Source organism: Niallia sp. Man26 (assembly GCF_022049065.2).
In the GTDB taxonomy this organism is placed as follows: domain Bacteria; phylum Bacillota; class Bacilli; order Bacillales; family Cytobacillaceae; genus Niallia.
The window spans coordinates 3,762,387-3,820,057 of sequence record NZ_CP095743.1; the positions used below are offsets into that span (position 1 = coordinate 3,762,387).

General features: G+C 39.2%; 46 protein-coding genes and 5 riboswitches (1 of these 51 only partly in view). Of the genes, 21 read left to right on the plus strand and 25 right to left on the minus strand.

Translation table 11 applies throughout. The features are described from left to right. Positions 1-20: 20 nt before the first annotated feature. A riboswitch (TPP riboswitch) is annotated at positions 21-122 on the minus strand. Between the two features lie 313 nt (positions 123-435). From L8T27_RS18850 to L8T27_RS18860, 3 genes are all read left to right on the plus strand, one after another. Beyond that, the gene (locus L8T27_RS18850; protein ID WP_237942109.1) at positions 436-2,052 is read left to right on the plus strand and encodes a lactate permease LctP family transporter; all 1,617 of its coding nucleotides are present in this window, start codon (positions 436-438) and stop codon (positions 2,050-2,052) included. 31 nt (positions 2,053-2,083) lie between these two features. After that, positions 2,084-3,031 carry an L-lactate dehydrogenase gene (locus L8T27_RS18855; RefSeq protein ID WP_237942110.1) on the plus strand — a complete coding sequence of 316 codons (948 nt, stop codon included), beginning with the start codon at positions 2,084-2,086 and terminating at the stop codon, positions 3,029-3,031. A 207-nt stretch (positions 3,032-3,238) separates the two neighbouring features. After that, complete coding sequence (locus L8T27_RS18860; protein ID WP_237942111.1) at positions 3,239-4,330, plus strand: alpha/beta fold hydrolase; 1,092 nt, start codon at positions 3,239-3,241, stop codon at positions 4,328-4,330. Between the two features lie 78 nt (positions 4,331-4,408). On the opposite strand, the gene L8T27_RS18865 is transcribed toward L8T27_RS18860, so the two are convergent. Continuing rightward, entirely contained in the window at positions 4,409-4,747 is a 339-nt protein-coding gene (locus L8T27_RS18865) for an MGMT family protein (protein ID WP_237942112.1), read from the minus strand. Positions 4,748-4,877: 130 nt separating this feature from the next. On the opposite strand from L8T27_RS18865, the gene L8T27_RS18870 reads away from it, so the two are divergent. Beyond that, on the plus strand, positions 4,878-6,074 hold the full coding sequence (locus L8T27_RS18870; RefSeq protein ID WP_237942113.1) for an NAD(P)/FAD-dependent oxidoreductase: 1,197 nt from the start codon (positions 4,878-4,880) through the stop codon (positions 6,072-6,074). A gap of 65 nt (positions 6,075-6,139) precedes the next feature. Here L8T27_RS18870 and rfbB read toward each other — a convergent pair whose 3' ends face one another. The 6 genes from rfbB to L8T27_RS18900 form a co-directional block, all read right to left on the minus strand. Further along, entirely contained in the window at positions 6,140-7,120 is a 981-nt protein-coding gene (rfbB, locus tag L8T27_RS18875) for a dTDP-glucose 4,6-dehydratase (protein WP_237942114.1), read from the minus strand. A gap of 248 nt (positions 7,121-7,368) precedes the next feature. Further along, positions 7,369-8,076: an ABC transporter ATP-binding protein gene (locus tag L8T27_RS18880; protein WP_233316047.1), complete on the minus strand. Its 708-nt coding sequence runs from the start codon at positions 8,074-8,076 to the stop codon at positions 7,369-7,371. Next, positions 8,076-8,858 carry an ABC transporter ATP-binding protein gene (locus L8T27_RS18885; protein ID WP_233316048.1) on the minus strand — a complete coding sequence of 261 codons (783 nt, stop codon included), beginning with the start codon at positions 8,856-8,858 and terminating at the stop codon, positions 8,076-8,078. Before L8T27_RS18885 ends, L8T27_RS18880 begins: the two co-directional genes overlap by 1 nt. Then, a complete protein-coding gene (locus L8T27_RS18890) occupies positions 8,845-9,786 on the minus strand; it encodes a branched-chain amino acid ABC transporter permease (RefSeq protein ID WP_233316049.1) in 942 nt (313 codons plus the stop codon). Before L8T27_RS18890 ends, L8T27_RS18885 begins: the two co-directional genes overlap by 14 nt. A 9-nt stretch (positions 9,787-9,795) precedes the next feature. Further along, positions 9,796-10,671 (minus strand): branched-chain amino acid ABC transporter permease, encoded by an 876-nt coding sequence (locus L8T27_RS18895; RefSeq protein WP_233316050.1) that lies wholly within the window; start codon positions 10,669-10,671, stop codon positions 9,796-9,798. Between the two features lie 86 nt (positions 10,672-10,757). Next, positions 10,758-11,927, minus strand: a complete 1,170-nt coding sequence (locus L8T27_RS18900) for an ABC transporter substrate-binding protein (protein ID WP_237942115.1) — start codon at positions 11,925-11,927, stop codon at positions 10,758-10,760. A 696-nt stretch (positions 11,928-12,623) separates the two neighbouring features. Here L8T27_RS18900 and L8T27_RS18905 point away from each other — a divergent pair. Next, positions 12,624-13,385, plus strand: a complete 762-nt coding sequence (locus tag L8T27_RS18905; RefSeq protein WP_237942116.1) for a hypothetical protein — start codon at positions 12,624-12,626, stop codon at positions 13,383-13,385. A gap of 33 nt (positions 13,386-13,418) precedes the next feature. On the opposite strand, the gene L8T27_RS18910 is transcribed toward L8T27_RS18905, so the two are convergent. Next, positions 13,419-14,501: an NAD(P)/FAD-dependent oxidoreductase gene (locus tag L8T27_RS18910; RefSeq protein WP_233316053.1), complete on the minus strand. Its 1,083-nt coding sequence runs from the start codon at positions 14,499-14,501 to the stop codon at positions 13,419-13,421. A 181-nt stretch (positions 14,502-14,682) separates the two neighbouring features. Here L8T27_RS18910 and L8T27_RS18915 point away from each other — a divergent pair, with 181 nt between their 5' ends. The 5 genes from L8T27_RS18915 (at position 14,683) to L8T27_RS18935 (ending at position 19,916) form a co-directional block, all read left to right on the plus strand. Continuing rightward, on the plus strand, positions 14,683-15,528 hold the full coding sequence (locus L8T27_RS18915) for an ABC transporter ATP-binding protein (RefSeq protein WP_233316160.1): 846 nt from the start codon (positions 14,683-14,685) through the stop codon (positions 15,526-15,528). Then, on the plus strand, positions 15,479-16,402 hold the full coding sequence (locus L8T27_RS18920) for an iron-hydroxamate ABC transporter substrate-binding protein (RefSeq protein ID WP_233316054.1): 924 nt from the start codon (positions 15,479-15,481) through the stop codon (positions 16,400-16,402). Before L8T27_RS18915 ends, L8T27_RS18920 begins: the two co-directional genes overlap by 50 nt. A gap of 76 nt (positions 16,403-16,478) precedes the next feature. Then, positions 16,479-17,477, plus strand: coding sequence for a FecCD family ABC transporter permease (locus L8T27_RS18925; protein ID WP_237942117.1), 999 nt, complete (start codon positions 16,479-16,481; stop codon positions 17,475-17,477). Then, positions 17,474-18,484 (plus strand): FecCD family ABC transporter permease, encoded by a 1,011-nt coding sequence (locus L8T27_RS18930; RefSeq protein ID WP_233316056.1) that lies wholly within the window; start codon positions 17,474-17,476, stop codon positions 18,482-18,484. Before L8T27_RS18925 ends, L8T27_RS18930 begins: the two co-directional genes overlap by 4 nt. A 95-nt stretch (positions 18,485-18,579) precedes the next feature. Further along, positions 18,580-18,683, plus strand: a riboswitch (SAM riboswitch). A gap of 108 nt (positions 18,684-18,791) precedes the next feature. Further along, positions 18,792-19,916 carry a 5-methyltetrahydropteroyltriglutamate--homocysteine S-methyltransferase gene (locus L8T27_RS18935; RefSeq protein ID WP_233316057.1) on the plus strand — a complete coding sequence of 375 codons (1,125 nt, stop codon included), beginning with the start codon at positions 18,792-18,794 and terminating at the stop codon, positions 19,914-19,916. Positions 19,917-20,004: 88 nt separating this feature from the next. Here L8T27_RS18935 and L8T27_RS18940 read toward each other — a convergent pair whose 3' ends face one another. Next, positions 20,005-21,225, minus strand: coding sequence for a sensor histidine kinase (locus L8T27_RS18940; protein WP_237942118.1), 1,221 nt, complete (start codon positions 21,223-21,225; stop codon positions 20,005-20,007). 232 nt (positions 21,226-21,457) lie between these two features. On the opposite strand from L8T27_RS18940, the gene L8T27_RS18945 reads away from it, so the two are divergent. After that, on the plus strand, positions 21,458-22,495 hold the full coding sequence (locus L8T27_RS18945; protein ID WP_237942119.1) for a PTS sugar transporter subunit IIC: 1,038 nt from the start codon (positions 21,458-21,460) through the stop codon (positions 22,493-22,495). A gap of 52 nt (positions 22,496-22,547) precedes the next feature. On the opposite strand, the gene L8T27_RS18950 is transcribed toward L8T27_RS18945, so the two are convergent. Both L8T27_RS18950 and L8T27_RS18955 read right to left on the minus strand, forming a co-directional pair. Beyond that, on the minus strand, positions 22,548-22,835 hold the full coding sequence (locus L8T27_RS18950) for a YxcD family protein (RefSeq protein ID WP_233316060.1): 288 nt from the start codon (positions 22,833-22,835) through the stop codon (positions 22,548-22,550). Beyond that, a complete protein-coding gene (locus tag L8T27_RS18955) occupies positions 22,823-23,263 on the minus strand; it encodes a hypothetical protein (protein WP_237942359.1) in 441 nt (146 codons plus the stop codon). The genes L8T27_RS18950 and L8T27_RS18955 overlap by 13 nt, the downstream gene beginning before the upstream one ends. A 515-nt stretch (positions 23,264-23,778) precedes the next feature. Between L8T27_RS18955 and L8T27_RS18960 the strand changes: the two genes are divergently transcribed. Further along, positions 23,779-25,218 carry an NAD(P)-binding domain-containing protein gene (locus L8T27_RS18960; protein WP_237942120.1) on the plus strand — a complete coding sequence of 480 codons (1,440 nt, stop codon included), beginning with the start codon at positions 23,779-23,781 and terminating at the stop codon, positions 25,216-25,218. 37 nt (positions 25,219-25,255) lie between these two features. Here L8T27_RS18960 and L8T27_RS18965 read toward each other — a convergent pair whose 3' ends face one another. From L8T27_RS18965 to L8T27_RS18975, 3 genes are all read right to left on the minus strand, one after another. Beyond that, on the minus strand, positions 25,256-27,733 hold the full coding sequence (locus tag L8T27_RS18965) for a DEAD/DEAH box helicase (RefSeq protein ID WP_237942121.1): 2,478 nt from the start codon (positions 27,731-27,733) through the stop codon (positions 25,256-25,258). 94 nt (positions 27,734-27,827) lie between these two features. Further along, positions 27,828-28,271, minus strand: coding sequence for a VOC family protein (locus tag L8T27_RS18970; RefSeq protein WP_237942122.1), 444 nt, complete (start codon positions 28,269-28,271; stop codon positions 27,828-27,830). A gap of 117 nt (positions 28,272-28,388) precedes the next feature. After that, positions 28,389-29,354: an iron-hydroxamate ABC transporter substrate-binding protein gene (locus tag L8T27_RS18975; RefSeq protein ID WP_233316064.1), complete on the minus strand. Its 966-nt coding sequence runs from the start codon at positions 29,352-29,354 to the stop codon at positions 28,389-28,391. 213 nt (positions 29,355-29,567) lie between these two features. Between L8T27_RS18975 and L8T27_RS18980 the strand changes: the two genes are divergently transcribed. Both L8T27_RS18980 and L8T27_RS18985 read left to right on the plus strand, forming a co-directional pair. Beyond that, the gene (locus L8T27_RS18980; RefSeq protein ID WP_233316065.1) at positions 29,568-30,599 is read left to right on the plus strand and encodes a FecCD family ABC transporter permease; all 1,032 of its coding nucleotides are present in this window, start codon (positions 29,568-29,570) and stop codon (positions 30,597-30,599) included. Then, on the plus strand, positions 30,599-31,606 hold the full coding sequence (locus tag L8T27_RS18985) for a FecCD family ABC transporter permease (protein ID WP_237942123.1): 1,008 nt from the start codon (positions 30,599-30,601) through the stop codon (positions 31,604-31,606). The genes L8T27_RS18980 and L8T27_RS18985 overlap by 1 nt, the downstream gene beginning before the upstream one ends. A gap of 44 nt (positions 31,607-31,650) precedes the next feature. Here L8T27_RS18985 and L8T27_RS18990 read toward each other — a convergent pair whose 3' ends face one another. Next, on the minus strand, positions 31,651-32,313 hold the full coding sequence (locus tag L8T27_RS18990; RefSeq protein WP_237942124.1) for a DUF975 family protein: 663 nt from the start codon (positions 32,311-32,313) through the stop codon (positions 31,651-31,653). 283 nt (positions 32,314-32,596) lie between these two features. Between L8T27_RS18990 and guaC the strand changes: the two genes are divergently transcribed. The 3 genes from guaC (at position 32,597) to L8T27_RS19005 (ending at position 37,631) form a co-directional block, all read left to right on the plus strand. Next, entirely contained in the window at positions 32,597-33,580 is a 984-nt protein-coding gene (gene guaC, locus L8T27_RS18995; protein WP_237942125.1) for a GMP reductase, read from the plus strand. 240 nt (positions 33,581-33,820) lie between these two features. Beyond that, entirely contained in the window at positions 33,821-36,493 is a 2,673-nt protein-coding gene (locus tag L8T27_RS19000) for a DUF4084 domain-containing protein (protein ID WP_233316069.1), read from the plus strand. 235 nt (positions 36,494-36,728) lie between these two features. Beyond that, positions 36,729-37,631, plus strand: coding sequence for a Gfo/Idh/MocA family protein (locus L8T27_RS19005; RefSeq protein WP_237942126.1), 903 nt, complete (start codon positions 36,729-36,731; stop codon positions 37,629-37,631). A 31-nt stretch (positions 37,632-37,662) separates the two neighbouring features. On the opposite strand, the gene L8T27_RS19010 is transcribed toward L8T27_RS19005, so the two are convergent. Further along, positions 37,663-38,658: a DUF3231 family protein gene (locus L8T27_RS19010; protein WP_237942127.1), complete on the minus strand. Its 996-nt coding sequence runs from the start codon at positions 38,656-38,658 to the stop codon at positions 37,663-37,665. Positions 38,659-38,890: 232 nt separating this feature from the next. Between L8T27_RS19010 and acsA the strand changes: the two genes are divergently transcribed. Continuing rightward, positions 38,891-40,600, plus strand: coding sequence for an acetate--CoA ligase (acsA, locus tag L8T27_RS19015; protein ID WP_237942128.1), 1,710 nt, complete (start codon positions 38,891-38,893; stop codon positions 40,598-40,600). A gap of 46 nt (positions 40,601-40,646) precedes the next feature. Here the strand turns inward: acsA and L8T27_RS19020 are convergent, their stop codons facing one another. The 5 genes from L8T27_RS19020 to L8T27_RS28760 all read right to left on the minus strand — a co-directional run bounded on the left by L8T27_RS19020 (position 40,647) and on the right by L8T27_RS28760 (position 50,322). After that, complete coding sequence (locus tag L8T27_RS19020; RefSeq protein WP_233316073.1) at positions 40,647-41,387, minus strand: amino acid ABC transporter ATP-binding protein; 741 nt, start codon at positions 41,385-41,387, stop codon at positions 40,647-40,649. Positions 41,388-41,403: 16 nt separating this feature from the next. Next, entirely contained in the window at positions 41,404-42,150 is a 747-nt protein-coding gene (locus L8T27_RS19025) for an amino acid ABC transporter permease (RefSeq protein ID WP_233316074.1), read from the minus strand. A 64-nt stretch (positions 42,151-42,214) separates the two neighbouring features. Then, entirely contained in the window at positions 42,215-43,048 is an 834-nt protein-coding gene (locus tag L8T27_RS19030) for a transporter substrate-binding domain-containing protein (RefSeq protein WP_237942129.1), read from the minus strand. A 104-nt stretch (positions 43,049-43,152) separates the two neighbouring features. Then, positions 43,153-43,337, minus strand: a riboswitch (Lysine riboswitch). A gap of 165 nt (positions 43,338-43,502) precedes the next feature. Beyond that, positions 43,503-49,151: an OmpL47-type beta-barrel domain-containing protein gene (locus L8T27_RS19035; RefSeq protein ID WP_248574464.1), complete on the minus strand. Its 5,649-nt coding sequence runs from the start codon at positions 49,149-49,151 to the stop codon at positions 43,503-43,505. Between the two features lie 84 nt (positions 49,152-49,235). Next, a riboswitch (cyclic di-GMP riboswitch) is annotated at positions 49,236-49,335 on the minus strand. Positions 49,336-49,497: 162 nt separating this feature from the next. Further along, positions 49,498-50,322: a methyl-accepting chemotaxis protein gene (locus tag L8T27_RS28760; protein WP_282581410.1), complete on the minus strand. Its 825-nt coding sequence runs from the start codon at positions 50,320-50,322 to the stop codon at positions 49,498-49,500. A gap of 129 nt (positions 50,323-50,451) precedes the next feature. On the opposite strand from L8T27_RS28760, the gene L8T27_RS19045 reads away from it, so the two are divergent. Both L8T27_RS19045 and L8T27_RS19050 read left to right on the plus strand, forming a co-directional pair. Further along, positions 50,452-51,210, plus strand: coding sequence for an SDR family NAD(P)-dependent oxidoreductase (locus tag L8T27_RS19045; protein ID WP_233316077.1), 759 nt, complete (start codon positions 50,452-50,454; stop codon positions 51,208-51,210). 151 nt (positions 51,211-51,361) lie between these two features. Continuing rightward, a riboswitch (SAM riboswitch) is annotated at positions 51,362-51,461 on the plus strand. Positions 51,462-51,601: 140 nt separating this feature from the next. Continuing rightward, complete coding sequence (locus L8T27_RS19050) at positions 51,602-52,744, plus strand: 5-methyltetrahydropteroyltriglutamate--homocysteine S-methyltransferase (protein WP_237942133.1); 1,143 nt, start codon at positions 51,602-51,604, stop codon at positions 52,742-52,744. A 55-nt stretch (positions 52,745-52,799) separates the two neighbouring features. Here L8T27_RS19050 and L8T27_RS19055 read toward each other — a convergent pair whose 3' ends face one another. From L8T27_RS19055 to L8T27_RS19065, 3 genes are all read right to left on the minus strand, one after another. Further along, positions 52,800-54,074, minus strand: coding sequence for a cation:dicarboxylate symporter family transporter (locus L8T27_RS19055; protein WP_233316080.1), 1,275 nt, complete (start codon positions 54,072-54,074; stop codon positions 52,800-52,802). A 139-nt stretch (positions 54,075-54,213) separates the two neighbouring features. After that, complete coding sequence (locus L8T27_RS19060) at positions 54,214-55,107, minus strand: response regulator (RefSeq protein ID WP_233316163.1); 894 nt, start codon at positions 55,105-55,107, stop codon at positions 54,214-54,216. A 10-nt stretch (positions 55,108-55,117) separates the two neighbouring features. Further along, positions 55,118-56,380: an ATP-binding protein gene (locus L8T27_RS19065; RefSeq protein ID WP_233316081.1), complete on the minus strand. Its 1,263-nt coding sequence runs from the start codon at positions 56,378-56,380 to the stop codon at positions 55,118-55,120. Between the two features lie 162 nt (positions 56,381-56,542). Between L8T27_RS19065 and L8T27_RS19070 the strand changes: the two genes are divergently transcribed. After that, positions 56,543-57,247 (plus strand): DUF421 domain-containing protein, encoded by a 705-nt coding sequence (locus L8T27_RS19070; RefSeq protein ID WP_237942136.1) that lies wholly within the window; start codon positions 56,543-56,545, stop codon positions 57,245-57,247. Between the two features lie 29 nt (positions 57,248-57,276). On the opposite strand, the gene L8T27_RS19075 is transcribed toward L8T27_RS19070, so the two are convergent. Beyond that, positions 57,277-57,671, minus strand: the 3' portion of a protein-coding gene (locus tag L8T27_RS19075) for a YdeI/OmpD-associated family protein (RefSeq protein WP_233316083.1). It continues 286 nt past the right edge of the window; only the last 395 of its 681 coding nucleotides appear in the window; the start codon falls outside the window, past its right edge; its stop codon occupies positions 57,277-57,279.

Consider the following 57,671-nt stretch of genomic DNA (forward strand, 5'->3'; position numbering starts at 1 on the left):
GTCAAATAAAAATAACCGAATAGATACCAACTCCACTTTCCTACGCTAGTACGAACTAGATCAGGTTCAAAGGGTCCAAGAACTTCTTGTCTCAGCCTCGATTGGCTCCCCTAGTGGATTTTCCTATTAATTTACCTATACTTTACATAAACAGCTAAATACTGTCAATAAAATATTCGAAAAAATCAGAACTCCCTTCTTTTCTCCTTTCATAAAAAAGCATATAAAAAAACAGCATTTGGATAAAACTATAGACATTGTTTTCATTTCGAAATCTCATGAAAATGTTACAAACAGGTGAACATCAAACAGCATAGTAAGCGTTTTACACTTCACTTTCACAAAATAGACAAAAATTATGTGATATATTTCACAAAGTATGTTTTATAATGACATTGTAAATTAAATCTTTTATTTAAGAGGAGCTGAAAAAACATGACACCTTGGAACCAAGTCTATGATCCAATGAATAACTTATGGATCTCAGCTATCATCGCTGCAATACCGATACTATTTTTCATCCTCATGTTGACTTTATTTAAGTTAAAGGGATATATCGCAGGAGCATTGAGTATTATCGCTGCAGGAATTGTGGCTGTTCTCATATATAAAATGCCTTTTGTTTTAGCACTTATGTCAGCATTATACGGTGCACTTGCAGGAATTTGGCCAGTTGCTTCCATCGTCTTTGCCGCCATCTTCCTTTACAAGATTACTGTCAAAACTGGTAAGTTTGCCATTATCGAAAATAGCATATCCTTTATTACATCAGATCAACGCTTGCAGGTTTTGATTGTAGCCTTCTCATTTGGAGCCTTCCTAGAAGGAGCAGCTGGTTTTGGCGCACCTGTCGCGATAACCGCTGCCATATTAGTAGGGCTGGGCTTCAGTCCAATTTATGCGGCACGTCTTTGTTTGATTGCCAACATTGCAGGCGGTGCATATGGAGCAATGGGAATACCTGTAACCGTTCCATCACTCCTCACAGGACTGGATGGACTTTCAGTCGGCAGGTATACCGCCATCATTATTCCGATTCTCGCCCTATTCGTTGCATTTTTGCTCGTGTTTATCATCGACGGCTGGAAAGGTATTAGACAAACATACCCGGCAGTGCTCGTATCTGGTTTGTCCTTCGCCATTACTCAAGCTTTGGTGCTGTACTTTATCGGAGCAGAATTAGCCAATATATTTGCAGCCATCGTCAGCCTTGTGACACTAGCTCTCTTTCTGCAAAAATGGCAGCCTAAGGAGATTTACCGTGTTAATCAGAAGGAAAAAGCTGATAGTACGGTGAAGTACTCATTATCTACTATTGCCTATGCTTGGCTGCCATTTATCTTTTTAACTATTATTGTTACTTTGTTCAACTTATCTTTTTTCAAGAACTTATTTATTTCAGGCGGGCCATTGGAAAAATTAGTGCTTCAGCTGCCAATTCCATTCCTGAATAACAATGTGATAAAACTGGCACCAATTGTGCCAGAAGCAACCCCATATGCAGCGATCTTTAAACTGGATTTGTTTTCATCTACAACAACAGCAATTGTCATTACAATCATCGTTGCGAGCATATTGTTTAAATGCCGAAAAAAACTACTTATGGAAACAACGAAAGAAACAGCAAAAGAGCTGTTAGCACCTGTACTGACTATTTGCAGTGTGCTTGGATTTGCCTATATATGCACCTATTCTGGCATGTCTTCTACGCTCGGTCTTGCCTTTGCATCAACAGGGGATATCTTCCCATTATTTGCACCATTATTAGGTTGGTTAGGTGTTTTCCTTACAGGGTCTGTTGTTAATAGTGGTTCCTTATTTGCACCACTGCAAGCTGTCACAGCCACTCAAATTGGCATTGCACCTGAAACAATGGTTGCAGTCAATGTCATTGGCGGCACAATGGCCAAAATGATATCTCCACAATCAATCGCTGTAGCAGCAGCGGCAGTAGGATTGGCAGGCAGAGACAGCGACTTGTTTAAAGTAACCATTAAATACAGCATTTGTCTGCTAGTGTTAGTTGGATTAGTCAGTTGGATACTATTTTAAAATATTAATTATCTAAAGGAGAGAGTTACTTATGAAAAAGCAAAATATCAATCGTGTCGTTTTAATTGGAACTGGTGCAGTCGGATGCAGCTATGCTTATTCTTTCATCAATCAAGGTGTTGCCGAAGAGCTAGTACTGATTGATGTGAATGAAAAAAGAGCCGAAGGAGAGGCAATGGACTTAAATCACGGAATTCCTTTTGCACCTACTCCAGTGAAGGTATGGAGCGGTCAATATGCAGATTGCGGAGAGGCAGATTTAGTTGTCATCACTGCAGGCTTGCCTCAAAAACCAGGTGAAACACGTCTTGATTTAGTAGCAAAAAATACAGCGATTTTCAAAACGATTGTCCGAAATGTAATGGACAGCGGCTTTAACGGCATTTTCCTTATTGCCACAAACCCTGTTGATATTCTGACATATGTAACATGGAAAGAATCTGGTTTGCCTAAAGAGAGGGTAATCGGTTCTGGAACAACTTTAGATACAGCTAGATTCCGCTATATGCTTGGTGAATACTTTAATGTTGATACTAGAAACGTCCATGCTGCTATCATTGGGGAACATGGTGATACAGAACTGCCAGTCTGGAGCCGCACAACAATAGGATTGGAAGAAATCGAGACACTTATCGCTAAAAACAGCAAGTACAGCCAAAAGGATCTTGATGATATCTTCGTCAATGTCCGAGATGCGGCATACCATATTATTGAGAGAAAAGGCGCAACCTATTATGGAATCGGAATGTCTCTTGTTCGCATCACAAAAGCTATATTAGGAAATGAAAATTCTATCCTGCCTGTATCTGTTTACTTAGATGGACAATACGGTCATAAAGATGTTTATATCGGTGTTCCTGCTGTAATTAATGTGAATGGAATTCGTGAGGTGCTTGAAATTCCGTTAAACACAGAGGAACAAAAACAATTCGACCATTCTGTAAAAGTTTTGAAAGAAACAATGTCTACGGTAATCTAACAAACAGAGTCCCTGATGCTAATTTGCATCAGGGTTCTAGTTTTGTTTAATAGTTTTCCAAAGATTTGACCATGCTAGTGCTATAGATAGATTCAAGCATCCTTTTTTGTGAAAAGTTGGAAAAATTATTGTTTGTTTCCAGTTAATCTGCTAATGTCTAGAAGAAAGCATTACTATAAAATGAAGACTAACACGGAGGTACAGCCAGTGATAAAATTTATTTTCATAAAAGCATTGGTCATGTTCCTCCTTCTTATAACCATCCTTTTTATCTGCAGGAGAATTCTCGCAAATAATATGCTTAAGAAGCATAGAATTCAATCACAAAATGGGATTGATCAGGAACTGACAATTAATATTGGCGGAATAGAACAATACTTATATATAAGAGGACAGCATACTGGCAATCCAGTTATTCTTTTTCTTCATGGTGGACCAGGCATTTCGATGACTCCTGTGCTGCATACGTATCAATATGAATGGGAGCAGGATTATACCATTGTAAATTGGGATCAGCGAAATACAGGCAGGACGTATTTTCTGAACAAAAAGAATGCAGCTGATGTCCTTGCTACATTATCCGCCGACCGGCTTGTTGAGGATATTCATGAAATCACCCTCTATTTAGCAAAGCGCTTTAACCAGCAAAACATCATAATAATGGGACACTCATGGGGTACGATTATCGGCAGCATGTTTGTCCAACGCTACCCTGAACTGACAAAAGCTTATATCAGCATCTCTCAAATCGTTCATTTAAATGAAGGTGCTGCACTTATGGCAGCTGAAATACGAAAGAAAGCTCTTGTACAAGGGGAATCAAAGGATGCTGAGATTTTGGACCGTTTGCAAAAAGGCTTGCATGACAGTCTTAAAGCAACCGAAGCTGCAGTTCTAAAAATGTATAAGGTTGCAAAGAAGTATATTTCTTACGTAGAGGATTCTTTTATTTTCATAAAGGCTGGAATAGTTTCGCCTTACTTTTCTCTTAGGCATTTAACCTATTTTCTCAAGATGGAAAAGCTTCAAGCTCCCTTATCGAAATATGCAATGAGATACGATTTGCGGAAGCTTCCTTCGAACTACCATGTACCTGTCATTTACATGGTTGGTGAATATGATCTTCATTTTAATTACTTATTGGAGAAATATTATCCTCTCATGGAGGCACCATACAAAAAACTCATCACCATTCCAAATGCAGGACATAATGTCATGATGGATAACCCCGACCACTTTAACAGCGCTTTTCAGCAATCTTTACAGGAACTAAAACAAAAAACTTCGCTGAGCCATTAACCCTTCGAACCCTAAAGGCGGTTTTGAAGGGTTTTTTAGATGCAGTAAAAGTGATTGTGACTGTTATTTCTGTCTGTCTTATTCATCAAAATAATCTCTTTCCCACTCCTCTAAAGGAATGTGCTGATATCTTTTCAATTCAAGCTTGTTCGCACTTATAAACTCTACACCCTCACTTTCCAAAAACTGCTTTTGCATAGCACTTCCTTCCTCCTGTTTTATCACTATCTCACCTTTCGCGTTGACGACCCGGTGCCAAGGAAGATTGTGCTTTCTGCTAGAAGTGTGCAGAATTCTTACGACCTGTCTTGCACCTCTCGGGCTCCCTGCTGCTTTTGCTATTTGGCCATATGTCATGATCTTTCCATATGGAATAGCTTGAATGATTTCAATTACCTTCTCTGTAAATGGTGTCATAATTTTAGCCTTTGCCTTTATTTTTTTACATTAACACTTCCATTCTAAGTAAAAACTCTGAAATCAGGAAATGCTATGCAGGAATTAACCTTTATATGATTAGATTAAATGAAGAGAGGGGAAAAACGCAATGAAACTGCAAGCTGGAAACTATTATTGGCCGACTACATTTCCAGAAGCACCTGTCTATCCTTCATTAGAGGAGGACATTAACTGTGATGTGCTGATTGTTGGCGGCGGTAGCTCTGGTGCCCAATGTGCCCACTACTTAAAGGATACAGGCTTGAATGTTGCTGTAGTGGACAAAAGGAGGATTGGAGAAGGCAGCACTTCAACAAACACGGCTCTGATTCAATACCTTGGCGATAAAATGCTGTTTGAGCTTGTAAACAGCTTTGGTGAGGACCTGGCAATCAGACATTTAAAGCTATGTGAAGAAGCAATCAATGATATTGAAAAGGCAGCAGCCACACTTGATATTGCCTCTGATTTCAAGCGGCGAGACAGCCTTTATTATGCGAGCTACCCAGAGGATGTTGTCAAGCTTGATAAAGAGTATGCTTATCTAACAAAGCACGGTTTTCAGGCTGATTTGCTTTCAGAAGAGGAGATAAAAGAGAAATATGGATTCAGCAAGTACAAAGCCCTTTATACATATAACGACGGCGAGCTGAACCCTTTCAAGTTCAATCACGCCCTCTTAGACGGTGCTGCCAAAAAGAAAGTCTCTATTTACGAAAACACAAGAATAAATGGCAAGAAGCTAGAAAAGGACCAAGCCGTTCTGTATACAGATAAAGGTTACTCGATTACAGCTAAACATGTAATTTTTGCTGCAGGCTACGAAAACCTAGAATTTAAACAAGAAAAAAATAGTGTACTGTCAAGCTCCTATGCTGTCATTACTAATCCGGTTGAAGATTTCTCCAGCTGGCATAAGCGCACATTGATATGGGAGACTGCCCGTCCTTACATTTATATGCGTACAACTTCAGATAACCGCATTATTATTGGCGGTTTGGATGAAAACACTGCTATTGCCGAAGAGCGGGATGCAAAAATTATCGGCCGAAAAGACAAGCTTATAAAGGAATGCAATAAATTATTCCCTGATCTAGCTCTTCAAGCAGATTACTATTTAGGTGCCTTTTATGGAGGGACACATGATGGCCTTCCGCTAATAGGGGAATACGAGGAATTTCCTAACTGCTACTTTTTAATGGCTTATGGAGATAACGGTCTTGTTTACAGCATGGCCTTAGCGAAAATTCTTCGTGAAGTTATCACTACAGGCAGTCATCCAGACCTTGCAATATACATGAGGTAAAAATGAATAAAAGGCACATTAAAGAATAAGTGACTCCCTTTAGTGCGCCTTTACCCCTGATTATGTTATGTTCCTTGCTTGCCTTTTAAAGGGCCCCACCATGATTCATTAGCCAAATACCAATCAACTGTTTCTTTAATGCCGGTCTCAAAAGAATATATTGGTTTCCAGCCTAATTCTTTCTCCAGCTTTTCCGGATTGACAGCATATCGATAATCATGACCAGGCCGATCCTTTACATATAGCAGCCTTTTTTCTGGCAGCTTTAATTCCTTCATGATTAACTGCGCTATTTCATTATTGGTCTTTTCTGTTCTTGCGCCGATATTATAAACTTCCCCTTTTTTTCCTTTGCGCAGAACAAGGTCAATTGCAGCACAATGGTCTTTAACATGAATCCAATCGCGGATATTTTTTCCATCCCCATAAACAGGAAGCCTCTCCCCATTCACACCATTTGTAATCAAAAGCGGAATGAGCTTTTCAGGAAACTGATATGGCCCATAATTATTAGAGCATCTTGTTATATTTACATCTAAACCATACGTTTTATAATAGGAGCGAACAAGCATATCGCTTGCTGCTTTACTTGCCGCATATGGACTGTTTGGAGCAATGGCGCTGCCTTCTGTAAAATAGCCAGATTCGCCAAGACTTCCATAAACCTCATCTGTAGAAATATGCACAAACCGGCCAACTCCCTTTATCTTTGCTGCCTCCAGCAAAACTAGCGTCCCTTGCACATTTGTTTCCACGAAAGCACCCGGATTAATAATGCTTCTGTCTACATGCGATTCTGCAGCAAAATGGACAATTCCATCAATACTATAAACATCAAGCAAATGATTAACAAGCTCTCGATTCGTAATGCTGCCATGAACAAACTTATGGCGAGGATTTCCCTTTAAATCCGCCAAGCTGTTTAAATTACCTGCATACGTCAGCAAGTCGAGATTAACAATAATCATATTTGGATATGTATCAAGCATATGACGGACAAAATTACTGCCAATAAAGCCGGCTCCGCCTGTTACAAGCAAATTCACAATGATTCCTCCCATCGGAAATTGTTATACTTCCATTGAGTCATCTATAGAAACTCTTATATTATTGAAATCAAGCATTCCCTAACAACTTTTAATTCTGAGGGTTCTCATTTATATAATACATGGTGATTGGCTGTTTTGATAAAAATTTAGTGATTTTTTAAGCCTGTATTATGCTGTACATTCTGGCTAGAAAATTACTGCCACATAAAAAAAGCCGCCTTACTAAAGGCAGCTTACCAAAACCATCAATGTCCGCCAAGATAGGCTTGCTTTAAATCATCACTTTCTAACAGCTCGGCGGCTGTCCCTGACAGCACAACCTTGCCTGTTTCGATGACATAGCCTCTGTTTGCAATGGACAGAGCCATATTGGCGTTTTGTTCGACTAATAATATGGTAGTTCCTGTTGCATTTATTTCCTGAATAACTTTAAATATTGTTTTTACAAACAGCGGCGCTAAGCCCATGGAAGGTTCATCAAGCAAAAGCAGCTTTGGCCTTGCCATGATAGCTCTTCCCATTGCTAGCATCTGCTGTTCTCCGCCGGAAAGTGTTCCTGACAGCTGTTTCTTCCGTTCCAGTAATCTCGGAAACACTTCATATACTTTTTCCAAATCTTTTTTTATCTCATTTTTATCATTGCGCAAGTAAGCACCTAATTCAAGATTTTCTTCCACTGTCATGTTGGAGAAAACTCTGCGTCCTTCTGGTACGTGGGAAATACCCGCTTTAACAATCGTTTGAGCTGCTTTTCCTGAAATAGACTTGCCTAAGTACTCAATGCTTCCTTTCTTTGGCTTAAGCAGCCCTGACAATGTTTTTAGGAGCGTGCTTTTTCCTGCACCATTTGCACCAATAAGTGTGACGATTTCTCCTTCATTCACCTCGAGGCTGACTCCCTTTAATGCTTGTATATTGCCATAATAGACATTAATGTCTTCTACTTTCAGCATTATTCTGCAACCTCCTCGCCTAAATATGCTTCAATTACCTTTGGATGATTGCGGATTACATCAGGAGTACCCTCTGCTATCAGCTGTCCATGATCCAAAACATAGATGCGCTCACAGATTCCCATGACTAGAGGCATATCATGCTCAATCAACAGAATCGTCAAATCGAATTGTTTTCTAATAAATGCAATCAACTCCATGAGCTCATGTGTTTCTTGCGGGTTCATCCCTGCTGCAGGCTCATCAAGCAATAGCAGCTTAGGACCTGCTGCAAGCGCTCTGGCAATTTCGAGCCGGCGCTGCTGGCCGTATGGCAGGTTTTTTGCTTTTTCGTCTTTATAGCGGTCAAGCTGAAAAATCTTTAAAAATTCAATCGATTTTTCTTCCATTTCCTTTTCACCTGCAAAGTGGGAAGGAAGGCGGAGTATGCTGCTCAACATCGAATGCTTAGCTAAAGAATGATAGGCTACCTTTACATTGTCCAGAACAGTTAATTCATTAAACAAACGGATATTCTGGAAGGTTCTGCTGATACCGCGCCGTGTTACCTGGTATGGCTTCAAGCCCTTCAGCTTTTTTCCGTCAAAGAAAATCTCTCCTTCTGTAGGTGCATAGACACCTGTCAGCATATTGAATGTTGTAGTTTTCCCTGCGCCATTCGGACCGATAAGACCAATCAATTCACCGCGGTTAAGCTCTATATTAATTTCTGAAACGGCCTTTAATCCGCCGAATTGAATGCCTGCACCCTTCACTTGCAAAAGCACATCATTGTTTGCCATTCGAACCGCCTCCTTTCCGCTTAAATAAATCAGTGATCTCCAATGTGCCCATTAAACCTTTAGGACGATATAGCATAACAATAACGAGAACTAAGCTGTAGATAATCATCCGTGTTGATGGATAATCCTGCAGATAGGTGGAGATGATGGTCAAGAAAACAGCTGCAATCACAGAACCAGACAAGCTTCCCAATCCACCTAAAACAACATAAATTAAGATGTCAAAAGACTTCAAGAAACCGAAGTTAGTAGGGTTAATAATATAGAAATTATGTGCCTGCAGTGCGCCTGCAACCCCAGCAAACAAGGAGCCAATTGCAAATGCTGCGACTTTATAATAAGTTGTGTTGATTCCCATTGCGTCTGCAGCAATTTCATTTTCTCTAATAGAAATGGCTGCACGTCCATGCCGAGAGTTCGTAAAGTTAACAATAACTAACACTGTAATAAACAAGCAGATGAATGCAGATGTCCAAGTGGTCATATGGGAAACCTGCATCCCTGCAGCTCCGCCAACATAATCAATGTTCAAGAAAAAGATACGAATAATTTCTGCAAAGCCTAATGTAGCAATTGCTAAATAGTCTCCCCTTAGTCTTAATGTCGGGATTCCGACCAATAAGCCAGCCAGAGCTGCGACTACACCGCCTGCGATAATTGCGACAGGAAAAGGAAGCTGTAATTTCATCGTTACAATCGCAGATACATAAGCACCGACAGCAAGGAAACCTGCATGTCCAATTGAAAACTGGCCTGTTATCCCAATAACTAAATGCAAGCTGACTGCCAGCATAATATTGATCGCAATCAAGATAATCATGTTGCTGTATAAAGAATCAATTATTCCATAAGTTATTAAATATTGGATAACACTGTAGGCAATAATGGAAAGCACCAAAAACACCCAGAAACTTTTTGATTTTTTCATTGTCTTCACCTACACTTTCTCTTTCGTATTCTTACCTAAAATACCAGCTGGTCTAAAGATAAGTATCAGAATTAAGATGATGAATGCAGCAGCATCTCTCCAAAGTGAGAAGCCGAGTGCACTTACTATTGTCTCAACAAGACCTAAAATAAGTCCGCCCACCATTGCTCCAGGAATAATGCCAATACCCCCAAGTACGGCAGCAACGAAAGCCTTCAACCCTGGAATTACACCCATTAATGGCTCGATTTTTGTATAATAAGCACCGAAAATAACACCTGCAGCCCCAGCGAGAGCCGATCCGATAGCAAATGTAGCTGAGATTGTTCTATCTACATTAATCCCCATTAACCTCGCAGCATCCATGTCATGAGAAACTGCGCGCATTGCTTTTCCTGTTTTCGTCTTATGGACAATGAATTGCAGAATAAGCATCAACGTTACAGAAGTTCCTAGAATTAATAGCGACTTGCTGCTGATTTGCGCACCGAAAATTTCAAATGTTTTTGTTGGCAGTACATTCGGGTAGGCAACTAAGCCTGCTCCTCTAAAGTAAATAAATACATATTCAATTAATAACGAAACCCCGATAGCAGTAATAAGGGCCGCTATCCTAGTAGCATTTCGCAGTCTTTTATAAGCAATTCTTTCAATAATTACACCAAAAATAGCACATGCTACCATGGAAACAATCAATGCAGGGAAGAACCCCAATCCCCAGCCTGTAATGGAATAAAAGCCTATAAAGGCGCCGACCATAAAGACATCCCCGTGGGCAAAGTTGATAAGTTTAATAATTCCGTAAACCATTGTATAACCTAATGCGATAAGTGCGTAAATGCTGCCAAGGGAGATGCCGTTGACAAGCTGCTGTATCCATTCCATTTTTTCTCACTCCTTCTTCCAAAACTAACCTTTTTTTCTCCTAAAATATAAAATAGGGAGGATGCTCCCCCCCATTTTTTGAACTATTAAGGATTAACCTTTGAGTTAAAGACTTGTTTTCCATCCTTATATTCAAGCACTGTTGCAGATTTGATTGGGTTATGATTCTCATCAATGGAGACTACACCAGTGATTAAGGATAAATCTTTTGTTTCAGCTAATGCGTCTTTCACTTTCTCTGAATCTGTGCTTCCAGCCCTTTCAATTGCATCTTTCAACAAGTATACAGAGTCATAGCCAAGTGCATTGAACGCGTCAGGGCTCTTGCTGTATTTATCATTAAATGCTTTAACGAATTTTTGAATGTTTTCATCTGGATCTTCAGAAGAATAATGGTTTGTGATATACGTATTGTTCAAGTTTTCTGCACCAGCAAGTTCGATAAGCTTTGGTGAATCCCAGCCGTCTGCTCCCATAAATGGTACAGTGATACCCATTTCACGAGCTTGCTTGATGATAAGTCCAACTTCCTCGTAATAGCCTGGAATAAATACGAATTCTGGATTTTCTGACTTAATTCTTGTCAATGTAGAGCTAAAGTCAGTATCTTTTGCTACATAAGCTTCTTCAGACACAATCTTTCCACCATTTGCTTCAAATGTTTCTTTAAATGCTGCCGCTAAACCTTTCGCATAATCACTGGCACTGTCAGCAAAAATTGCTGCATTTTTAATATTCAGTTTTTCTGTTGCGAAGTTTGCCGCAACATTTCCTTGGAAAGGATCGATGAAGGATGTTCTAAAAGCATATTCGTTTACAGAGCCATCATCATTTACTGTAACGTTTGGTGCTGTTCCTGATGGAGTTAGCAATACCGTTTGTTTATCATTGGCAATCTGAACTTGTGCTACTGTATCACCGCTTGTTGCTGCACCGATGATTGCCGATACTTTATCTTGTTCAATTAATTTAAGGGCTCCGTTTGTTGCTTCTGTAAGATCTGATTTATTATCAACCTTTACAGGGACAATTTTTTTGCCGTCAATTCCGCCGTCTGCATTGATTTCTTCAATTGCTAAATCAATTCCACTTTCTAATGATTGTCCATATGATGCAACCTGACCTGATAATTCTAAATTGATTCCGAATTTTATTTCATCACTGCTTGCACCGCTGTCACCTTTTGGACTGCATCCAGCCAAGATTCCTGCCGCTAAAGCAGACGTTGCTAACAAATAACTAAGCTTCTTCTTCATGTTTGAATTCCCCTTTTGTTTAAGTATTCCGAAAATAATATCTCCAAAGCTATTTCTCTATCTCTTTGAAACATAATTGCTATTCTAGTACGCCGCTGTCTTTATTTTTAATATAATTATTAATTAGTTTAATAACTCTGAAAATTTAAGACAGTTTTGTTTAGAATTAGCGCTGCTTTCCTATTTATCGGCACTCTCTCGTTATTTATTAGAACCAAATTATTCATATTCACTAATAGTTTTTTGAAAAATGGAACTAATGTGATTATTATATTAACCTCAAATTATTGTAGAAAGCAATACCTTGATTTTACCATTTTGATGTTATATCTTTTCACAAAACGAGTTATTTACAACCTAATTCCCTTCTACCAAAGTAGATATTTGCATATAGTTTTATTATTAAATTAAAATTTGTCACATAATCTAACACTTATATTTATTAGTATAATTACATTGATATTTAAAATAACTGCATATTTCCCTATTATTAAGCATTCAGTCTATTCTATTGCTTTTAACAGCTAAAAAAGACTATTCTTCGCAAACCTTAATTTGTCATTTAACATGACATATTTTATGAACAACGGTGTTCAAAATTTTCGTAAATTTTTAAAAAAAATTTTCAAAAAAACTCATTTTTAATGAAAGATAGGGAAAAGAAGAAGTAAGAATGCGGTAGAAAGGAGAATACCAATGAAAGTATTTCCCATTATGCTGACTGCCAGCTGCCTTTTACTCACAGGCTGCAGTACAAAGGAACAAGCAAATAGTACGGAGAATACGAAGGTTTCTGCTAGCAGCAATCAAATGCAAGCAGAACAAACTGCTAACAACACAGATGCCGCCACGGAGCTTACTAATAGAGAAGTATTAACAGATATCAGAAACGAGTTGAAAATAAAAGATGCTTTGCTGCCAGAAAGCTTTCCTGTTGAGGATGGCAATTATCTTGGAGCACATATTGAGGAAAACACACAGGTTGGCTACAGCATCCGCTTTTACGAGTCTGTAGCCGAAGATTCAAATCAAGCTGGTGAGCCATTAGCAGAGTTCACAGCAACTACAGATGAGGATGCTCCTGCGTTCCCCGCTTTTGATGAAGAGAATATCCCTGAGGATATGTCTGTCGATTTAGGCTACGGCATCAACGGTATACTCGAAGGAGCAGCAGGAAGTACTTATCTTCAATGGAAGGAAGGCAGATGGGTTCTACAGATTAAAGCGGTGTCTGCTGATAATCGCGATTTACAGGTAGACGGCAAAAAGATGGTAAAATACTTAGAGGAACACGCTCTGCCTGCTCCTCATGATGAAGGCATGGTAGAGGTAAGCTATCCAAAAGGTGAAAATAATGCTGAGATTCGGATAATATGGGAGGATGACTCCACTTTATACACTCTTGCAACAACAGGGGATCCTGTTGTTGCATTGAAGATGGCTGTTTCGGTTAAATAGCAAAAAAATCCGCTGCTAGTACAGCGGATTTTTTTATATCTTCACTTTCATTTGTGTGCAATCGTCACATTGCATCATATTTTTGACGATGTCTTTGTTTCGTTCTTTAAAGACTTCATTATGAGAAGAAACCATCGCACTAGTGTTGGCGTCTGGCTGAATGAACAGCTTTGCCTTATTTACCGCATTGGCTGCATCTTGAAAAGCACCTGCAATCAGGTGAACCTTTCCATCATGCTTCAGAATGTCTCCGGCAGCATACAATCCTTCAACAGATGTTTCACTGTTGGCATTGCCGGCAATATAAAAATCATCCAACATTTTGATTTCCAGATCACTGTTCTTTAATAATGAGGAATCCATTTCATAGCCATGGTTAATGACAACCTCGTCAACATCAAGCAAACCGACTTCGTCTGTCTGATTATTTGTGACTTCTACCGAATCAATCGTATCATGACCATCCTTTGCGATAAGCTTTGTAATCGATGTGTGGAAAAGACATTCTACCTTACTTTCCATAAGCTGTGTAGCTTTAGCTTCATGTCCTTTAAAGCTGTCTTTTCTGCAAGTTATATATACCTTTTTAGCGATTGGCTCTAATTCAAGGGCCCAATCTATTGCTGAATTGCCTCCGCCTGAAATAATGACTGTTTTATCTCTGAATTGCATGAGAGATTTAACTGTATAATTCAAGTTGGAAACCTCAAATCTTTCAGCACCTTCAATTTTTATTTTTTGTGGAGTAAGTATTCCGCTGCCGACAGCAACAATAACCGTTTTTGAATAATGCTGCTCACCATTAGCTGACTCTAATATAAAACATCCCTCAGCATTTTTGCTTATAGATGTAATTTTTGTATTTAATGCGACTTCCGGATTAAACGTAAGCCCTTGTTGTACTAGCTGTTCTCTTAGCTTTTCTCCTGGAAGCGGTGTAACGCCGCCTACATCCCAGATCATCTTTTCAGGATAAAGATGAAGTTTGCCTCCAAGATGGGGCAAAAATTCAATAATTTTTGTCTTCATTTCTCTTAAACCACTATAAAAAGCAGAGTAAAGTCCTGCTGGTCCACCACCAATAATCGTCACATCGAATATTTCCGTATTTTCCATATTACTTCACTCCTATGGTTTGGAATTAAATTGATTCTCATTCTCATTTAGTATCATAACCCGTTTTTAAAATTTTTACAATGGATTATTGACAGAAATATGAAACGATAATAAGATTTACTTGTTCAAAATGATTATCATTCTCATTTATTTAATAATAGAAAATCATAGGAGGATAATGATGGGGCGACTATATACCGAGGATATAAGCATCAGCTATGGCGAACGGCTAATAGTTAAAAACCTTGATGTTGTTATACCAGATGGAAAAATCACGACAATTATTGGATCTAATGGCTGTGGAAAATCAACATTATTAAAAGCAATGACGCGGATTATCCCGCACCAGTCTGGTTCTGTCCTGTTGGATGGCAAGCACATAAGCAAAATACATACGAAACAGCTTGCAAAGGAAATGGCTATACTTCCTCAAACACCGGAAAGTGTTGCAGGATTAACAGTAGGGGAGCTAGTGTCATACGGGCGTTTCCCTCATCAGAAAGGATTCGGAAAACTATCACAGCATGATATCGAGGCCATTGATTGGGCGTTAGAGTCGACCAATACAAAGGAATTCAAGGACAGATCTGTAGATGCCTTGTCAGGCGGTCAAAGACAGCGTGCATGGATTGCAATGGCACTTGCCCAAGAAACAGATATTATCTTTCTTGATGAACCGACAACTTATTTAGATATGGCACATCAATTAGAAGTGCTCGAATTGCTCCAGAAGCTTAATGAAGAACAAGGCAGAACAATCGTGATGGTTCTTCATGACTTAAACCAAGCCGCGAGATTTGCTGACTATATTATAGCAATGAAAGACGGTGAGGTAGTTAAAGCTGGCAGCCCGCAGGAAATCCTTACAAAAGATATTTTACGAAAAGTTTTTCAAATTGATGCGGAAATAGGGGAAGACCCTCGCACGAAAAAGCCGATATGCTTAACATACCACCTCATAAAAGGAGACAAGAAACATGAAGAAGTCGTTATTGCCAATGATTCTAATCTTATTGCTAGTTATTAGTGCCTGTGGAAATAAGGCATCAGAAACGAACGGCAATACAGAAGATACAGACAAAAAATCTGGAACTATTACTTACCAGTCTGAAAATGGACCTGTTGAAGTACCTGCAGATCCACAGCGCGTTGTCGTATTATCCACCTTCACTGGTAACGTTATGGCACTTGGAGTAAACGTAGTCGGTGTTGATTCCTGGTCAAAGCAAAACCCAAGATTTGATTCAGAGTTGAAAGACGTAGAAGAAGTAACAGATGAAAATCTCGAGAAAATAATTGAATTAAAGCCAGATTTAATCATCGGATTATCAACTATTAAAAATGTAGACAAGTTAAATGAAATCGCTCCAACTGTCACATTTACTTATGGCAAGGCAGACTATTTAACACAGCATCTTGAAATTGGAAAGCTTCTTAATAAAGAAAAAGAAGCACAAGTTTGGGTTGATGACTTTAAACAGCGTGCAGATGCAGCTGGTAAAGAAATCAAAGCAAAAATAGGGGAAGATGCAACAGTAACTGTCATCGAAAACTTTAATAAGCAAATGTATGTATTCGGCAACAACTGGGGTCGCGGAACTGAAATACTCTATCAAGCAATGAAGCTGAACATGCCCGAAAAGGTGAAAGAAATGGCACTTGCAGACGGATACTATGCATTATCTTCAGAAGTGCTGCCTGAGTATGTAGGAGATTACTTGATTATCAGTGAATATGCAGATCAAGATAACTCTTATCAAGAAACAGAAGCATACAAAAATATACCAGCAGTAAAAAATAACCATGTATTTAAAGCAAATGCAAATGAATTCTACTTTAATGATCCTGTGACGCTTGATTATCAACTGGAATTCTTTAAAGAGCATTTTCTAGGCAACTAACTACTAGGATTGCATGCTGTGCACGTTTGTGCGCAGCATGTTTTTATACAAATCTAAACAGAAAAGATGATATAAAATGACTAATTCTATTTCGTTTGTATGGAAATTATTAATAGGTATCTCTCTTTTGATTGCTGCATTTATCATCTCCATGATCTTCGGAGCTGCCGATACATCATTAAAGGACTTATGGCTCGCCATCACTTCTGAACACCAAAATCAAAACAGCAATATACTGCGGGAAATCCGTCTTCCTAGAGAGGTTGCTGCAATTGCAGTGGGATCTGCTTTAGCCGTTTCTGGTGCTATCATGCAAGGCATAACAAAAAACCCGCTTGCTGATCCTGGTTTGCTAGGATTGACTGCAGGTGCAAATTTCGCCTTAGCTTTATCTTTAGCACTTATCCCGTCATTAAACTATTTCAGTATAATGTTAATCTGTTTTGTTGGTGCCGCTATTGGCATGGTTTTAGTAGTTGGAATCGGGATGATGCGAAAAGGAGGAAACTCTCCGCTTAAGCTTGTGTTGGCAGGATCAGCTGTAACAGCATTCCTTACTGCCATCGCTGAAGGAATCAGCCTGTTTTTTCACATCAATAAAAATGTGTCGATGTGGACTTCTGGTGGTCTGATTGGCACATCATGGGGACAGCTTAAGATTATTCTTCCTGCCATCCTTATTGGCATCGCTGTTGCCTTCTTTTTATCCAGGCAGCTTACTATCTTAAGCTTAAGTGAAGATGTAGCAGTCGGGCTTGGGCAAAAGACAGCCTTGGTTAAGGGACTGCTTTTTATTGTTATTATTATTCTGGCAGGAGCCGCTGTCGCACTTGTTGGAAATATGGCGTTTATTGGGCTGATGGTTCCACATATGGTCCGCTGGGCTGTAGGAACAGATTATCGCTTTCTTCTCCCTATTACAGCCATTGCAGGTGGAATTTTTATGCTGATGGCTGACACTGTTGCAAGGACAATGAATGCTCCATATGAAACACCTGTAGCAGCAATAATCAGTATTTTAGGTCTGCCTTTCTTTTTATTCATTGTTAAAAAAGGAGGAAGTAAATTCGCATGATATCCTCTGCATTGCTGAAAAAACAAAAACTAGTTATCACCGTGCTTGCAGCACTCATATTTTTGACTATTGGAATCTCCTTAAGTATCGGGTACGCCTCCTTCGGTCTGTCACGGCTTCTGCCGACACTGTTTGGAAATGGCACATTCTCAGAGGAATTTATTTTATATTCTGTTCGCTTGCCAAGAATTATTGTTACCTTGCTTGCAGGGGTTGCCCTCTCTCTTTCTGGAGCAATTCTGCAGGGCATCACAAGAAATGATTTAGCAGATCCAGGCATTATTGGCATTAACGCAGGCGCCGGTGTTGCTGTTGCAATCTTTTTCCTGTTTTTCCCGATTGACGCTGGATCATTTGTTTATATGATTCCAGTTTGTGCATTTGCCGGTGCTGTTGCGTCCGCCCTGCTTATCTATTTCTTTTCATACGATAAAGGCCTCGGTTTCCAGCCAACTCGTCTTGTACTAGTTGGGGTAGGCTTTTCTATGGCTTTATCAGGAATCATGGTTGTGCTGATTTCTTCTGCTGAAAGAGAAAAAGTAGAGTTCATTTCAAAATGGCTGGCAGGCAATGTTTGGGGAACAGACTGGCCGTATATTTTGGCTATGCTTCCTTGGCTGATTGTATTTATTCCTTTTACTTTATACAAAGCGAATAAGCTCGATGTTCTGACCTTCAGCGAGCCTGTTGCTGTCGGTATTGGCGCATCGGTTCAGAAGGAGAGAATAGTTCTGGCAATAGCTGCGGTCGCTCTGGCTGCTGCTGCTGTTTCCGCAACAGGAAGCATCTCCTTTATAGGATTAATGGGACCTCATATTGCGAAAGCATTAGTCGGCCCAAGGCATAAAATGTATTTACCTGTTGCACTGCTGATCGGGGGGCTTTTCCTTCTGGCTGCGGACACAATTGGCAAAAACATACTTGATCCTGACGGAGTCCCAGCTGGAATCATGGCTGCCATTATTGGCGCGCCTTACTTCATGTATTTGCTGTTCAAGAAAAAATAAGTATATCAATATAATAAAATATTTTCCTTGACTATTTAGATTTTTCCAATTAATCTAGTATACAGATATTTCAAAAACAAAAATAAAAATTTCATTTCTTATCGAGAGAGGTGGAGGGACTGGCCCTTTGATACCTCAGCAACAGATTCTGCTTAGAATACTGTGCTAATTCCAGAAGCGCAACGCTTGAAGATAAGAAGAGCCAATGTGAATGTTCGCCTCTTCTTATTTACAAGAAGAGGCTTTTTGTGTGTTTTAGGCTTATCTTCTTTCATTCCAAATAAAATAACGAAAGCAGGAGTTAATCATGACAAAAATAGTAAACCAAGGTCCATTCAGAGCAGATCACGTTGGCAGCTTATTGCGGCCTGAAAGCTTGCATAAAGCTAGAAAAGAATTTAAAGAAGGCATTATTACAAAAGATGAGCTTCGAGCTGTGGAAACAGCAGAGATTAAGAGAATTGTTGATAAACAAATCGAGATTGGCTTAAAAGCCGTGACAGACGGAGAATTTAGACGCACATGGTGGCATCTTGACTTCCTTGAGCATTTGGATGGAATCGAAGGCTATGTGCCAGAAAGCGGTTATAAATTTGATGGCGTGGAAACAGAAAAATATAATATCCGCAATAACGGCAAGATTGCTTTCAATCCAAATCACCCATTCATTGAAGATTTTAAAGTGTTTAAAGACATCGTCGGAGATCGCGCTGTTGCGAAACAAACCATCCCTAGTCCGAACCAGCTTTTTTACAGCACTATTAGAAATGAAGCTATTTATCCAAACTTAGAAGACTTCACAAAAGACGTAATCCAAACTTACCGTGACGCTATTAAAGCTTTCTATGATGCTGGTGTGCGTTATTTACAATTAGACGATGTTTATATTGCAAGACTTTCTTCGCCAGAGCATACCTTTAATGACGGAGAGTACAGCAGGGAGCATTGGATTGAGTTAGCATTGTATGTCATTAACAGCATATTGGAAGATAAACCAGAGGATCTTGTTGTTACAACCCACTTGTGTAGAGGAAACTACCAATCAACTTGGGCTTTCGAAGGAAGCTATTCTTTAATTGCACCGACTTTGCTTGCAAAAGAGAAGGTTGATGGCTTCTTCCTTGAATATGATGATGAACGCTCAGGTGACTTCAAACCGCTTGAACATATTCCTCATGAAGGAGCAAAGGTTGTTTTAGGAGTTGTGACATCTAAGTTTGGCGAATTAGAAAAGAAAGAAACATTAAAAGCCCGCATTCTTGATGCGGCAAATCACCTGCCTTTAGAGCAGCTATGCTTAAGTCCACAGTGCGGCTTTGCGTCGACACACCACGGCAATAAACTGACAGAAGAGCAGCAGTGGGAAAAGCTGCGGTTAGTAGTCGAAGTTGCCGAGGAATTATGGGAAGCTAAAGAACCAGTAACTAAATAATAAAACGGGCACTTTATTTGTCTTCCTGCTTGTTTATATCTATATTCCCATAAAAAAGGAAAGGGCAATTTGCTGCCCTTTCCTTTTCTTACGGATTTTTTACAAGCGGGAACTGAATTTTAACTATCGTTCCTTCCCCTTTTTTGCTTTCAATGTTGATTTTTCCGTTATACTTTTCGACAATATTGAAGCATATCATCATTCCCAAACCGGTTCCTTTGCTTTTCAAGGAATAAAACGGTGTCCCTAATGATTGGACTTCCTCCTCTGACATACCGCAGCCATGGTCTGTCACTTTTATTTCCACCATATCCTTTTGCAGCTCTGTTTCAATAAAGATTGGCTCACCATACGGCGATGCCTCCATTGCGTTCTTCAACAGATTGATCATCAACTGTTTAAATTCAATGGTGTTCACTAAAATATAACAATCCTTCTGTACATCACGGAGAAATATATTATTATCTCTGAGAATTCCATATGATTTTACTAAATCAGTAACGCTTTGAAGCAAGTAGTCTACTTCAACCTTCTCCAGCTTAATATCATTATCGGGTTTTGCCAGCATCAGAAATTGAGAAAGAACATGCTCTGCTGTGTTCAGCTCATCAATCATCAGGCTATAGTTCCGTTTGGAGCCTTCATCCATTTTCTCCTCTTGCTGATAGAGCTGCAGGAAACCTTTTACTACTGTTAATGGGTTCCTGATTTCATGGGCTACAGCTGCTGCTAACTGACCTGTAGTTTTCAGCCGTTCTGATTGCTGAAGCTGTTTGTAATACAATTGCTGTTTTTTTATTCGTTCATATGTTAAAAGAAAAATACAATATAATAGCGCTTGGCTTCCTAGGAAGTTAATAACATTGCCTGGAACATTTATTCCTAGCAGCCCAAATGTCTCTGCCTTGTCCATAAACAGAATGTAACCATATCCAAGCAAGTAAAGGCATATATTCATTACCATTGAAAATATGAAAAGCTGTTTATCAAAAAATAAAATGGAGATTGCCGGGATGAAACATACAAAAATAAAGGAAGACCATGTATCTGGATATACATAAAATATCGTATAAAAATAGGCCGTTCCAACGATGATGATTAAAAAATTAAGCCACCAGCCAGAAATCTTCGGATACAGCAGCAACAGCACAGATAATATGACCACTTCTACTGCATTTAAGTAATTCCCAAAGCGCAGTCCCGCTGTCTCCATGAATAAACTTGCTACCATTCCTGTCACCATGAACAGGATGATAACAGCTATAACCCCGTAATAAACCTTTACATTAAAATCCTTATATGAATTCATGTTTTATGCACCTTTTATTTAATTTCCATACATCTTTAGTCTACCAAACTGGCAAGCGCTTGAATACGTTTTTCCAGTTATTTGTTATGGTTTTTATCTGCTTCCAACTACCTTTTTTAATACTTCATCACTTTTATACACACATGCGTTAAAGTATTAAAAATTTTTATTGACGCCCACCCATATATTGCATATAATTACCACAAAATACAAGGGAATGGAGATTATGGGGATGAAAGAGTTTTTCAACAAATTATTAACTGGAATCAGTATTGGCATTGTCGTCTCATTAATACCAAATGCACTTTTAGGGGAAATTTTAAAGCTTCTGATACCTTATATACCATCCCTTCAACATGTTTATGACATCACCGTATTTGTGATGAGCCTGCTGCCTGTGCTTATTGGTGTAATGGTCGGAGTATCCTTTAAGCTCACCTCCATCCAAACAGCGAGTGTCGGCATTGCCGCGATGGTCGGGAGCGGTGTTATTCAAAAAACGGCTGATGGGCTATTTACCTTAAACGGAATTGGGGTCGTCATCAACACAGGATTAACTGCCGCTTTAACCGTATTATTTGTCCAATTAGTAGGAGACCGCCTGAAGGCATATTCTATTCTACTCTTGCCTACCTTGAGTATATTAGTGCCAGGCATGGCTGGATATCTTATCTTGCCTTACATAAAAAACACAACAGGAATTATTGGTGTAGGGGTTCAGCATGTTACTACCCTTCAACCAGTACTGATGGGAGCCATCATCTCTGTCATTTTCTGCATTATCATTTTGTCTCCCGTTTCAACCGTCGGCCTTGCGACTGTTATTTCATTATCCGGGATCGGGTCAGGTGCAGCGAACCTTGGAATTGTTGCAGCAGGCATCGGCTTGGCAATTGCAAGCTATAAAGCTAACGCACTCGGAACAGCGTTGGCACATGTGCTCGGCTCACCAAAGATTCAGATGAGGAACTTCTTTATGAAGCCTAAGATATTGTTTCCAATGCTGATAACCGCTGCTGTGCTAGGTGCATTAGCAGGATTCTTAAATATACAGGGCACTCCTTACAGTGCAGGCTTTGGGCTTTCAGGACTTGTAGGTCCGCTAAATTATATGCATTTGGCTGACGGAGGGTGGACATATAAGAATATTACCATTATGATTTCCGTATTCTTTATCGTTCCAGTCATACTCAACCTTGCCTTAATTTATATCTTTGCCAGAAAACTTAAAGTTATCAAAGCAGATGATTATAAGCTTCATTTCGACTAATAAAAAAAGCCGTTAAGGAATTTCCTTAACGGCTTTTTACTATTTTTTTTGCTTATCGCGTTACAGCAATGATTCCTTGCTCGTCATCCAGCACTAATTTAATTCCGATATAAGGATCAATATTTAAATACTCATCCATCCATAGGCGCAATGCTTCAATGATATTTTGAGCAATCAGCACTTGCTTTCGGTCATGAACATAGGATTCAGCAGAAAAGCCGTAATCATCATCGTACATAAGCTCCACTTCTACTTCATCCGGACGGACTTGCTTCTTTCTTGAAATATAAACGCAAATTGCATTTATAATATCCTGCTCTGGAATGATTAGTTTCTCCAATTATTAGCTTCCTCTCTTTTTTTCTTTTTGAAATAAACAAAGATTTTTCTGATGACGCTAATTAGAATTACGATAGCCAAAACATTAATGATTAGACCTAAAATAGACCCAAGTACACCCATATTGGCAAAAAGGCCGCCAAACAGCAATCCTGCAAGTCCACCAATCATTAAGCCTCTCATCAAGCCGCCTGAAAAGAATCCTCTGTTGTTTGATTTAGAAGTTGTTGTTGTTGAATTATTGTTCTGCTTCTTTTGAAAGAAGGAGTTCGTATTTGTGTTTGTATTGCTGTTATTATTGTTAAAGCTTCGTTTTCCAGATTTATAAGATTTCGCTTCAACCGTTGTTGTCTGTTCATGGAACACTGCATTTCCGATAGGTGAAAAGATAAGTCCAAGTGTTAATACTGCTGTTAAGAGTTTCTTCATCATTATTTGTTTCCTCCACTTTTCTATTTTTTTTGTTATGACTCGCAATATATACAGTGATTATCTACCGCTTATATTACTATTCCCCCTTTTTTTAAAAACAAAAAACCTTTACCGGATTGGTAAAGGTTTGAAAATAGTCATATTTATCCCTTTACCGTTAATGGCAAAGGTCTCGCAAACAACATTCAAGTTGCCAGTTTGGCCGGTGGCATGTAAATTGCCACGTATTGACGACGTAACTGTTAGCTACTCCCCTTTGGAGTATTCAAATGTTCATGAGCTATTAGCTCTATGATGATTCTATTTTACTAAAAAGATAGGCTACAGTCAACACTTTCGGTAGTAAAGCGAAATAACTAAAAAAAGAGTGAAAATTTAGATATTTTATCCATACAATAAACATACAAAAATGATACCATTATTTCATAACGCAACTATGTAATAAAACCTAACATGAAATTATATTATTTACTATATTTATACATGAAAAAGTAAGGAAGGGATGAGGATACATGAGCTTAGAGGCACTAAATGAACGAGTAAAAACGGATTTATCTTATATAAATTTTGGCGGACCAGATTGGATGAAGCCCCGTTCTCATAAGAATGGTCATGTTTATGACACAGTCATCATCGGCGGTGGACAATCAGGATTAGGAATTGCATTTGGTCTGCTGCGGGAACGGATCAGTAATATTCTCGTCCTAGACGAAAACCCTGAAGGCTATGAAGGTCCTTGGGATACGTACGCAAGAATGATTACATTGCGCACACCGAAAAATTTAACATCCATTGACCTTGGCATCCCTTCCTTAACCTTCCGGGCATGGTGGGAGGCTCAGGCAGGAGTGGAGGGCTGGGAACAGCTTGATAAAATCCCTCGGGGAGATTGGATGGATTATTTACGCTGGTATCGCAGAATCTTAAATCTACCTGTTATTAATGACACAAAGCTCCAACTCATTGAACCGCTTGGTGAGGGATTGCATTGCCTCCATGTTTGCAAACAAGGGAATGTTCAGGAAAAGCTGTTGGCGCGAAAAGTCATCCTTGCAACTGGAATTCAAGGCGGCGGTGAGTGGCATGTACCTTCCTTCTTATCAGAATCTTTGCCAAAAAGTCTTTATGCCCATACTTCTGAGTCCATTGATTTTACTGAACTAAAAGGGAAAAAGCTGGCTGTATTAGGAGGAGGAGCATCTGCTTTTGATAATGCCAATTACGCGCTCCAGAAAGGTGCCGGCGAGGTACATGTATTTGTCCGCAGAAAAGAGCTGCCTCGCATTAATCCAATCCGGCAAATGGAAGTTTCAGGGATGATTGAGCGTTACCCTGCCTTTTCCGACGCAGAGAAATATGCAGGAATGGCACATTTCTTTAAGCTCAACCAGCCGCCTACAAATGACATCTTCGAGCGGGCTAGCAATTGGCCAGGATTTCATCTTCATTTAGGGTCCCCGTGGCTTGAAGTTAAAGAGGAGCAAGGTGCAGCTGTTGTAACTACACCTCAAAGTAAGGCGAAGTTTGATTTCCTTATTATCAGCACTGGCCTGATAACTGATCCAGCGCTTCGCCCTGAGCTTAAATTAGTGGAAAAGCATATTACACGCTGGAAAGATTATTACCAAGCACCTAAAGATATTGCTAACCCGACTATTGATGCCCATCCATATTTAAGTAATGGTTTCTCCTTCATAAGTAAGGATAAAGCTGGAGAAGCGCTCCTTTACGGTTTGTTTGCCTTTAATTATTCGGCGCTTATCAGCTGTGGTTTGTCTGCTTCTGCCCTGTCCGGCATGCGCTACGGAATCCCAAGAATCGTTTCGGCTGTAGCAGATGAGCTGTTTCTTGATGATCGAAAGCAAAAGCTACATGATTTTCTCTCCTATGATGTAGAGGAGTTTGCAGGGGTTTGGCCTAAAAAAGAATCAGCAGCATCTACATTAAATTAAAAAGGAAGCCAAAGGCAAATTTGCCTTTGGCTGTTTTTTATCTGATGAAAAAGCACTCATTGCATATTTTATGTTTAAACCGGTGCGGCAGTTCTTTCCCGCAAGTTTCACATACATTTCTGCGTATTTTAACGCCAGATTTTAATTGTTCATGAATCAAATCACTTATTTCTTCACGAACTCTTTCCCAATAATAGGCTTCTGTCGCTTTGCCTATCTTATATAAAAAGAGAAGATGCAGGCCAACAGATTTGTATGAAAGTTCAAGTTCTTCTAAGCTTGATTTATTTATAATAGGATCAGGCAAATCGTTGTTTTCCACTATGGAAATCATTTTGCTTTTCCACTGTGCCCGCAAAACAGGCTCATTCGCAGAGAATGGAAGACGCAAAAACCCGAATAGATCATCTAAGGACAGCCTCGCCTCAACCAATGTGTCCTTAATCATATCATATAAGAGCATTTCATCAGCTAATGTTGCTTTTCTTGTACCTTCTGGATTTTTGAAGTTCTCCCATAGATAAAAAAACAAGCTTAAGCTGTTAGAATATTTTTGGAACCTCTTCAAAACAGCAGAAGTCGGCGCAATTGTGAAGCCAGTGATATCCTCATCCTTTTTCTCAAGCAGCACCTTCATCATTCTCGGCTCACTTGCGAATGCTACTCTGCCCACTTCATACAAACCTCTGCGTCCTGCTCTCCCTGCAATTTGTTTTACCTCTTGGGATGTGAGTATCCTTCGTTTAGTTCCATCGAATTTATCATTTTCCAGGAAAACAATCCGTTTGATCGGTAAGTTCAACCCCATTCCAATCGCATCCGTACAAACAATAACAGATGTTTCTCCATCAATAAATCGGTGCATCTGTTTTTTTCTCGTTTCTGGCGGCATACTGCCGTATATCATGCTCGTCTGCCGTCCCATCTTTTGAATTTGTGAAGCAGTCTCTAAAACGCCTCTTCTTGAAAAGCAGACAAGTGCATCACCTTTTCTCGTGTCGCTCAGCTTAAATGGCGAGGACTCTACCTTCAATGGGGTATCTCTTTCATATTCCTTCACTTCCACATCCGAATCTCCAAGCAAATCCAAAATCATCGTTTTTGCATGAAAGCTGCAAATAATATGTACTTCCTTTGCATTTGCTTTTGTGATTGCCTTATACCATGAGAAACCTCTGTCTTTGTCAGCAATCATCTGGGCTTCATCAATGACCACTACTTCATAAAAGTCCTTTTCACGAAACATCTCGACGGTACAGGAAAGATGCTTTCCTTCCTTCGCAAGTTTTTCTTCCTCTCCAGTTATTAACGAACAAGGGACGCCATCGTCATTCAGCCTTTCATATATTTCCAATGCTAATAAGCGTAATGGCGCAAGATACAGACCGCTTGCTGCTTCCTTCATTTTTTGGATAGCACGAAAGGTTTTTCCCGTATTTGTCTCACCCACATGGAGTTTATACTGAATATCCCGGCCAGTCGGAGGACTATATTCCATTCCAAAAATATCTTCAAGCATCTTTTTTTCTTTTTCTTTGCGCTTTCTTTTTTCTTCGCGCTCTTCCCGTTCGCGCCGCTCTCTCCACTCCTTATCTTTTATATAAATATCCCTATGGATTTCTAAATCAAAAGGAATATCAATCAGCTTCGTTAAATCTGCCAGCCTTTCTTCAAGAAGATCGGCGAAGAAGTCTGAAGCAATATCTTCAAATAATTCACTGGCTATTTCCCGTAAATAGGAAAGCGGAACTGGTTTCTCCGAGTACTTAAGATACTCGTCAAGCAGATGTTTAGGAAGATGCTGTTTCAGCCAATTTGGTCCAAAATCACCTAAATAAGCAATGATCATGTCCTCATAAGCCGCTGTTCTGTCCTCTACAAAATAAAACTGGTTATATGGCATGTCTAGTTCATTGTATAAATAATCTTCAAACATAATATCATCTGAAGACAGAATAATGCCATTCCCTTCTATTTCCACTTCTAAGTGACAGCCAATCAAGTAGCGAACATATAAATACAATTCCTCATAATGCTCTCCAAGCTCCTGTTCTATATAATAGGCAAATTTCCTGTTCAGCTTGCGGTTTTTTTCCTGTATTTCTTGCGTTGTTTTCCATTCAAGATATTTTTCCCGTACACTCGTATAAAGGGCTTCCCATTCCAGTTCCTTTCCTGCGTACAGCGTATCCAGCCATTCTTCAAACTTATAGGTTTTCGGTTCTCTTATTTCCTGTCTGAATAATTGCTTGATTACTTTCTTCGTTAAGCCCTCCGTCTCTATTCCCTTTTCCTCTAAATACTCTTTCTTTTCTCTGCCGGATGCCTCACTTCCAGTCATGTTAATCCACGTGTTAAGCCATATTTGGTGGATAAACTCTCCTCTTTCCCGCAAATATTGCTCATAGGAAGGCATTTTCTCTTTATCCTGCAGATATCTCTCTATATCCTCAATAATCAGCTTCTTTGTTTTCTCTACTGATTTGTCGTAATATCCTTCTAGTAGTTCACTCATTTAAACAACCTCTTCACATAAGTCTTTCCATTAGTCTCTTTCATTTAGGAAAATCAATTCAAAAAAGACCATTTTAATGGTCTTTCCCTTCCTCTTAGTTAATGACAAGCATATCCGATTCATCAAACTCCCAGTCTGACCCATATGCAACTTCCCAATAATAACCGTCCAAGTCCTTGAAATACCCGCTGTAGCCTCCCCAAGTTGTTGCTTGTGGCATTTTTGCTATTTCGGCACCAAGCTCAGCAAGCTTTGTGAAAATAGCATCTACTTCTTCAACAGATTTTGCATTATAAGCAAGCGTAAATCCAGGAAATCCTCCAGCCTCTACTATTGATGGCGGATTTTCTTCATTAATATCTTTAGCAAGCAGCTCAAGAGGATACAGCTCTAATTTAGAGCCTTGGTTTTTAAAAAAAACAATGACTGGTTCTTCATCTGAACCGACGACAGATGCTTGAAAGCCTATTGATTTATAGAATGCCAGTGAGTCTGCAATTTTTCTTACACCAAGTGCGATTAAATTGATTCTGTTCATATGTTTCCTCCTGTCATTTTTTCCTTGCTATATTATTTCGCTATGTCAGCAACATATCCCTTTGTTTACATCTCTTAAAAAAAGCACACTCCTGAAAAAGGAATGTGCCAATTTGGGTTATTTCGTTAAGCTTTCCACAACATCGTCAATGATTTGTGTGTTAGCAATAGAGCCCGAGTATAACCAGCTAGTATCAGGACTAAACTCGTAAACATTTCCGTTCTTCACTGCTGGGATATTAGACCATAGCGGATCTTTCAACGTTTCAGCAGCTTCGCCGTCACTGTTAATTAGGAATAAGTGATCAGCATCAAGCTCAGCAAGCTTTTCAAGTGAAACCGAAGACCAGTTGCCAGTTGCTGTTTTAGAAATTTCTTTAACTACTTCCGGTACTGCTAAACCTAAGTCACCGTACAATACTGCACCGCTTGATACATTTTCACCAACCATAAACAGCTGTCCGCCCACAAGCCAGATTGCTGCTGCTGATTCGCCTTTGGCAGCCTCTTGAATGCTTGCTTTTGCTTCTTCTGCTTTTTTATCATAATCAGCTAAAACCTTTTTAGCTTCGTCTTCTTTACCTAGCACTTCTCCAACTGTTTCCAGTCTTTTTCTCCAATCATTGTTGTTTTCTTCAGAAACAACATATGTTGGCGCAATATTTGTATATTGCTCGTATTTAGCACCTTCTACAGTAGCAGCTGATGTCATCAGCAGCAAATCTGGATTGAAGCTAGCAACAGCTTCGTAAGGAAGCTCTGAGTCAACTGTCGGCACATCCTTCAAGGAGTCTTGCAGATAATCCTGTACGCCTGCTCCATCTTGGATAGACCATTGTGCTGCAGGTGTTACACCTAGTGCAACAAGCTCATCTTCTAAATAAGAGCCAATTACTGCTTTTGGTTCAGCCGGAACAGTCACTTCATGTCCCATAGCATCTGTTAATGTGCGGTCTTTTGCTTCTTCCGCAGTATCTGTTCCTGTATCTTTATCTGAATCGCTTTCATTACCGCATGCAGCTAATATAGTAAATACTAATAATAAACTAGCAAACAAAAGCGATTTAACCATTTTATTGGACATCTATGTACCCTCCTGAGTGTTTATACAATCATTATAAGTGATAACAATTATCATTTTCAATAGACTATGTATTTTTTTATCATTTTCTAGTAAAATTTATTTAAGAAAACGACAAATTTTTTAACAGTCAATTGAAGATTATTATTATTTTGCACTAATTACATATTTTTATAAAAAGGAATTATGAAATCTGGTCGGAAAGTTGGTCCTTTTATGCAAAAAAATAAAACGGGTGTACAAAAAGATATTTACAGACCAAAAACAGCAACAGCTGTCATCTTTTTCGGTCTCGCCCTCTTGCTGGCATCGATGGGCTTATCCATCATATATGGTGCAGCTGATATCAGTATATCAACAGTGTGGCAAAGTATTTTCCATTATGACCCTCAGTCTACTCAGCATCAAATTATTCATCGTCTCCGCTGGCCGAGGGCGGTTGCGGCTGCTTTAATCGGAGCAGCTTTGGCAGTTTCCGGAGCTATTATGCAAGGGATGACAAGAAATGCCCTTGCCTCCCCTTCCGTTATGGGAGTTACAGCTGGAGCAGGCTTTATGATTGCAATTAGTTTTGCCTTTCTGCCATCCGCTTCAAATCTAGTGCTTATGCTGCTTGCATTTTTAGGTGCAGGCTTAGGCACATTGTTAGTTTTTTCAATAGGCGCTTTATCCAAAAGAGGACTTACTCCAATTAAACTGGCGCTTGCTGGCTCAGCAGTAACAGCGCTTCTCAGTTCCATCTCAACAGGTATTGCCCTGTTCTTTGATATTGCCAAGGATATAAGCTTCTGGTATGCAGGCGGAGTTGCCGGTGTTCAGTGGATAAGCATTAAGCTGCTTCTTCCTGCTGTCATTGTCGGTCTGGTTATTGCCCTGTTTATCAGCAGGTCAATTACTGTTTTAAGCTTAGGCGAAGATGTTGCCGCAGGTCTCGGGCAGCGGACAGGTTTAGTCAAGTTTCTTGGCACTATCGCCGTATTAGTTTTAACTGGTGCTGCAGTTGCAGTCGGCGGAACAATCGGTTTTGTCGGTCTCGTGATACCGCATATTGTCCGCTTTATAGTTGGTCCTGATTACCGGTTAATCATTCCATGCTCGGCAGTAGTCGGCGCCCTTCTTTTAGTTATATCCGATGTTGGTGCGCGCGTCATAAACCCGCCGTTTGAAACGCCGTTAGGAGCCATCACCGTATTAATTGGGGTTCCATTCTTTCTTTATTTAGCTCGCCGTGAAGGGAGGGGGTTATAATGTCTCAGACAAAATGGACCACAAAGCGCTTTACTGTTACAGTTATAAGCTTAATTGCTGCGATTATTGTTGTTTTCCTTCTGAGCTTAAACTTGGGCATTATAAAAATATCGCCATCTGAGGTGCTGCAAGCCTTTTTAGGACAAGGCTCACCGCAAAGTGCGAACATTTTGTTCAACTTTAGTCTGCCGCGCATGGTGATAGCCATTTTGATAGGTATAGGCATGGCTATTGCTGGATCTATCCTGCAAAGCGTCTCACGCAATGCCCTTGCAGACCCAGGTATCATTGGCATCAATGCCGGTGCTGGTTTTGCGGTTATTCTCTATATTTTCTTCTTCCAAGGATCTTTTGGCACTGCATCTGTTTTCATTATGCCTTTTTCTGCTTTGCTTGGGGCATTGCTTGCTGCTGGTCTTATCTATATGATTGCTTGGAAGGATGGCGTTTCGCCGGTAAGACTTGTGCTTGTTGGAATTGGTATTAATTCTGCATTTGGCGCGTTAATTATTATCTTCCAATTAATGATGGACCCTCGGGACTTCACACAAGCAACTATTTGGATTACAGGAAGCATCTGGAGCGCAAGCTGGGATTATGTCTTTGCAGTGCTTCCTTGGATTTGCCTGTTTGTACCTTTAGCTATGTATAAGTCCCATAAGCTGAATTTATTACAGCTTGGTGAAAACACTGCTGCAGGGCTTGGAGTAGCAATTGAACGTGAAAGAGGCATCCTTCTCTTTATTTCAGTAGCTCTTGCAGGAGCTTGCGTATCTGTCGGCGGAGGAATCTCTTTTCTAGGTTTGATTGCCCCTCACTTGGCAAGACGAATAATCGGTCCTAGACATCAGACACTCCTCCCTGTTGCCGCATTAATAGGTGCCTTATTGCTTTTGACTGCTGACACAATTGGCAAAAACTTAATGGCACCGACTGAAATACCAGTAGGTCTTGTTGTCTCCTGCCTTGGCGCACCGTATTTTATTTACCTTCTTATAAAAGATTAAATCAAAAAAGGAAAAGGCATTCACCGCCTTTTCCTTTTTTATATTTATTCTAATTCTGCCTTTTTATCTGAAATATGATTGTCGTAAAATACTGCAAGCGTTGTGCTGATATATGGTGCAAGCCACAGAAAACCAATGCCAAGTGTTAGGATAGACAGCAATCCCCAGCCAATAAAACTTAAATATAGAAGGAAATACTTCCACTTAAAGCCGACCATTCGTTTACGGCTTTCTGTTATTGCTTCAAATACGGAATACTCAGGATGATCCTTTAGTAAATAGTATGTTTGCGAATAAGACAATGATTTGATAATACCAGGTATGAATAATAGCAAAAACCAAAGAAATAAGAATATGCTCTGAATAATGGATGTACCAATTATTTTCAAGCCTAACCCAAGGTCTTTATATGCAAGGAATATATCTGCTACTTTAGGCAGTTTTCCTCGCACTAAATCCAAAAAGTACCAAAGTACGGCAATTGATAACGGAACGAGCAGCACCGAGATGAGAGTGCTCACAATAGTTGCTCCTAATGGCGTTGCATCCTGCAGCACCCAAGCCTCAAACCCGCCGCTTAATGGCACCTCAAAAACTAAAGGAACAAAAGCGCTAATAACAAAAACAGTAAAAGTTACCAGTACTGCTGGTCCCCAATTCCCTCTTAGAGCATGTAAAGCTTCTTTTTTAATAGTTCCTATTTTCATGTATTTATCTCCTCCTAAAAGACAAAGCGCAGCAATATTTTACATTATTGTATATAAATTTCCCGGGAAATTTACACCCTTCGTCAATTTATGACAAAGGCAAACTACAATCATTTAGGTGTACCCCCATACATTGTATTCAAAAGAAACCAAGCTAGAACAAATTATCAGCTACATAATTATCAAAAAACTTTGACATACTGTTAAAAATGAGTTAAAGTACCATAGGGACGAACAATTTTAATTAAACATACTAAAATATTCGTATTTAGGAGTGTAAACTATGGATAACGTATTTGATTACGAAGATATACAGTTAATTCCCGCAAAATGTATCGTGGATAGCCGTTCAGAATGTGATACATCTGTAACATTGGGTGGACATACTTTTAGATTGCCAGTTGTTCCTGCAAATATGCAGACAATAATAGATGAAAAGGTTGCTGAATATTTAGCGGAAAATGGATATTTCTATATAATGCACCGCTTCCAGCCTGAAACTAGAAAGGCATTTATCCAGGATATGCAACAAAAAGGATATATTGCATCAATTAGTGTAGGAGTTAAAGAAGAGGAATATGGGTTTGTTGAAGAACTTGCTTCCGAGAACCTAGTTCCTGAATTTATAACAATAGATATTGCTCATGGTCATTCTAATGCTGTAATCAGAATGATTAAGCATATTAAACAGCATTTGCCTGCAAGCTTTGTTATTGCTGGTAATGTTGGTACACCAGAAGCTGTCAGAGAGCTGGAGAATGCAGGAGCTGATGCAACTAAGGTTGGTATCGGACCTGGTAAAGTATGTATTACAAAAATTAAAACAGGCTTTGGAACTGGCGGCTGGCAACTAGCAGCACTTCGCTGGTGTGCAAAGGCTGCGAGCAAACCAATTATCGCTGACGGCGGTATCCGCACACATGGGGATATTGCGAAATCCGTTCGATTTGGTGCTTCCATGGTCATGATTGGTTCCCTTTTTGCTGGTCATGAGGAATCTCCTGGAGAAACGTTTGAAAAAGACGGAAAGCTTTTCAAAGAGTATTTTGGATCTGCTTCTGAATTCCAAAAAGGCGAAAAGAAAAACGTTGAAGGCAAAAAAATGTATGTAGAGCATAAAGGTTCCCTGCAGGATACATTAATCGAAATGGAGCAAGACTTGCAGTCTTCTATTTCTTATGCTGGCGGAAAGAAACTGGATGCCATCCGCAATGTTGATTATGTTATTGTAAAAAACTCCATCTTTAACGGAGACAAAGTTTATTAATAAAGAGAGCAAGCTGTCGTTAAGACGCTTGCTCTTTTAATTTACAAAAGTTTCACATGAAACATTCCTCGCCGCTTTTCGACAGGCATTAGCATCCTTCTCCCCCTTGCACATCACAACACTTCCAATTATTACAATCACCTAAAATTTAGTATGCAACGCCAAGGAAATCTTATAAGATGAAGAAAGGAAAAGCTACTTATCAGTATTGCTTTCACAAGTTTATCAAGGAGTTACATTATGGAAAGACAAAATACAATTCCTTTATTAAGTTTTACTTTTACTCTGCTTATTACTGTTATCTATTATATCTGGTTGTATTTATTTCAGGAAAATCAATCTGTACTGACATGGGGAGCAAACATTCTCTGTGTGTTAGGCAGCTGTGCCGCATCCTTATGGCTTTTACATGCTGCCAAAAGAAGCGAACAGCCTGTAAAAACGTTTTGGTATTTGCTGTTCATCGGAAATATGAGCTATATGCTTTCAGAGGTTTCTTGGTTTTTCCAAGAAAACATTCTTAAGCAGGAAATTCCATTTCCAAGCTTTTTGGATGTTCTTTATTTTATACAGGTTCTTGCCTTCTTTGGCGCATTTTTATATCATCTATCACTAGTCAAAAGAAAATTGCAGGTTGCCCGGTTTTTATTTGATGTTGCTATTTTAATGACTGTTGCATTTACTTTCAGCTGGCATTTTATCATTAGCCCTATTATTAATTCAGCACAAATGTCACATTTTGCTTTAGCAATAACACTAGCATACCCGATCGGTGATTTAGCTGTTTTAGCTGGAGTCATTCTCGTACTGTTCGGTCCAAAGTCGTTTCTTTCCGGTCAGAGCATTTTTTTTATTTTGACAGGATTAATAATTTATATTTTGGCAGACAGCTGGTATTTCTATTTACAATATCATGATAGCTATCAATCTGGGGATTTTGTTGATCCATTATTCTTGTTAGGTACACTGCTTGTCGGATTTACTGGCAATTTATATAGAAATGCTCCGCAGAAAAAGATAGAAGTACGAAAAAGTAATTTCATGCAGCGGGATGTTCTTCGCACAGCCATGCCATATGTTAATGTCATCATCTTGTTTATTTTTATGATTACAAATTCAGAAGGCATGGACGCATTAACAATTGGGACAAGCGTTTCCATTCTGCTTGTTCTATTAAGACAAATCCTGATTATCACGGAAAACAGACGGCTTGTTAACAGCCTTTATGAACAAACAGAAAAGGCTGAATTAAATAAACAGCATTATCAATCTCTTTTTGATTACCATCCAGATGCTGCCTTTTCTATGGACTTAGATGGAAACTTTGTGAGCGTGAATAATGCTGGGACAAGAATGCTTGGAATGGCAAATGAAAATATTAAAGGCTTGGCTAGCACAACATTCTTAATGTCGAAGGAAGACGAAATTCTAAAACATTATGAAAAGGTGCGAAAAGGCATTCCTCAAGTTTATGAAGTTGCCATCAATAGCCAATATGGTCATGGTTATTACAGCATCACTAATATTCCCATTGTCGTAAAAAATAAGATTGTCGGTATCTTTGGCATCGGCAGAGATATTACTGCATTCAAAAAAAACGAGGCAAAAATTCAGTTTCTTGCTTTTCATGATCCATTGACAGGCTTGGCAAATAGAGCAAGATTTGAGTCCTATCTCCTTGAGGCAATCGAAAAAGCACAGGAAAGGAAGGAACAGCTTGCAGTCATATTTGTCGACTTAGATAAGTTCAAAAGCATCAATGATACTTTAGGGCATGATATTGGCGATAAACTCTTACTCTCTGTAGCAAGCAGAATTAAGAACAGTCTTCCCCTGGCAGATCTGGCAGCTAGACAAGGCGGCGATGAATTTACTATTGTCCTAAAAGAAACAACTAAAGAGAGTGCAGAGCAATACGTTAAGGAGCTGCTAAAATCATTAAAGCTCCCTCATGATATCAACGGCCACCAGCTCATAAGTACACCAAGCATTGGGGTCGCCCTCTACCCTGATCATGGCACGACTTCTGTTGAATTAATGAAAAAAGCAGACACAGCAATGTATCAAGTAAAAGAGAACGGCAAAGGCTGTTATTTATTTTATTCTGATGCAGCAAAAGCTTATACGAGAAAACTGTTATTAGAAAAGGATATGCCTTATGCTTTAGAGAACAAGGAGTTTTTCCTTCATTATCAACCATTAATGGATTTATCTGCAGGAAAAATTACTGGCACAGAGGCGCTCATCCGCTGGAAGCACCCACAGCTTGGTCTGTTGCTGCCAGGTGAATTTATCCCAATCGCTGAAGAGTCAGGCTTTATACACAAACTCGGTGCATGGGTGTTAATGGAGGCTTGCAAACAAGCAAAAAAATGGCATGATAAAGGCTACTATCTAAAAATGGGAGTTAACCTTTCTCCGAAACAATTTTATCAGGAAAATCTTTTGACCAATGTAGAACAAGCATTAGCTATCTCTAAATTAGATTCCTCCTTTTTAGATTTAGAGATCACAGAACAAACTGCTATTAATAATTTACAAGCAGTTCTGCCTAAACTACATGCATTAAAAGCATTAGGTGTAACTATCTCTATTGATGATTTTGGGACAGGCTATTCCTCCCTTTCCTATCTAGCTGAGTTTCCAATTAATACAGTGAAAATTGCAAAAGAGTTCATAAATAAGCTCGAGGAAAATAAATCTAAGGAAACCATTATCTCTTCCATTGTTGATCTTGCACAAAACTTAAACTTAGATGTACTTGCAGAAGGTGTAGAAGAAGTAAATCAAGCATTGCTTCTGAAATCAATTAATTGCCATGCAATGCAAGGCTATCTTTTCGGAAGACCTTGTGGAAGCAGTGAAATGGAAGATTTGCTAAACAGGCAGCCTGATTTATCTATAAGTGACTGATTCACCAGAGGACTGGGAATTAAGTATGTAAAGCGAATGGCTGGAGCGCAATGAAACGAACTAATTTTAAAGCCATATTCTATTTAGTCACAAGCTTCATTTTTTAAATTTAGCTGTAATTTTATTATTCGTATTTCGATAGGCTATATTTTATTTTGTCTCAAGCCTTTTTGTTATAGTTCTATTTGTTTTATACTTAAAAGCAAAGTAACTAATTACTTGGAGGACGATGAAGATGAGGGTTGGAGTAATTGGATTAGGTGATATTGCTAAGAAGGCTTATCTGCCTGTTCTGACAGAACGAGAAAATATAGAATTAGTACTCTGCACTAGGAATGAAGCTGTACTCCAAAAGCTTGCTGAAAAATATCGAATTCAGGATAGAGTGCAAACAGTTGAGGAGCTGCTATTAAAAAACATAGAAGCTGCTTTTATCTCCACAATAACAGAGACTCATTTCCAAACAGCCGAACTATTGCTTCAGCACGGAATCCATGTGTATATAGACAAACCAGTGTCTTTACATCTGCATGAAACAGAGAGCATAGTCGAGCTTGCACATAAATATGGACTAATTGCCATGGTCGGCTTTAATCGCCGATTTATTCCTATGGTGGCAAGCTTAAAGGAAAAAGGCAAAGCTAATTTAATATTAATGCAAAAAAACCGCTTTGCATTGCCCGATATCCCAAGAAAAGTGGTGGTAGAAGACTTCATCCATGTTGTTGATACCTTGCGCTTTTTAATGGATGAAGAAGTCATTGCAGTTAATGTCGAGAGCTCTAAGACTGATGAAACCCTCAACCAGCTCATCGTTCAGCTTATCGGCAAAAACTGCATTGCCATCGGAATCATGAATCGAAATGGTGGAGTAACAGAGGAAATAATCGAGTATCATACTGGTCTTCACAAATATGTTGTTAGCAGTCTTGTTGAAACCGTTCATTATCATCATAAACAAATGAATGTGACGAAATTTGGCGATTGGGAGCCTACATTATTTAAACGGGGTTTTTACCAAATTACCGATCATTTTCTTGACTGTGTAGCAAATGAACAGATACCTGATCCGTCGATAGAGGATTCTCTTATAACACATCTTATTTGCGAGCAAATTGTTCAACGCATTAATAATTAAAAGCAGACAGCTGCCAGCTGTCTGCTTTTAATTATTTTGTTTTTATTTTACTTGTTTGCGGCGGCTCTTCCATCCAGCCATATTTAATCATAAGCTTTGCACCTTCATGGGCATATTCAAATACATCCTTCATGACAATTGAAAACTTGGCAGGCAGGTCATTTCTTAAGCTAAAGGCAGTTCCAAGTGAATTTCCTCCTAAGGAAAAACTGCAAAATAAGCTGATACAATACATCATAATTTTATCTGAAAAAGGTGCTATCGTAGATGTTGTCACATTCCCTCCTGAAAGCCCAGGAAGCTGGGTATCATTCTTTAAGATAATATCTCCCAGGCTTGTGGCAATCTCCTTGGCAAGCTCCCCTCCTTTAGCAAAATACTGACTAGTCTCTTTTTCCTTCGCGCACTGGGAAAAACCATTGATTACCTGCATTCCAATCAAGTTCGTTTCAATTGCATGGAACAAATGAGCAATTTCCACTGTATTTAATGCTCTTTTTTCATTGAACAAATTACTTCCACTTAAATAACTCTTTTCATTTACAAATTCGACCCCTTCTTCGACAGCTACATATGGGGCGCGCGGAAGCAGACCTTTTTCAAGCAAGTAAGATGTGCACCGGTCATAGTACTTTTGTGTTATTATTGTCATCTCTCTAAACAGCTGCATGATGTCACTCCGATAAGCCATCGTCAGATTGAGTGTATGCATGCCCATGCTGATTTCTTTTATGAGTCTGATAAACATAATGTCGAACCCATTATCGAACAGCTTTGGGGCTTCAGGGTTCACATCTTCACTGTTAAACCCTACCGGTACAGGCAGCTTTTCTTTTTCGTAAATTTTTCTTATTTTTTCACAATACGGTTTTGTTTCCTTATATAAATCAGTCATTATATCTTTTGCCTTTGGATCCTCTGCTTTATTAATGAGATATTCCAGCATACTGATAATCATTGTTTTTTGTTGATATGTCATCCAAAGTACGCCAATTTCTGATGACGTAATCGAAGGGTTATTTTGCATTTCCATTCCTCCATTATTTAGTTTCCGCCTGCTGTACTCATTCTTAATTACTATCATTGTTTGCTGTTGAGCTAAAAAAATACATAAACTAGTTAATTTGGCTATTGAATCATTTTGATACTTTTTTATAAAATAGTCATAATAAAGCGTTTTCATCATTAAAATTGTGTATATGGTTTTAAACAGCATTTCCGAGTAAGTCCAAGACTTGAGAGGAAGGATGATTTATCCTATGAAAATGGAAGCGTTTCCACCTGTTGAAGGCAATTATAATCTTGAAAACTATGATGTGATGTATGAACAATTTCAATGGCAACAAGCAGAAGAGCATTTTTCATGGCATACAACAGGAAAAGTCAACTTGGCTTATGAAGCGGTCGACCGACACGCAGAAGGTTCAAAAAAGGATAAACCAGCCCTTTGCTACCTCAGCAGCACACGAAATGAGACATACACATTTGGCGACTTAAAGCAGCTGACCAATAAGGCTGGCAATGTTTTAAGAGATAAAGCAAATGTAAAAAAGGGTGACCGTGTTTTCATCTTTATGCCCCGCTCACCAGAGCTTTATTTCGCCTTATTAGGAGCAATTAAAATCGGTGCAATTGTCGGCCCTTTATTTGAGGCATTCATGGAAGATGCAGTTAAAGACCGCCTTTATGACAGCTCTGCGAAAGTCCTCATCACAACCCCAGAGTTAATTGAAAGGGTGCCTGTCAAAGACCTTCCTGCCTTAGAAACGATTTTTCTCGTTGGAGAAAATTTGGAGGAGCAGAATAATTATCTTGATTACCAAAAGTATTTCCAGGAAGCATCAGATCAACTTGATATTGAGTGGGTGGACCGCGAGGATGGCTTAATACTTCACTACACTTCTGGTTCGACAGGTAAACCTAAAGGTATATTGCATGTCCATAATGCAATGATTCAGCACTATCAGACAGCAAAATGGGTGTTAGATTTACAGGAGGATGATATTTACTGGTGCACAGCTGACCCGGGCTGGGTAACAGGTACATCATATGGTATTTTTGGTCCTTGGCTAACTGGGACAACAAATATTGTGGTTGGCGGCCGCTTCAGTCCTGAGGGCTGGTATAAAACCATTGAAACTTTTGGTGTAACAGTTTGGTACAGTGCACCTACTTCCTTTCGCATGCTGATGGCTGCAGGTGAACCTAGCCATGATCTTTCCTCCTTAAGGCATGTCTTAAGCGTGGGAGAACCATTAAATCCAGAAGTAATCCGCTGGGGGGCAACAGCCTTCAAGCAAAGAATTCATGATACTTGGTGGATGACGGAAACTGGAGCACAGCTTATATGTAATTACCCATGCCTAGAAATAAAGCTAGGGTCAATGGGGAAGCCGCTTCCTGGCATAGAAGCAGCTATTCTTGATGATGAAGGCAACATCCTCCCTCCAAATCAGATGGGCAACTTGGCAATAAAAAAGGGATGGCCTTCCCTTATGCACACAGTTTGGAACAACCAGGAAAAGTACGACAGCTATTTCCCTGTCTCCGATTGGTATATCTCAGGCGACAGTGCTTACGTAGATGAAGATGGCTACTACTGGTTCCAAGGTCGTGTGGATGATGTCATCATGACTGCTGGAGAAAGGGTCGGGCCATTTGAAGTTGAAAGCAAGCTGATTGAATATCCTGCTGTCGCTGAAGCGGGTGTTATCGGTAAGCCTGACCCTATTAGAGGAGAAATCATTAAAGCCTTTGTTGCCCTTACCGATGGATATACAGAGTCAGATCAGCTAAAAGAGGAAATACGGCAGTTTGTAAAAACCGGTTTAGCAGCACATGCAGCACCAAGAGAGATTGAATTTTGCCAAAAGATTCCTAAAACAAGAAGCGGTAAAATAATGCGCCGCGTCTTGAAAGCTTGGGAGCTTGGTTTGCCTACTGGTGATTTATCAACATTGGATGATTAATAAAAAGCACCCCAATTGTCTGCAATTGGGGTGCGATTTTTGATTCTTAGGCTTCTTTTAATGTGCGCTTCAAGAATTCCTTTGTGCGCTCTTGAGTTGGGTTCAGGAAGATTTGCTCAGGAGTTCCCTGCTCTGCAATAACCCCTTTGTCCATAAATACGATACGGTCAGATACCTCTCTTGCAAACTCCATCTCATGTGTTACGATCAGCATTGTAAGTCCTGACTCAGCAAGCTCCTTCATTACTTTCAATACTTCTCCAACCATTTCTGGGTCAAGCGCTGAAGTAGGTTCATCAAAAAGCAAAACATCTGGCTCCATTGACAACGCTCTAGCAATAGCAACACGCTGTTTCTGTCCGCCTGACAGCTGTTTTGGTTTGGCATTTATATAGCGATCCATACCAACGACCTTCAAATACTTCATCGCTATCTTCTCTGCTTCCGCCTTTGAACGCTTCAACACCTTGATTTGACCTACCACACAATTGCTTAAAACATTATGGTTATTAAAGAGATTGAATTGCTGGAACACCATTCCTAATCTTCTTCGATAAGCAAATATATCATGTTTATCATCAAGGATATTCTCTCCATTAAAGATGATTTGACCACCGCTTGGCTTTTCTAAAATGTTGATACAGCGAAGAAGGGTCGATTTTCCGGAACCTGAAGAGCCAATAATGCTGACAACTTCTCCTTTGTTTACTGAGAAGTCAATGTCCTTTAACACTTCATGGCTGCCAAAGGCTTTGCTTAAATGCTGAATATCTATGACTTTTTCCATTGTCTCTCCTCCTTCTTTATTGCTTCATTCCTGGCTGTGCATCCAATTCCTCGCCAAGCATTTTGTAGTTATCTGGTCCTTCTAATTTTCTTTCGAAGTAAAGCAATATTCTCGTAACAATAAATGTCATCACAAAGTAGATGATACATGCTACAAAGAATGATTCAAAATATCTAAAGTTATTGCCTGCAACAGATTTTGTCATGAAAAACAGTTCGGAAACGGAAATAACGTTTAGTACAGACGTATCTTTAATATTAATGACGAACTGGTTACCTGTTGCCGGCAGGATGTTGCGGACTACTTGCGGCAAGACAACATTCATCATTGTTTGGAAATGATTCATGCCGACTGCTTGAGCTGCCTCAAACTGTCCCTTCTCAACAGACACGATTCCACCGCGGACGATTTCTGCCATATATGCTCCCGTATTAATGGATACAACAATTACCGCTGCAAACATTACATTCATATCGATGTTGAAAGCTAATGCAGAACCATAGTAAATGACCATTGCTTGTACAATCATAGGCGTTCCGCGGAAAATCTCAATATATATAGAAAGTATGATATTAATAACTTTTAGAATAAATTTTTTAAAGCCGCGCTCCGGCACAGGTATTGTGCGGACAATTCCAGCGACTAAACCGATAACTGCCCCAATAATTGTACCTATTAATGCGATGTAAAGCGTCATGCCTGCACCGCGAAGAAACATCGGCCAGTTTTCGGAAATAATTTTTACTATCCATTCAAAACTCATCGTTTTCCTCCATTATTCATCATAAAACCGACTGCACAAAAAGACAGCCGGTCTTATGTTATCATTATTTTGCTGCAGGTTGGTTTACAATTGCATCATCCATGATTTTCGTACGGTCTTCTTCTGAGATGCCTTTTAATATTTCATTGATTTTATCTTTAAGACCACTGTCTTTTTTAAGCCCTACAGCAATGGCTGTATCATCTTCTGATGTTTCAAAGCCATCTTTAAATTCAACCATTGCAAAGTTATCATTTGCATTGGAAGCACTAACTGCCTCTGGACGCTCTGATACATATCCATCAATTACACCTGACTCAAGAGCAACACGCATTGACGGGAAGTTATCCATTGCCGTCTGTTTAGAAACACCTTTAATTTGGTCAATAACAGAGTAATGGAAAGTATTCAGCTGTGCTGTCACTTTGGCGCCTTTAAAGTCTTGGATAGATGTTGCGCCATCATATTTACCACCTTTTTTAACAACCATCACCAAGTTGGACTTGTAATAGTTATCTGTAAAGTCAATTGTTTGTTTACGCTCTTCGGTAGGAGACATACCTGCAATAATTGCATCAATTTTACCTGAAGTAAGTGCTGGAACAAGTCCATCCCACTCCGTTTTGACAATTACTAGTTTTTTGCCTAAACCATCAGCGATTTTTTTCGCAACTTCTACATCATAGCCGCCCGCATATTCTGAAGTGCCGTCTATTTTGACTGCTCCGTTGGAATCATCGTTTTGTGTCCAGTTGAATGGTGCATAGCCTGCTTCTAGTCCTACTTTAAATGTATCTGCATCATCCCCGGATCCGGACCCATTGCTTGTCCCGCACCCAGCTAAGAGAATAATAGCTGAAAGCAACAATAAAAATAAAAATGGTGCTTTTTTCTTCATTTGTTTTCCCTCCACATGGTCTGTTAGGCGCCTAAACAAAAAGCGACCTGAGATACACTCAGGTCGCAATATTATAGTTGCCCTAAAGTCCTCTCTTTGTTTCCAATTGAGATAGCACAACTCAATAAACTGGGAGTTTATTGAGACAGTCCTGCAGCTATTAACTGCAGACCCAGCAAGCAATACCTGAGATCTATTGCTCACTTCGGCGATATTTCCTTCTCTTTAGCATCATTGCATTCTCAAGCTCCGCTTAAAGACTGTTAAATATCGCGCCTCTACCTCACTGAAAAAAAGTGAGGTCTAATTCATTCAGTTATATCTTTTAGGCTACATGATGCTGCTAAATCTGTCAACCTCGTTTTCCCGTGAATATATTGGAAATTCTGTGACAGAACGCGTTTTCTGCCTTTTTTACTATTTCCATTTCTGTTTGATTTATACATCTAAAGACCTACTTTATACACCAGAGCCAATCGAAGAAACAACCGAAAAGACAATTGCCCTTATAGCTGCAATCTTTCGCTTCTGCTGTTGTCTGGCCAACTACATAAATCTTATTATTTAGATAGCCGCTAAGCACCAGTTCTACATCCCCTGATTCCCAGTCAAAATCCTCTCGATCAAATTTGAACTGGCCTTTTTCTGCCTGCAATATTAGGCCTTTGCTGTCTAATTTAGGAGCAATTCCATTCAGTCTAATCGATGATACATCAAACTTTAAGGATTGATATTTTTTCGGCAAAGTTGCCTTCACCGTAAAGGTACCTTTATTCCCTTTAATCACTTTTGGCAACACTTCAAGTGATATAGGGACATAAACTTTAATTGTCTCTTCCTTTACAGTTGTCAGCCCAGCACCGTTTGTCAAACTTACACTTATCTTATATTCGCCAGGCTCGTTAAGTTGAACGGCATCACCTTTTTTATACGTTTTCCCATTAATAACAGCAATTTCAGTCGTTATTCCTGATAGATCATCACTGGCATCATAATCCAGTACAAATTTTGTGCCAAGTTCATAAAGAGATTGTTTATGGATTGTAAGGTCTGGTGCTGACTTGTCTATCTTGACTTCTGCTGTTTGCACTTCTTCATTATTGCCAGCAGCATCGACAGAGTAATAGGAGATTTCATTTGTTCCTTCTTTCTCCACTGTAAAGGCTGTTCCCTCCGCATACTCTGAGCCGTTGATAGAGTAGTATGTTTTTACAACTCCACTCATTTCATCTTTTGCAGTTAATGTGACTGCTACCTCTCTATTTGCCCAACCATCTTTAATATTGGCTTCAGTGGCTGGAGCTGACTTGTCTATCTTTACTTGTGCTGTTTTTACTTCCTCTTTATTGCCTGCAGCATCGACAGAGTAATAGGAGATTTCATTTGTTCCTTCTTTCTCCACTGTAAAGGCTGTTCCCTCCGCATACTCTGAGCCGTTGATAGAGTAGTATGTTTTTACAACTCCACTCATTTCATCTTTTGCAGTTAATGTGACTGCTACCTCTCTATTTGCCCAACCATCTTTAATATTGGCTTCAGTGGCTGGAGCTGACTTGTCTATCTTTACTTGTGCTGTTTTTACTTCCTCTTTATTGCCTGCAGCATCGACAGAGTAATAGGAGATTTCATTTGTTCCTTCTTTCTCCACTGTAAAGGCTGTTCCCTCCGCATACTCTGAGCCGTTGATAGAGTAGTATGTTTTTACAACTCCACTCATCTCATCTTTTGCAGTTAATGTGACTGCCACCTCTTTATTTGCCCAACCATCTTTAATATTGGCTTCAGTAGCTGGTGCTGACTTGTCTATCTTTACTTGTGCTGTTTTTACTTCCTCTTTATTGCCTGCAGTGTCGACAGAATAATAGGAGATTTCATTTGTTCCTTCTTTCTCCACTGTAAAGTCTGTTCCCTCCGCATACTCTGAGCCGTTGATAGAGTAGTATGTTTTTACAACTCCACTCATCTCATCTTTTGCAGTTAATGTGACTGCCACCTCTTTATTTGCCCAACCGTCTTTTATATTGGCTTCAGTAGCTGGTGCTGACTTATCTATTTTTACTTGTGCTGTTTTTACTTCTTCTTTATTGCCTGCAGCGTCGACAGAATAATAGGAGATTTCATTTGTTCCTTCTTTCTCTACCGAAAAGCTTGTTCCCTCAACATAATCAGAGCCATTGATTGAATAGTATGTTTTATCAACACCGCTCAATGAGTCTGAGCTTGTCAGCTGCACATCGACTATTTGTGCATATGCAGGCATTTCACTAATTGTAGTTACAGGTGACGTCTTATCCAGTTTAATATAGACAGTTTTCACTTCTTCCATATTTCCTGCTTTATCCAATGAATTAAAGCTAAGCTTATTAACGCCTTCTTGGTCGATATAGACTGATGTACCTGCCTGAATAATGCCCTCATTTAAGGAGTAATAAGTATTCGCTACTCCGGTTTCATCATCTTCAGCTTCTAAAAGGACAGAAAAATTTTCATTAATCCAATGAGCAGGTGCATTGCTCTTTGTCTCAGGTGCCTGTGTATCTACAATAAGCTTTGCGATAACCGTCTCTGAAGGTTTAGACTCTCCAAAGGAATTGCTGTATGAAGTGACATAATATTCATGATTAGCAAGAGTCAGGTTTTTCAGTTCGTACGATAAATTATTCAAGTTCTCAACAAGCAAAACTGGCTTGCCATTTATAATTTCGTAAATATTATAGCCATTAGCATATGTGACAAAGTCCCAAGTAATTCTCGCACTTGTCTCACTCAGCAATGTTAGTGATGCCTTTGGTGCTTCCATTACTGGATAGACAATTGTCTGAACGAACGATTCAGACGGTAAAGACTCACCGAAACGATTGCTGTATGCTGTCACTTCAAAAGTGTGCGTATCTTCTGAGAGATTATAAACTTTATACGTAAGCGCCGTTCCGCTGTATAAAAGCTTTCTTTCCCCCTCTATCACTTCATATACTTTATAGCTATTAGCCCAATCCGCTGCTTTCCATGAGAGAGTGATATTGTTTGCATTAAAGACACTGCCGCTGACCACTGGTACTTGCACAGTCGGCCATGTTAAATTGAACGTAAGCGTACTCTCCTCTGGTGAATCTCCAAAACGGTCGCTGTACGATTGCACAATAAATGTATAGTCATCTTCAGCCATATCTTTATATGTTACTGATGTTCCTGTTACTGTGCTTTGCAACACTTTCTCACCATCAATAACTTGGTAGATTTTATAATTTTTTGCATAGGCAGATGCATTCCATTTCAGAACAATGTCATTGCCGTTTGCGATTGTTTTCGTTAAATTTTCTGGAGCCTGCATAATCGGCCACACTACATTAAATGTAAGTGTGCTTCCTTCTGGTGATTCCCCGAAGCGGTCACTGTATGAATATACAACATACTCATAATCGCCCTCTGGCATGTCTGTGAAGGACGCAGATGTACCTGTTGTCTTTTTGACTAAGGTTTTCTCCCCTTCAGCTATTTGGTAAATCCGGTATTCTTTTGCATAAGTAACACTATTCCATCTTAAAGTAATATCATTTCCATTGCTGATCGTTTTTGTTAGATTCCCTGGTGCCTGCATAACCGGCCAAGTTAGGTTAAATTCCGCTGTACTTCCTTCTGCTGACTCTCCAAAACGATCGCTGAAGGAATGAATAATATATAGATACTCCCCTTCAGGCATATTGGAAAATACAGCACTTGTGCCTGTTACTGTGCGTACAAGCTCTTTCTCGCCATCTTTGTATTGATAAATATTATAGCCCTTTGCATAAGTAACAGCATTCCACTTCAATGTAATATCATTTCCGTTAGTAACAGTTTTCGTCACGTTTTGGGGCTGTGCCATTTCTGGATAGTTGAGTGTATCCTTTGCTTCTCCGCCAACAGGTGACTCTCCAAACAGGTTGGAGTAGGCTTTTATAACATAATGGAAATCCCCTTCTGATACATTAGTGAGGGTTACACTTGTGCCTGTTACTGTGCGTTCTAACGTCTCTTCTCCGTCCAATAATTTATAAATCTTATATCCATTTGCATATTGAACCGATTTCCATTTCAGAGTAAGATCATTTCCATTTGCAATAGTATAAGTGACATCCTCAGGAGCTGCGAGTACCTGTCCGCTAAGCGTCACCTCAAGTACTTTTCCTTCTTCTGATTCACCAAAACGAGATGAATAGGAATAAACTTCATACTTATATGTTCCTGGCTGAATATTAGAATAGGTTACACTTGTTCCGTTCACATTGCTCTTCAATACTTTCTCGCCATTTATGAGCTGATAGACTCGATAGCTAGAGGCATATTCTGCTTGATTCCAGCTGAGTGTGAAGGCAGAAGGATTTAATATTGTCTGCGCTAATTCTGATGGTGGCGCAAGCTTCGGATAAATAACCGGAATGCTGAGCACTGCTGCTTTTTCTGACTCACCAAAGCGGCTGTTGTAAGCATATACCTCAAACGAATTGTCCCCTTCAGGCAAATTCGTAATTGTTGCTGTTGTGTTGGAAACCGTTGCTTTTAATGTTCTCTTCCCATCAATGACCTGATAGACTTTATAGCTGGCTGCATTTTCAACCTGCTTCCAAGTCAGCACAGCGTCATTTCCATTTTTCAGTTCATAAGAAAGCTCCTCAGGTGCCGCAAGCTTCACTTCATCTAGCTGTATCGACACTAATGTTCCGTTTTCTGATTCACCAAATCTTGTACTGTTTGTATGGACCTCAAACTGATAGCTTCCCGCTGCTAGATTCGTATAGGTAACAGTTGTTCCTGTCACAGTGCTTTTTACTATTTTTTCTCCGTCTATGATTTGATAAATTTTATAATTAGTTGCATTCTCTGCTGCAGACCAATTTAAAACAATATCGTTCCCATTTTGGACTTTATAAGTTAGTCCTTCCGGAGGATTCACCGCTACTGTTTCTATGCTGAATGATAGTTTTGAGGCTGTTTCAGACTCACCAAATCTATCACTGTATGAATATATCTCGTATTCGTGACTGCCACCGGCAAGCTTTGATAATGTTGCTGTTGTGCCCTTTACCGTTGTCTTTAATATTTTTTCACCATCTACTATTTCATAGATTTTATAAGCATTAGCATATGGAACTGTATTCCAGCTAAAGACAACATCATTTGTATTTTGTATTTTATAGGCAGCATTTTCGGGACCTGTCATAACGATAGAACTCACTTCTACCTCTGCTTGACTGCCCTCAATCGATTCCCCAAATCGGTCACTGAATGCAAAAACTTTATAAATATAATTTCCCGCTGGCAAATTTGTAAAAGAAGCACTTGTACCAGCAACAGTCTTCAGCAGTTCAAGCTGACCGTCCTTTACTTCATAAATTTTATAACTTGTTGCATAATCTGATGCTTGCCATTTTAGGTTAACATCTGTTCCATTTGTGATAGTAAATGTCAGATTTTCTGGTTCCTTTAACACAGGATGAACCAACTCAACACTCACCGGCTCACTTTCTGGAGATTCTCCATAAAGGGAATTATAAGCTGACACAGAGTAAGAGTATGCTCCTTCTTCTGCCTTTTCAATTGTATATGACCTTGCTGTCGTTGATGTCAGCAAAGATTTCTGTCCAGATTTTGTTATATAAATATTATACTTTTCTGCATAAGTTGCTGCTTGCCAAGAAAGCACAATATCATTCCCATTTTTCACTGTTGACACAATGTTTGTCGGAGTCTGCATATCTGGATATATTATTTCTGTACTCACTGGTGCAGAAGGCCCTGACTCGCCATCATTCGTTACTGTGGCAACAACGTACCTGTATGCTCCCTCAGGAAGATCGTTTACGCTGTAATTTACTGATGAAGTCGTGCCAAGCAATGTTAACTGACCGTCCTTAATTTCATAAACTTTATATCCAGTTGCACCGTATACTGCACTCCATGTCAATTTCCCATCATCTGGTGAAGATGATTGATAAGCAAGATTGCTCGGAGGCAAGATGGTTTCATTTGCGGCTGCCTTTATTGCTCCAACTGGAAAAGCCAACTGGTATACAAGGAGCGTTAACAATAAAAAAGACTTTAAAAATATAGATTTTCCCCTCATCCGATATTCCTACCCTTCTTGTAAAAAAGGACAATAAAAAAAGACCCGCAGAAGGTCCATAGAAAAATGCCAACTATGACTTCTTGTGGTAACCGGCTGCCATCATATCACTTTTGAACAAATGATATGTATTAGGCCCATAGCTTTGCGTCTCACAGTTTCCCATGATTTGCCCTTTTCACTTTTAATTTTTTATTACTAAAATGTTAAAAAAGTTTGTTAACCAGTACTTTTTTACCACCTCTTCACCTAAATAGTATAATAGGACTATTAAATAATACAAGAAAATTTTTCAGCAGATTAAAAGAAATAAAAAGCCTGGAACTATAAAGTCCCAAGCCAGCGGTTATTGCATAATAAATTCTTCCATATATTTCTTCAGTTTATTAGATGTAGCCGTCAAATTCTCGATTTCTGACATAAATTCTGTAACAAGAGCTGCTTCCTCATGAGAGGATTTCGCTATATCAGTAAAGTCATCCTGCATTTGCTCAATTGATTCTTTGATCTTGTTTAATGTCTCTTCAATGTTGACAGTTGCATTTTTTGAATCGATAGCAAGACGTCTCACTTCTGTTGCTACAACACCAAACCCTGCACCAGCGCTGCCTACTCTTGCAGCCTCAATTGCTGCATTAAGTCCAAGTAGATTTGTCTGTTCACTGATTCCTTTAATCATTCCAGTAACACCAGTAATTTGTGTGGACTGCTCTACTGTTTCCTTTGTATTCTCGGAGATTTGTTCAGCTGTTGCTGATAATTCTTCTGAATGAGCAGCAATCTGCTGAACTTTCCCTAATAAGGAATCAGCAATAGTATCCATGTCCGTGACTATTTGCTTAAACATTTCTTGCTTCTTCGTGCTGATTGCGGCATTTACCGCTGCGACAACTGTACCATTATCATCTTTAATTGGAAAAGAAATGCTGTCAAAAGGAATACCAAACTCAGCTTCTGGTACTTTCACTATTGTAGTACCTGACTTGTTCACCATTGCATAATTTAAATATGACGGTGGCAAGGAATCCCCTGGTTTGTGATGAAAGTTTAAATCAGAACTCGGAGAGTAGTATAAGTATTTTTCATGATCAAAAACAGTAATCATTACTTCTTCTTTCATAATAATTTTCCAGTATGGTATAGAAGCTATAAATGCCTGTACGTTATCCAATTATATAAAACCCCTTTATTTAAACAAATTCTATGTATTATATCGGTAAATTTACCCAATAATAAAGCAGATTTGTTTATTTATAAAAAGTTTTTATGCATAATTAACTATGAAAGGGGATTTTTACATATGACAAATTACACAGATAAAGCAGTAATAATTACAGGCGGAGGCAGCGGCATCGGCCGTGAAACAGCACTTCTACTTGCTGCAAAAGGAGCTCGTATCGCCGTAGTCGACATCTCAGAGCAAGGCGGTAACGAGACTGTAGACCTTGTTAAAAATTTAGGTGCAGAAGCAATCTTCATTAAAGCAAATGTTGGAGCACGTGAGGATGTAAAAAACTATGTTGATAAAACAGTAGAGGCATTCGGCACAATTGATATGTTCTTTAACAATGCTGGAATTGAAGGAACTGTTACACCTTTAGCAGATTATCCAGAGGATATGTTTGAGCGAGTTGTGGACATAAACTTAAAAGGTGCTTTTTACGGCATGAAATACGTTCTGCAAGTCATGCTTAAAAATGGCGGCGGTTCTATCGTTAATACTGCATCAAATGCAGGCCTAGTTGGCTCTCCAGGTGTTAGTCCATATGCAGCAACTAAGCATGGCGTTATCGGATTAACTAAAACAGCAACTGGCGAATATGCAGCACAAGGCATTCGTGTCAACGCAATTGCTCCTGGTCCAACAGCAACTGGCATGATGGAGCGCTTTACACAAGGATCTGAGGAAGCAAAAGCAGCTGTTGAATCCGGAATTCCTGCTGGAAGATACGGAACTGCTAAGGAAGTTGCTGCCCTAGTTGTATTCTTGCTAGGCGATGAAGCAAACATTATCAATGGGGCTGTTTATCCAATCGACGGCGGTTTAACTGCACTATAATGAATGAAAGGAAGGGTAGCTCCTTCCTTTTTTGGTGTGTAAAATATTTTTAAATTTATTCTGAAAATTCAGTTGACAAATACCCCTTTTCCATTTAAATTAATATACAAGATTAGCAAACAGTTAATCTATTTAAAGTGAATAGCAAAAAATCTTATCTAGAGAGGTGGAGGGACTGGCCCTTTGAAGCCTCAGCAACAGGTTACTTTAACACTGTGCTAATTCCAGAAAGCAATGCTTGAAGATAAGGAGAGACATGAGTTCATTCAAACCCTCTTCTTATGATAAGAAGAGGGTTTTTTACTAGCTAATTTTTATTATGCAGTTTCCTTATCTGATAGAGTTCAACCGTTATAAAAAATACGAATCATAAAAGAAAGAGGGTAATTATATGTCAAATAAAGCAATCCCATTCCGTGCAGATCATGTTGGTAGCTTACTTCGTCCGGAAACACTTCTTCAAGCAAGAGCAGATTTCCAGGATGGCAAAATTACAGCTGAAGCATTGTATGAAATTGAAACAAACGAAATTAAACGAATTGTTGATAAGCAAATTGAAGCTGGACTAGACGTTGTTACAGATGGTGAATTCCGACGCAGGTTCTGGCATACAGACTTCCTAGAGCAGCTTAATGGAGTTGAAGGCTTTATTCCTGATAAAGGATATCCTTTCAGCAGAGGGGAAACGGAGCGTTATACTATTCGTAACAAAGGGAAAATCTCCTTCAATCCAGATCATACTCAAATTAAGGATTTCGTTCTTTTCAATGAGATTGTTGGCGGACGTGCGGTGGCAAAACAAACTATTCCTAGTCCGAACCAGCTTTTTAACATTGGTATCCGCGATCAGGAAACTTATCCTACTATTGAGGAATTTGCAAAGGATGTTATTCAGACGTATAAAGATGCCATTCAAGCCTTCTATAATGCAGGTGTCCGCTATCTTCAGCTTGATGATGTCTACATAGCAGGACTTTCTTCCCCAGATATTCCTTTCAATGATGGTGAATATTCACGGGAAACGCTTATTGAACTTGCTCTTCATGTTATCAATGAGGTATTAGAAGGAAAACCTGAGGATTTAGCTGTAACTACTCATTTATGCCGCGGAAACTATCGCTCTGACCATGCTTTTGCGGGCAGCTATGATATTATTGCCCCAACCTTGCTTGCTAAGGAAAAGGTTGACGGCTTCTTCTTGGAGTATGATGATGAGCGTTCTGGAACATTCCAGCCTTTAAGCCATATCCCTAAAGAAGGCCCGAAAGTCGTGCTAGGGCTTGTTACTTCAAAAACAGGAGAGCTAGAGGACAAAAAGGCCATTAAAGCCCGCATTAAAGAAGCATCGCAATATATCCCGCATGATCAGCTGTGCTTGAGCCCGCAATGTGGATTTGCATCAACTCATCACGGTAATGAGCTGACAGAAGAACAGCAATGGGAAAAGCTGAAGTTTATCGCTCAAATCGCTAAGGAAGTTTGGGAAGATAAAGAAGAGAATTTAACTGCTGCTGCAAATGCAGACAGAGCATAAAAATATATATAATAAAAAAACAGGTCTCTGTTTTAGAGACCTGTTTTTATCTAACTTATGCTGTTTTTTTGAAAGTAGCATAATACTTATCTTTTTGTTTTGAATCAAAACGACCTTCCCATTTGGACATGACAACCGCTGCTAAAGAGTTACCTACTACGTTTACAACAGTGCGGGCCATATCAAGAAGTCTGTCAATACCTGCAATAAATGCTAAACCTTCTAATGGAATGCCGACAGTCCCTAACGTTGCCAGCAAGACAACAAAGGAAACGCCTGGTACACCAGCAATACCTTTTGATGTGACCATCAAAACGAGCACTAATGTAATTTGCTCTGTTATGCTCAATTCAATCCCGTACATTTGGGCAATGAACAAGGCAGCCAATGCTTGGTATAAAGTAGATCCATCCAGATTAAAGGAATAGCCTGTCGGTACTACAAATGATACAATATCTTTTGGACATCCGAATTTTTCCATCTTCTCAATAACCTTTGGCAAAACACTTTCTGAGCTTGATGTTGAATAAGCCAGAAGCATTTCATCCTTTAATACTTTCATAAGATGGAAAATGTTAATACCAACTAATTTTGCGATTCCGCCCAGTACAACGATGATGAAGAATATCATTGTCGCATATACTAAAATCATTAATTTTCCAAGCGGGAGCAGTGATTCAACACCGAACTTGGATACAGTAACACCAATTAATGCAAATACTCCAAATGGAGCAAATTTCATGATAAAGTTTGTTACCCAGAACATCGCATCTGCTACACCTTCGAAGAAGGCAAGCACAGGTTTACCTTTATCTCCGATTGCAGCAACACCTAAGCCGAATACAACGGAGAAGAAAATAACCGCAAGCATATCAGCTTCTGCCATCGCTTGGAAAATATTACTTGGAACAATGCTGACAAGGATATCCAGCATACCATGGCTTTGCACTTCCTCCGTCGTCTCCACATACTGGTCGATATTTCCTTTTGAAAGGGAAGACATATCAATACCATTACCTGGTTGGAAGATATTTGCAGCAAGCAAACCTACGATAATAGCAATTGTTGTAACAACCTCAAAGTAAATTAAGGATTTTCCGCCAAGCTTACCTAGTTTTTTGAGATCACCAGTGCCGGCAACTCCTATTACTAATGTAGAGATAATGATAGGTACAACAATCATTTTGATCATGTTAAGGAAGACAGTTCCGATTGGCTGTAAATATTTCTCTACACCAGGATTTCCGTAAAAAACTGCCCCAACAATGATCCCCAGCACCAGACCAACAAGAATCTGGTAGGCTAAAGTAAATTTAAACTTTTTCTTCATTAATTTTCACCTCTTTTGTGTTAACCTTAACGAAAACAGTCAGGATACTACACATTATAAAGGCTACTTATAAAATCCGACAAAATCCTAAATTAATCGTAAATTTAATCTATCTAAATTTTTAAAATTATTAAATATTCTAGTGAGTTTTATTATATTTTTCCAAAGTTTCTAAGTACAGCACTTGAAGGAATTTCTTTATGTTAACCTTCACTTTTGCTGAATCGCCTTTTCCTTCTTGAATATGAATCATATGATTTCGTATTTCCTGAAAATCAAAATAGCGGGGAGCATAATACTCAAACTCTGGATTCGTATAATCAATGGCGCCAAGTGATGCCAAATTATTAATAGCCGTTAAAATGGTTCTGCGGATACGCTGCTCAATCGCCTTTGTTTCTTTCTTAACCTCAATGCCGGCTGCATTTCTAGCAGCAATCTTTTCATATAATTCCTTTAAAGGCGGCAGCTGCGGTGAATGTCCTCTTTCATTTACCAAATATTCAATGATAGAAACGATATCATCACTGCCTGCTTCTCCAATAATGCCCATATAGTTCAAAATAGATAAAACGATTTGGTTAACGCTTTGCGGCTTTTGCAAGGATGTGTTCGCAAGGCCAATATTCGCTAAAGACTCCTGTATTGTTAGCAGAGATTCCTTTAGCTTGCACTGCTCAACTAATTTCTTCAATATACTTTGCACTTCAATTTTGTTGATTGGCTTATGTATGAAAAATTCTACTCCCTTTTTGTATGCCTCACCAACCATTTCTTTGTTTACAACTTGGGATATCATGACAAACTGTCCTTCAAAACCTTCTCTTTTAAGTTGATCTATTGTTTCTATTCCGTCCATTTCCGGCATCAGCAAGTCTATTAAAACAACATCTGGATGCATGGTCATAATAGCAGTCAAGCATTCCTTTCCATTATCAGCCTCACCGATTGCCACACCGAGATCTTCCTCTTCAATAATATTCTTTAGCATGGTTCTGCTCGCCTTGTCATCGTCAACAATATAATAACGCAGAAATATCAGCTCACTTTCTTAAACATTGCGTTGGAATAGAAACCCGAAAAACCGCGCCATTTTCCGGTGCTTCTACTTGTATTTGTCCATTCAGTTTTTGGACTATTTCTTTAACATGGGATAAACCGATTCCTGTAGCAGCTACTCCCTTTTCATTGAATTTTGTTGTATAACCTGGTTCAAAAAGAATAGGGATATCCTCTTTTTTTATGCCTATTCCTGTATCCTCAATAACGAAGCAGGTTTGTCCTTCTGCTTCATATAAGTGAATTTTAATAACACCTTTGCCTTCAATTGATTCAACGGCATTTGCTGCAAGATTATTTAAAAGCGCAAGCAAAGGGATATGCTTATCTGTTTCATAGTCTGAAGACAGCTTAAGCTGAAAGCTTATTGCTTTCTTTAAAAATTCCCCGTATTTTTCATTTGCCAAAATAACTAGCCGCAATAACTCGGAAAGGGTAAGACTCGTTTCCTTTTTCTGAGAAGTAACTTTCGAGATTCCTGCCAATACTCGCTGGGAGTCTTTTTTGACCTCATGGATTTCCTGGGCAATTTTCAATGCTTGAATACTTAATGACAGCTCTTCCTTCTTCTTTAATTTCTGGTAAAGTTCATAGCTTGATGCGGTTATCTTTTCAATATGATTCATTGATTTCTGCAAGTATAATGCTTCTGCATATAACTCTGAACCGACACCCAGCATTTCCTCTACTCGCTTTTTTTGTTCAGAAACAGTGATGGACGCAATTAACCCCGCAACAAAATAACTTCTGAATAAAGCTACTCCACTCATGAGTGCCCAGCTCCAAAAATCGACATTGATATTTGTTTCCATCTCATGACGAAGAAGCTGTTCAGCGCCATTACCTAGAAATTCAAAAAGAAAGGCCCATGCCCCCAAATGGAAGGGCATTGTTTTATATCTTTCCACTTTTATAAGATGAAAGCCAAAAGCATAGGTGAAATAAAAAAGAAAAGCAGGAATATGGCTAATTATGCTGTGGAAAAATAGCTCATCTCGAAAAACAACATCTTCCAATGTCCTAATAATTACAACTGTTAATCCTGTAATTGCCCCCGCCTTCAAAATGTTTTTAGGCAACCATATTAAAATAAGCATAAAAAAAGTAATACTGCCTAAACCGAAACGAAATGCTTCTCCTTGGAAAGGGACAACTTTTACTTCACTTGCTATTGTAGTAAAAATCGCGATAAGTGCCACTACTGCCCAATTAGATGGGGGTTTGCTGAAAAGTTTAGTTCCAAACATGGATATCTCCTAAAATATATCTAATTTATCTTTGAAAATGTTAATTATAGCATTCTCCAATATCTTTGCTGTTATTGCTATTATGGAATTTTTTTACGTCTCTGATTATGAAGGAGACATCCGTGTAACACTAAGAATATGAACCATAAGGAAGTGTAATTAATGGATTTTTACCAAGGGAAAGAAACACTAACTGCTATTGAATGGATACTCCGCGCCATTATTGCATTTATATTCTTAGTGATAATTGGAAGAATCTTAGGGCAGCGTACTATATCCCAATTACGGCTGATGGATTTTGTCATTGCATTGATGATTGGAAATATAGTTGCCCATCCTCTTTCAGATGAAAAACTAGGACTTAAAGGTTCCATGCTGACAACGCTCGTTCTTGCTGTCCTTTATCTCGGCGGAACAAAATTAATACTGAAATGGCAATGGTTTCAAAAAATAATCAACAAAGAGCCCATTGTAATTGTTCAAAATGGAGAAATCGTCTATAAAGGGTTGAAAAAAGCAAGAATCTCCATTGATGTCCTTCTTGAAGAACTGCGTGGAAAGCAAGTGGAAAACATAAAAAAAGTAGCATTAGCAGTCTGGGAGCCTAACGGAAATATGTCCGTGTTTCTTGAACCGTTATACGTACCTCTTACCCAAGCTTCTCTCCAAATGACAACAGCTTCTTTTGACCTGCCTAAAACGATTATACGGGATGGTCACATTTGTGAAAAGGAACTGGAAATACACGGAAAGAACGAAGAATGGCTAACGGACAATTTAAAAAGCTTATATCAAGCAGAGGTGAAAGACATCCTGCTTGCTACCATTGATAATAAGGATAACTTAACCATCTTCTTCTATAGATAAAGGCCAGCTTATACTGCCTTTATCTATCTTTATTTGCTCGCCTTATCCCTTCGGTACAGGTCACGGCTTTTAAATCCTGCACCTAATATGACCTTCATCTCTTCCCGTCTCTTCTCCTTTGTTGTCTCCTGCTTTGCACTATAAACATAGCGGGCCCAATCCTTTTTGTATCCAGGTGTAAGAGATTGATAAAACGCAAGCAGATTTGGATCATCCTTTAAGTCTTTTTCAATTTGTGCCATATCCTCTATATAATCATCCACACATTGACTCGCCTTTGTTGATGGTTTATTTTTTATTTTAGAGTCTTCCTTAAGGCCAACGACAGTAAATGTTTCATCCATGCCAACCATCCGACTGAATTTAATATTGCTGCTGCCGATAAATCCATCCGCATCCGCTCCAAGTCCGCCCAATATTTCAT

Bases quoted from the DNA above. Each gene is read 5' to 3' on its own strand.
- L8T27_RS18850 (WP_237942109.1), top strand. From the start codon at position 436: ATGACACCTTGGAACCAAGTCTATGATCCAATGAATAACTTATGGATC.
- L8T27_RS18855 (WP_237942110.1), top strand. From the start codon at position 2,084: ATGAAAAAGCAAAATATCAATCGTGTCGTTTTAATTGGAACTGGTGCA.
- L8T27_RS18865 (WP_237942112.1), bottom strand. From the start codon at position 4,747: ATGACACCATTTACAGAGAAGGTAATTGAAATCATTCAAGCTATTCCA.
- L8T27_RS18870 (WP_237942113.1), top strand. From the start codon at position 4,878: ATGAAACTGCAAGCTGGAAACTATTATTGGCCGACTACATTTCCAGAA.
- L8T27_RS18880 (WP_233316047.1), bottom strand. From the start codon at position 8,076: ATGCTGAAAGTAGAAGACATTAATGTCTATTATGGCAATATACAAGCA.
- L8T27_RS18885 (WP_233316048.1), bottom strand. From the start codon at position 8,858: ATGGCAAACAATGATGTGCTTTTGCAAGTGAAGGGTGCAGGCATTCAA.
- L8T27_RS18890 (WP_233316049.1), bottom strand. From the start codon at position 9,786: ATGAAAAAATCAAAAAGTTTCTGGGTGTTTTTGGTGCTTTCCATTATT.
- L8T27_RS18895 (WP_233316050.1), bottom strand. From the start codon at position 10,671: ATGGAATGGATACAGCAGCTTGTCAACGGCATCTCCCTTGGCAGCATT.
- L8T27_RS18900 (WP_237942115.1), bottom strand. From the start codon at position 11,927: ATGAAGAAGAAGCTTAGTTATTTGTTAGCAACGTCTGCTTTAGCGGCA.
- L8T27_RS18905 (WP_237942116.1), top strand. From the start codon at position 12,624: ATGAAAGTATTTCCCATTATGCTGACTGCCAGCTGCCTTTTACTCACA.
- L8T27_RS18910 (WP_233316053.1), bottom strand. From the start codon at position 14,501: ATGGAAAATACGGAAATATTCGATGTGACGATTATTGGTGGTGGACCA.
- L8T27_RS18915 (WP_233316160.1), top strand. From the start codon at position 14,683: ATGGGGCGACTATATACCGAGGATATAAGCATCAGCTATGGCGAACGG.
- L8T27_RS18920 (WP_233316054.1), top strand. From the start codon at position 15,479: ATGAAGAAGTCGTTATTGCCAATGATTCTAATCTTATTGCTAGTTATT.
- L8T27_RS18925 (WP_237942117.1), top strand. From the start codon at position 16,479: ATGACTAATTCTATTTCGTTTGTATGGAAATTATTAATAGGTATCTCT.
- L8T27_RS18930 (WP_233316056.1), top strand. From the start codon at position 17,474: ATGATATCCTCTGCATTGCTGAAAAAACAAAAACTAGTTATCACCGTG.
- L8T27_RS18935 (WP_233316057.1), top strand. From the start codon at position 18,792: ATGACAAAAATAGTAAACCAAGGTCCATTCAGAGCAGATCACGTTGGC.
- L8T27_RS18940 (WP_237942118.1), bottom strand. From the start codon at position 21,225: ATGAATTCATATAAGGATTTTAATGTAAAGGTTTATTACGGGGTTATA.
- L8T27_RS18945 (WP_237942119.1), top strand. From the start codon at position 21,458: ATGAAAGAGTTTTTCAACAAATTATTAACTGGAATCAGTATTGGCATT.
- L8T27_RS18955 (WP_237942359.1), bottom strand. From the start codon at position 23,263: ATGAAGAAACTCTTAACAGCAGTATTAACACTTGGACTTATCTTTTCA.
- L8T27_RS18960 (WP_237942120.1), top strand. From the start codon at position 23,779: ATGAGCTTAGAGGCACTAAATGAACGAGTAAAAACGGATTTATCTTAT.
- L8T27_RS18965 (WP_237942121.1), bottom strand. From the start codon at position 27,733: ATGAGTGAACTACTAGAAGGATATTACGACAAATCAGTAGAGAAAACA.
- L8T27_RS18970 (WP_237942122.1), bottom strand. From the start codon at position 28,271: ATGAACAGAATCAATTTAATCGCACTTGGTGTAAGAAAAATTGCAGAC.
- L8T27_RS18975 (WP_233316064.1), bottom strand. From the start codon at position 29,354: ATGTCCAATAAAATGGTTAAATCGCTTTTGTTTGCTAGTTTATTATTA.
- L8T27_RS18980 (WP_233316065.1), top strand. From the start codon at position 29,568: ATGCAAAAAAATAAAACGGGTGTACAAAAAGATATTTACAGACCAAAA.
- L8T27_RS18985 (WP_237942123.1), top strand. From the start codon at position 30,599: ATGTCTCAGACAAAATGGACCACAAAGCGCTTTACTGTTACAGTTATA.
- L8T27_RS18990 (WP_237942124.1), bottom strand. From the start codon at position 32,313: ATGAAAATAGGAACTATTAAAAAAGAAGCTTTACATGCTCTAAGAGGG.
- guaC (WP_237942125.1), top strand. From the start codon at position 32,597: ATGGATAACGTATTTGATTACGAAGATATACAGTTAATTCCCGCAAAA.
- L8T27_RS19000 (WP_233316069.1), top strand. From the start codon at position 33,821: ATGGAAAGACAAAATACAATTCCTTTATTAAGTTTTACTTTTACTCTG.
- L8T27_RS19005 (WP_237942126.1), top strand. From the start codon at position 36,729: ATGAGGGTTGGAGTAATTGGATTAGGTGATATTGCTAAGAAGGCTTAT.
- L8T27_RS19010 (WP_237942127.1), bottom strand. From the start codon at position 38,658: ATGCAAAATAACCCTTCGATTACGTCATCAGAAATTGGCGTACTTTGG.
- acsA (WP_237942128.1), top strand. From the start codon at position 38,891: ATGAAAATGGAAGCGTTTCCACCTGTTGAAGGCAATTATAATCTTGAA.
- L8T27_RS19020 (WP_233316073.1), bottom strand. From the start codon at position 41,387: ATGGAAAAAGTCATAGATATTCAGCATTTAAGCAAAGCCTTTGGCAGC.
- L8T27_RS19025 (WP_233316074.1), bottom strand. From the start codon at position 42,150: ATGAGTTTTGAATGGATAGTAAAAATTATTTCCGAAAACTGGCCGATG.
- L8T27_RS19030 (WP_237942129.1), bottom strand. From the start codon at position 43,048: ATGAAGAAAAAAGCACCATTTTTATTTTTATTGTTGCTTTCAGCTATT.
- L8T27_RS19035 (WP_248574464.1), bottom strand. From the start codon at position 49,151: ATGAGGGGAAAATCTATATTTTTAAAGTCTTTTTTATTGTTAACGCTC.
- L8T27_RS19045 (WP_233316077.1), top strand. From the start codon at position 50,452: ATGACAAATTACACAGATAAAGCAGTAATAATTACAGGCGGAGGCAGC.
- L8T27_RS19050 (WP_237942133.1), top strand. From the start codon at position 51,602: ATGTCAAATAAAGCAATCCCATTCCGTGCAGATCATGTTGGTAGCTTA.
- L8T27_RS19055 (WP_233316080.1), bottom strand. From the start codon at position 54,074: ATGAAGAAAAAGTTTAAATTTACTTTAGCCTACCAGATTCTTGTTGGT.
- L8T27_RS19065 (WP_233316081.1), bottom strand. From the start codon at position 56,380: ATGTTTGGAACTAAACTTTTCAGCAAACCCCCATCTAATTGGGCAGTA.
- L8T27_RS19070 (WP_237942136.1), top strand. From the start codon at position 56,543: ATGGATTTTTACCAAGGGAAAGAAACACTAACTGCTATTGAATGGATA.